General features: G+C 27.4%; 52 protein-coding genes, 1 pseudogene and 1 riboswitch (2 of these 54 running past the window's edge). Of the genes and pseudogenes, 44 read left to right on the forward strand and 9 right to left on the reverse strand.

Going from position 1 to position 57671, the window contains the following annotated elements:
- The 27 genes from K5V21_RS00445 to K5V21_RS00575 form a co-directional block, all read left to right on the forward strand.
- Nucleotides 1-781, forward strand: partial view of a peptide chain release factor 3 gene (locus K5V21_RS00445; RefSeq protein WP_221858258.1) — the 3' end only. Its footprint begins 818 nt before the window's first position; only the last 781 of its 1599 coding nucleotides appear in the window; its start codon lies beyond the left edge, outside the window; the stop codon is at nucleotides 779-781.
- A gap of 64 nt (nucleotides 782-845) precedes the next feature.
- On the forward strand, nucleotides 846-2648 hold the full coding sequence (locus K5V21_RS00450) for a bifunctional diguanylate cyclase/phosphodiesterase (RefSeq protein ID WP_221858260.1): 1803 nt from the start codon (nucleotides 846-848) through the stop codon (nucleotides 2646-2648).
- Between the two features lie 31 nt (nucleotides 2649-2679).
- On the forward strand, nucleotides 2680-3801 hold the full coding sequence (gene wecB, locus K5V21_RS00455; RefSeq protein WP_221858262.1) for a non-hydrolyzing UDP-N-acetylglucosamine 2-epimerase: 1122 nt from the start codon (nucleotides 2680-2682) through the stop codon (nucleotides 3799-3801).
- Nucleotides 3802-4063: 262 nt separating this feature from the next.
- On the forward strand, nucleotides 4064-4777 hold the full coding sequence (locus tag K5V21_RS00460; protein ID WP_221858264.1) for a LytR/AlgR family response regulator transcription factor: 714 nt from the start codon (nucleotides 4064-4066) through the stop codon (nucleotides 4775-4777).
- Nucleotides 4778-4796: 19 nt separating this feature from the next.
- Complete coding sequence (locus tag K5V21_RS00465) at nucleotides 4797-6128, forward strand: sensor histidine kinase (RefSeq protein ID WP_221858265.1); 1332 nt, start codon at nucleotides 4797-4799, stop codon at nucleotides 6126-6128.
- 185 nt (nucleotides 6129-6313) lie between these two features.
- A complete protein-coding gene (locus tag K5V21_RS00470; protein ID WP_221858266.1) occupies nucleotides 6314-7027 on the forward strand; it encodes a LytR/AlgR family response regulator transcription factor in 714 nt (237 codons plus the stop codon).
- A gap of 13 nt (nucleotides 7028-7040) precedes the next feature.
- Nucleotides 7041-8342 (forward strand): sensor histidine kinase, encoded by a 1302-nt coding sequence (locus K5V21_RS00475; RefSeq protein WP_221858267.1) that lies wholly within the window; start codon nucleotides 7041-7043, stop codon nucleotides 8340-8342.
- Nucleotides 8343-8682: 340 nt separating this feature from the next.
- Nucleotides 8683-9198, forward strand: a complete 516-nt coding sequence (locus K5V21_RS00480; protein ID WP_221858268.1) for a signal peptidase I — start codon at nucleotides 8683-8685, stop codon at nucleotides 9196-9198.
- 21 nt (nucleotides 9199-9219) lie between these two features.
- Nucleotides 9220-9816 carry a BsaA family SipW-dependent biofilm matrix protein gene (locus K5V21_RS00485; protein ID WP_221858269.1) on the forward strand — a complete coding sequence of 199 codons (597 nt, stop codon included), beginning with the start codon at nucleotides 9220-9222 and terminating at the stop codon, nucleotides 9814-9816.
- A 21-nt stretch (nucleotides 9817-9837) separates the two neighbouring features.
- A complete protein-coding gene (locus tag K5V21_RS00490) occupies nucleotides 9838-10503 on the forward strand; it encodes an LPXTG cell wall anchor domain-containing protein (RefSeq protein WP_221858270.1) in 666 nt (221 codons plus the stop codon).
- Nucleotides 10503-11120, forward strand: a complete 618-nt coding sequence (locus K5V21_RS00495) for a hypothetical protein (protein WP_221858271.1) — start codon at nucleotides 10503-10505, stop codon at nucleotides 11118-11120. The genes K5V21_RS00490 and K5V21_RS00495 overlap by 1 nt, the downstream gene beginning before the upstream one ends.
- A 12-nt stretch (nucleotides 11121-11132) precedes the next feature.
- Complete coding sequence (locus K5V21_RS00500; RefSeq protein WP_221858272.1) at nucleotides 11133-12755, forward strand: vWA domain-containing protein; 1623 nt, start codon at nucleotides 11133-11135, stop codon at nucleotides 12753-12755.
- A gap of 105 nt (nucleotides 12756-12860) precedes the next feature.
- Nucleotides 12861-13541 (forward strand): class B sortase, encoded by a 681-nt coding sequence (gene srtB / locus K5V21_RS00505; protein WP_221858273.1) that lies wholly within the window; start codon nucleotides 12861-12863, stop codon nucleotides 13539-13541.
- Nucleotides 13542-13939: 398 nt separating this feature from the next.
- Complete coding sequence (locus K5V21_RS00510) at nucleotides 13940-14650, forward strand: YveK family protein (RefSeq protein WP_221858274.1); 711 nt, start codon at nucleotides 13940-13942, stop codon at nucleotides 14648-14650.
- Between the two features lie 9 nt (nucleotides 14651-14659).
- The gene (locus K5V21_RS00515; protein ID WP_221858275.1) at nucleotides 14660-15310 is read left to right on the forward strand and encodes a CpsD/CapB family tyrosine-protein kinase; all 651 of its coding nucleotides are present in this window, start codon (nucleotides 14660-14662) and stop codon (nucleotides 15308-15310) included.
- Between the two features lie 13 nt (nucleotides 15311-15323).
- Complete coding sequence (locus tag K5V21_RS00520) at nucleotides 15324-16082, forward strand: tyrosine-protein phosphatase (RefSeq protein ID WP_221858276.1); 759 nt, start codon at nucleotides 15324-15326, stop codon at nucleotides 16080-16082.
- Between the two features lie 26 nt (nucleotides 16083-16108).
- Nucleotides 16109-17986, forward strand: a complete 1878-nt coding sequence (locus K5V21_RS00525) for a polysaccharide biosynthesis protein (protein WP_221858277.1) — start codon at nucleotides 16109-16111, stop codon at nucleotides 17984-17986.
- Nucleotides 17987-18036: 50 nt separating this feature from the next.
- Nucleotides 18037-19179, forward strand: a complete 1143-nt coding sequence (locus K5V21_RS00530) for a DegT/DnrJ/EryC1/StrS family aminotransferase (protein WP_221858278.1) — start codon at nucleotides 18037-18039, stop codon at nucleotides 19177-19179.
- Nucleotides 19180-19195: 16 nt separating this feature from the next.
- Entirely contained in the window at nucleotides 19196-19837 is a 642-nt protein-coding gene (locus K5V21_RS00535; protein WP_221858280.1) for a sugar transferase, read from the forward strand.
- Nucleotides 19838-19873: 36 nt separating this feature from the next.
- A complete protein-coding gene (locus tag K5V21_RS00540) occupies nucleotides 19874-20689 on the forward strand; it encodes a glycosyltransferase (protein WP_221858282.1) in 816 nt (271 codons plus the stop codon).
- 11 nt (nucleotides 20690-20700) lie between these two features.
- On the forward strand, nucleotides 20701-21684 hold the full coding sequence (locus tag K5V21_RS00545; protein ID WP_221858285.1) for a glycosyltransferase family 2 protein: 984 nt from the start codon (nucleotides 20701-20703) through the stop codon (nucleotides 21682-21684).
- Between the two features lie 4 nt (nucleotides 21685-21688).
- Nucleotides 21689-22570, forward strand: a complete 882-nt coding sequence (locus K5V21_RS00550; protein WP_221858286.1) for a glycosyltransferase family 2 protein — start codon at nucleotides 21689-21691, stop codon at nucleotides 22568-22570.
- A 46-nt stretch (nucleotides 22571-22616) separates the two neighbouring features.
- Nucleotides 22617-23699 carry a glycosyltransferase gene (locus K5V21_RS00555; RefSeq protein WP_221858287.1) on the forward strand — a complete coding sequence of 361 codons (1083 nt, stop codon included), beginning with the start codon at nucleotides 22617-22619 and terminating at the stop codon, nucleotides 23697-23699.
- Nucleotides 23692-25197: an O-antigen polysaccharide polymerase Wzy gene (gene wzy, locus K5V21_RS00560; protein WP_221858288.1), complete on the forward strand. Its 1506-nt coding sequence runs from the start codon at nucleotides 23692-23694 to the stop codon at nucleotides 25195-25197. The genes K5V21_RS00555 and wzy overlap by 8 nt, the downstream gene beginning before the upstream one ends.
- A 68-nt stretch (nucleotides 25198-25265) precedes the next feature.
- On the forward strand, nucleotides 25266-26753 hold the full coding sequence (locus K5V21_RS00565) for a lipopolysaccharide biosynthesis protein (RefSeq protein WP_245000592.1): 1488 nt from the start codon (nucleotides 25266-25268) through the stop codon (nucleotides 26751-26753).
- Between the two features lie 56 nt (nucleotides 26754-26809).
- Nucleotides 26810-28132: a UDP-glucose dehydrogenase family protein gene (locus K5V21_RS00570; RefSeq protein WP_221858289.1), complete on the forward strand. Its 1323-nt coding sequence runs from the start codon at nucleotides 26810-26812 to the stop codon at nucleotides 28130-28132.
- Nucleotides 28133-28152: 20 nt separating this feature from the next.
- On the forward strand, nucleotides 28153-29178 hold the full coding sequence (locus K5V21_RS00575; RefSeq protein ID WP_221858290.1) for a GDP-mannose 4,6-dehydratase: 1026 nt from the start codon (nucleotides 28153-28155) through the stop codon (nucleotides 29176-29178).
- 184 nt (nucleotides 29179-29362) lie between these two features.
- Here the strand turns inward: K5V21_RS00575 and K5V21_RS00580 are convergent.
- Nucleotides 29363-30141 (reverse strand): annotated as a pseudogene (locus K5V21_RS00580) (integrase core domain-containing protein).
- Nucleotides 30142-30599: 458 nt separating this feature from the next.
- Here K5V21_RS00580 and K5V21_RS19725 point away from each other — a divergent pair.
- From K5V21_RS19725 to K5V21_RS00605, 5 genes are all read left to right on the forward strand, one after another.
- Complete coding sequence (locus K5V21_RS19725) at nucleotides 30600-30809, forward strand: VanZ family protein (RefSeq protein ID WP_221858650.1); 210 nt, start codon at nucleotides 30600-30602, stop codon at nucleotides 30807-30809.
- Between the two features lie 185 nt (nucleotides 30810-30994).
- The gene (locus K5V21_RS00590; RefSeq protein WP_221858291.1) at nucleotides 30995-31951 is read left to right on the forward strand and encodes an LCP family protein; all 957 of its coding nucleotides are present in this window, start codon (nucleotides 30995-30997) and stop codon (nucleotides 31949-31951) included.
- A 176-nt stretch (nucleotides 31952-32127) separates the two neighbouring features.
- Nucleotides 32128-33009: an MORN repeat-containing protein gene (locus tag K5V21_RS00595; protein ID WP_221858293.1), complete on the forward strand. Its 882-nt coding sequence runs from the start codon at nucleotides 32128-32130 to the stop codon at nucleotides 33007-33009.
- Between the two features lie 29 nt (nucleotides 33010-33038).
- Entirely contained in the window at nucleotides 33039-33875 is an 837-nt protein-coding gene (locus tag K5V21_RS00600) for a discoidin domain-containing protein (RefSeq protein ID WP_221858295.1), read from the forward strand.
- A 172-nt stretch (nucleotides 33876-34047) separates the two neighbouring features.
- A riboswitch (purine riboswitch) is annotated at nucleotides 34048-34148 on the forward strand.
- Between the two features lie 65 nt (nucleotides 34149-34213).
- Entirely contained in the window at nucleotides 34214-35524 is a 1311-nt protein-coding gene (locus K5V21_RS00605) for an NCS2 family permease (protein ID WP_245000593.1), read from the forward strand.
- Between the two features lie 220 nt (nucleotides 35525-35744).
- Here K5V21_RS00605 and K5V21_RS00610 read toward each other — a convergent pair whose 3' ends face one another.
- Together K5V21_RS00610 and K5V21_RS00615 are read right to left on the reverse strand one after the other, a co-directional pair.
- Nucleotides 35745-35888 carry a Spo0E family sporulation regulatory protein-aspartic acid phosphatase gene (locus K5V21_RS00610; protein WP_221858297.1) on the reverse strand — a complete coding sequence of 48 codons (144 nt, stop codon included), beginning with the start codon at nucleotides 35886-35888 and terminating at the stop codon, nucleotides 35745-35747.
- A 43-nt stretch (nucleotides 35889-35931) separates the two neighbouring features.
- Nucleotides 35932-36417 (reverse strand): helix-turn-helix domain-containing protein, encoded by a 486-nt coding sequence (locus K5V21_RS00615; RefSeq protein WP_221858299.1) that lies wholly within the window; start codon nucleotides 36415-36417, stop codon nucleotides 35932-35934.
- A 351-nt stretch (nucleotides 36418-36768) separates the two neighbouring features.
- Here K5V21_RS00615 and K5V21_RS00620 point away from each other — a divergent pair, with 351 nt between their 5' ends.
- A complete protein-coding gene (locus K5V21_RS00620; RefSeq protein WP_221858301.1) occupies nucleotides 36769-37290 on the forward strand; it encodes a CpsB/CapC family capsule biosynthesis tyrosine phosphatase in 522 nt (173 codons plus the stop codon).
- A gap of 207 nt (nucleotides 37291-37497) precedes the next feature.
- Nucleotides 37498-39078 carry a hypothetical protein gene (locus K5V21_RS00625; protein WP_221858302.1) on the forward strand — a complete coding sequence of 527 codons (1581 nt, stop codon included), beginning with the start codon at nucleotides 37498-37500 and terminating at the stop codon, nucleotides 39076-39078.
- Between the two features lie 183 nt (nucleotides 39079-39261).
- On the opposite strand, the gene K5V21_RS00630 is transcribed toward K5V21_RS00625, so the two are convergent.
- The 4 genes from K5V21_RS00630 to brnQ all read right to left on the reverse strand — a co-directional run bounded on the left by K5V21_RS00630 (nucleotide 39262) and on the right by brnQ (nucleotide 43450).
- Nucleotides 39262-39834 carry a sigma-70 family RNA polymerase sigma factor gene (locus K5V21_RS00630; RefSeq protein WP_221858303.1) on the reverse strand — a complete coding sequence of 191 codons (573 nt, stop codon included), beginning with the start codon at nucleotides 39832-39834 and terminating at the stop codon, nucleotides 39262-39264.
- A gap of 155 nt (nucleotides 39835-39989) precedes the next feature.
- On the reverse strand, nucleotides 39990-40922 hold the full coding sequence (locus K5V21_RS00635; protein ID WP_221858304.1) for an LCP family protein: 933 nt from the start codon (nucleotides 40920-40922) through the stop codon (nucleotides 39990-39992).
- A 162-nt stretch (nucleotides 40923-41084) separates the two neighbouring features.
- On the reverse strand, nucleotides 41085-41915 hold the full coding sequence (locus K5V21_RS00640; protein ID WP_221858305.1) for a Cof-type HAD-IIB family hydrolase: 831 nt from the start codon (nucleotides 41913-41915) through the stop codon (nucleotides 41085-41087).
- A gap of 239 nt (nucleotides 41916-42154) precedes the next feature.
- Entirely contained in the window at nucleotides 42155-43450 is a 1296-nt protein-coding gene (gene brnQ / locus K5V21_RS00645; RefSeq protein ID WP_221858306.1) for a branched-chain amino acid transport system II carrier protein, read from the reverse strand.
- A gap of 361 nt (nucleotides 43451-43811) precedes the next feature.
- Here brnQ and galU point away from each other — a divergent pair, with 361 nt between their 5' ends.
- Together galU and K5V21_RS00655 are read left to right on the forward strand one after the other, a co-directional pair.
- Nucleotides 43812-44690, forward strand: coding sequence for a UTP--glucose-1-phosphate uridylyltransferase GalU (gene galU / locus K5V21_RS00650; protein ID WP_221858307.1), 879 nt, complete (start codon nucleotides 43812-43814; stop codon nucleotides 44688-44690).
- Between the two features lie 262 nt (nucleotides 44691-44952).
- On the forward strand, nucleotides 44953-47430 hold the full coding sequence (locus tag K5V21_RS00655; protein ID WP_221858308.1) for a discoidin domain-containing protein: 2478 nt from the start codon (nucleotides 44953-44955) through the stop codon (nucleotides 47428-47430).
- A 125-nt stretch (nucleotides 47431-47555) separates the two neighbouring features.
- On the opposite strand, the gene K5V21_RS00660 is transcribed toward K5V21_RS00655, so the two are convergent.
- Both K5V21_RS00660 and K5V21_RS00665 read right to left on the reverse strand, forming a co-directional pair.
- Nucleotides 47556-47765 (reverse strand): hypothetical protein, encoded by a 210-nt coding sequence (locus K5V21_RS00660; protein ID WP_221858310.1) that lies wholly within the window; start codon nucleotides 47763-47765, stop codon nucleotides 47556-47558.
- A gap of 68 nt (nucleotides 47766-47833) precedes the next feature.
- Nucleotides 47834-48043 carry a hypothetical protein gene (locus tag K5V21_RS00665; protein ID WP_221858312.1) on the reverse strand — a complete coding sequence of 70 codons (210 nt, stop codon included), beginning with the start codon at nucleotides 48041-48043 and terminating at the stop codon, nucleotides 47834-47836.
- A 133-nt stretch (nucleotides 48044-48176) separates the two neighbouring features.
- Between K5V21_RS00665 and K5V21_RS00670 the strand changes: the two genes are divergently transcribed.
- The 8 genes from K5V21_RS00670 to K5V21_RS00705 all read left to right on the forward strand — a co-directional run.
- The gene (locus tag K5V21_RS00670) at nucleotides 48177-48869 is read left to right on the forward strand and encodes a response regulator transcription factor (protein WP_221858314.1); all 693 of its coding nucleotides are present in this window, start codon (nucleotides 48177-48179) and stop codon (nucleotides 48867-48869) included.
- A gap of 4 nt (nucleotides 48870-48873) precedes the next feature.
- Nucleotides 48874-50343 (forward strand): HAMP domain-containing sensor histidine kinase, encoded by a 1470-nt coding sequence (locus tag K5V21_RS00675; protein WP_221858315.1) that lies wholly within the window; start codon nucleotides 48874-48876, stop codon nucleotides 50341-50343.
- 89 nt (nucleotides 50344-50432) lie between these two features.
- Nucleotides 50433-51545 (forward strand): YncE family protein, encoded by a 1113-nt coding sequence (locus tag K5V21_RS00680; protein ID WP_221858316.1) that lies wholly within the window; start codon nucleotides 50433-50435, stop codon nucleotides 51543-51545.
- A gap of 646 nt (nucleotides 51546-52191) precedes the next feature.
- The gene (locus K5V21_RS00685; protein ID WP_221858319.1) at nucleotides 52192-53841 is read left to right on the forward strand and encodes a peptide ABC transporter substrate-binding protein; all 1650 of its coding nucleotides are present in this window, start codon (nucleotides 52192-52194) and stop codon (nucleotides 53839-53841) included.
- Nucleotides 53842-53866: 25 nt separating this feature from the next.
- Complete coding sequence (locus K5V21_RS00690) at nucleotides 53867-54814, forward strand: ABC transporter permease (protein WP_221858320.1); 948 nt, start codon at nucleotides 53867-53869, stop codon at nucleotides 54812-54814.
- 10 nt (nucleotides 54815-54824) lie between these two features.
- Nucleotides 54825-55742: an ABC transporter permease gene (locus K5V21_RS00695; RefSeq protein ID WP_221858322.1), complete on the forward strand. Its 918-nt coding sequence runs from the start codon at nucleotides 54825-54827 to the stop codon at nucleotides 55740-55742.
- A 26-nt stretch (nucleotides 55743-55768) separates the two neighbouring features.
- The gene (locus K5V21_RS00700; protein ID WP_221858324.1) at nucleotides 55769-56782 is read left to right on the forward strand and encodes an ABC transporter ATP-binding protein; all 1014 of its coding nucleotides are present in this window, start codon (nucleotides 55769-55771) and stop codon (nucleotides 56780-56782) included.
- Between the two features lie 4 nt (nucleotides 56783-56786).
- Nucleotides 56787-57671, forward strand: the 5' portion of a protein-coding gene (locus tag K5V21_RS00705; RefSeq protein ID WP_221858326.1) for an ABC transporter ATP-binding protein. Its footprint extends 75 nt past the window's final position; the window shows 885 of its 960 coding nt (coding positions 1-885); its start codon is at nucleotides 56787-56789; its stop codon lies beyond the right edge, outside the window.

Here is a 57671-nt window from a genome sequence, read left to right on the forward strand (position 1 = left end):
GACAACATCACCTCTTGGAAGAAGTTCATCTATAGGTGAAATAGATCCATTTGATGATAATTTCTCAGCATTCGTATTTAAGATACAAGCAAACATGAATAAAGCACATAGAGATAGAATAGCATTTATGAGAATTTGCTCAGGTAAATTTGAAAAGGGTAAAGACTACTATCATATGCAACAAGGTAAGAAGATTAAACTTGCAGAGCCACAACAATTTATGGCACAAGATAGAGAAATAGTTGAAGAAGCTTATGCTGGAGATATAATTGGTGTATTTGATCCAGGTGTATTCTCAATCGGAGATACTATCTGTACACCTTCAAAGAAATTCACATTTGCAGGAATACCAGCTTTCGCACCAGAACATTATGCAAGAGTTAGACCAGTAGATACTATGAAGAGAAAGCAATTCGTAAAAGGGGTAACTCAAATAGCTCAAGAAGGAGCAATCCAAGTATTTAAAGAGTTACACATTGGTATGGAAGAAATCATAGTTGGTGTTGTTGGTGTACTTCAATTTGAAGTTTTAGAGTATAGATTAAAGAATGAATATAATGTTGATATTAAGATGGAAAGACTTCCATATAGATTCGTAAGATGGATTGAAGATGATGGAAACATAGACGTAGATAAATTAAATCTTACATCAGATACTAAGAAGGTTAAGGATTTAAAAGATAGAAGCTTACTTATTTTCCAAAACACTTGGGGAATATCTTGGGCATTAGAGCATAATAAGGGAATTATATTATCAGATGTAGGAAAGTCAGAAAGTTAGAATATAACAATAATTTAGTGTGTGGTATAAAAGGGTTAATTAAATATTTGAGGGGATGAAGTGTGTGGAATCTTTAATTATTATGCAAACTGGGAATTTGCAAGATAATACAGTTATATTAATATTGTTTTGTCTGGTTTTAGCTCTCATCTGGATATTTATTATGGTGATGAATAAAGATACTAATAAAAAGTATGAAATAATAAGACGAGAGTTAGATACGTTAGTTAGAAAAAACGAAAATATAGATATAGTAACTGCAAAGATAAAAAGTGAAAGAGTTAATTCACAAAAGAATTTCAAGCTTCTTTATGATAAGTCAAGCGATATTATAACCTTAAATGATTTCTTAAAAGCAATATCAATTTCAAGAGAAGAGTTTAATAGACTTATAGATTCTGCTAAAAAAGAAGAACATTTTGAATTTGAGTATTCAGTAAAAGATGAAGGTATAGAGCGATTTGTTAGGGCTTATGCTCACATAATAAGTAATAATAGAGTTGATATTATCTTAACTGATATTACTTATGAAAGAAGTGGTGATATCACTTATCAAGTTGATGAAGGAATAGATCCACTAACGGGACTTATTAATAGGAATAATTACAAAAGAGAGATAAAAAAGCTTATTGATGATTATAGATTTTCATATGGTGCTTTTTTATTTATAGATATAGATGAATTCCAAACATACAATAAGATTTATGGACATGAATTTGGAGATGAAGTTATTAAATATTTTGCTGCAAGACTTAAAGGCTATAGTGATGAGAAGACAGTAGTTTTTAGATTTGTAGGGGATCAATTTGGAGTTTATAGACATGGGTTTAATAAAAGAAAAGATATGGAATCTTTCTTAAATGATATAAAGACTAGATTAACTATAAATACTTTAATAAATAATACAGAAGTTAATATGACCTGCTCAATAGGGATATCTATTTTAAGTTTTGACGTTGCAACAGAGGATGGTCTTTATAAATATGCTGAGTTTGCAATGCAAGAAGCTAAAAAGATAAGAAAGCCTTCAGAGACAACTTTAAATTATTTTAATAAAAATCAGTATGAAAAGTATAAAAAGATAAATAAAAAGCAGCTAAGATTACAAAAGGTTATAGATGATAGGAAGTATTATAGTATATTCCAACCAATTGTATATTTAGATGATATGAGTCTTTATGGAATAGAGGGACTAACCCGTATTAAAGATAGAACTTATAGGAGTATAGTTGATTTTTTAGATATAGCAAAAGAAAAGGGATTAGAAGATTATGCAGCAATGAAATTTGGCGTTAATGTTTATAGTGATTATATAAGATCTTCTTTCTACAATAAAATTAAGATATTTATAAATGTTAATTTTAGTGAGATGAATGAAGAGGATGGATATAGATATGTAGCTGAGACAAAGAATGAACTTAAAAACATTGGTGTAGATATGGATAGAATTGATAATTATAAGAATATAGTTGTAGAATTTTCCGAGAGAACATCCTATAATGTGAATGAAAAATTGGAAAATATGCTTAATAAATATAGGCAGCAAAATATTCAAATAGCAATTGATGATTTTGGAGCTGGATATGCAAATGAGTCTTTAATTCTTAAAATAAAACCAGATATAGTAAAGCTAGATAAAGAGCTTATTTGTAATATAGATAAAGATGAGTACACTAAGACAGTAACAACAAATATAATAACAATGCTTAAAAAGCTTGGAGTTAAAATTGTTGCAGAAGGCATAGAAACAAAGGAAGAATTTGATTTTGTTAGAGCCTTAGGTGTTGATTTTGGTCAAGGATGCTATATTCAAAAACCAACTAAAATAGAAGAAATAAAATTAGACTATAGTGAAATAATAAAATAGGCTAAATATAATATAAGGATGGTAGATTATTATGAAACCTATAAAAGTATTATCAGTCTTTGGAACAAGACCAGAAGGTATAAAGATGTGTCCTTTAGTTAAGGCACTTGAAAGAGATGATAGATTTGAATCAATAGTTTGTGATACAGCACAACATAGAGATATGCTAGATACTGTACTTGAGATATTTGATGTAAAGCAAGACTATGATTTAGATATAATGGCACATGGCCAAACAATAATAGATATATCAACTAAGGTTTTAAGAGGAGTAGATGAAGTAATTAAAAAGTGTACTCCAGATATAGTTCTAGTTCATGGAGATACTTCAACAACATTAAATGTAGCACTTGCTGCATTTTATAATCAAGTTCCAGTAGGACACGTTGAAGCTGGACTTAGAACATATGATATATATTCACCATTTCCTGAGGAAGCAAATAGAAAACTAACTGGTAGCATTGCAACAATGCATTTTGCTCCAACAGAAACTAATAGAGATAATCTTCTAAGAGAAGGAGTAAATCCTGATAATATATTCATAACAGGAAATACAGTAATAGATGCACTTTTAAGTGTAATAGATGAAAATTTAGTATTTGAACAAGACGTATTAAATGATATAAATTACAAGAATAAAGATGTAATATTATTAACTACTCATAGAAGAGAAAATTGGGGAGAACCAATGGAAAATATCTTTAAAGCGATGATAAGGTTAGTTGAAGAAGATGAAAATGTAGAAGTTATATTTCCAATGCACAAAAATCCTGCAATAAGAGAACTTGCACATAGTTATTTTGATAAATATAAAGGTAGAGTTCATCTTATAGAACCTCTAGAATATGTTGAGTTTGCAAATCTTATGTCAAGAGTTAAGCTTATAATGACAGACTCAGGTGGTATACAAGAGGAGGCACCAACTCTTGGAAAACCAGTTATGGTTCTTAGAACAGAAACAGAAAGACCAGAGGCAGTAGAAGCAGGAACTATAAAACTTGCTGGGATAGACACTGATAATATATACAATGAAGCAAAAGAACTTCTAACAAATAAAGAAGCTTATGAAAAAATGGCACATGCTGCAAATCCATATGGAGATGGAAAGGCATGTATAAGAATATTAGATGAAATAGATAAATATTTTAATTAAAGTAAATCCTTCTGATTATATAGATAATCAGAAGGATTTTTTATTTCTAACAAGTATGAAAAATTTTACATAAAAAGATAAAAGTAGATAAAATATGTTGTTTAGTACATGATATTAGTAGTTTAATACAAAATAATAAAAAATAAATATTAACTATTATATAATTTTAAATACAATTATATACGGAGTATTTAATAAAATAAATTTTAATATATAATAAAAATCAAAGGGAATTGGGGTAATAAACTTAAGGAGGAATATTATGGTTAACATTGCTATATGTGATGATCAAGGCTATGATCGAATAAATCTAAAAAATATATTAGAAAAGATAGCAATAAAGAATAATATAATAATAAAAATAGAAGAATTTAATTCCGGTAGAGAGCTTTTAAGTGTTTACCAAAGAGATATACCAAAATATGATGTAGTATTTTTAGATATGATTCTTGGTGATTCAAATGGAATAGATATTGCAAAAAGGATAATAGAATTTAATGAATCAGTAAAATTTATAATTCTAAGTAGTAGCAAAGAATTTATATTAGATGGATATGAAATATCAGCAGTAAATTATATAATAAAGCCGCCTTCTATTGATAGAATTGAAAAAGAATTACTTAGAGCTATAGAGATAATTAATAGTAATGAGGAGTTTTATGAAATAAATAAAAATGGAAGCAAACTGTTATTGAAGTTGAATGACATATATTACTTAGAAGTAGAGCATAGAAAAATAAATGTATACAAAAAAGATGATGTTATTAATTATTATGAAAAATTAGAAAATGTTGAAAGAGACCTAGAAGAGAAAGGATTTAAAAGATGTCATAGAAGTTATGTTATAAATATATCTAAGATAAAGGAACTTAAAAGTAATGAGATAAGACTGTTGAATGGGCAAGTAATTCCAATTGGTAGAAAATATAGGGAGAGTTTAAAAGAATCTTTCTTTAATTATTTGCAGATGGTATAAATTGTGAGTAATATTGGGGATGAGTGAAACAAAAGTTATATTTCTGGCAACAGGTATTTTTATAGCTGTATACAATATATCTATTATAAGGAAATTGAATGATGATTTAAATTTTATTAGTAAGATTAGTATATATTTTTTTATGACATCAACAATATTATTATCCTTAGTATCATTTCGTTTTAACGATAATATAAATATGAATACATTATTATTCTCTGTTTTATTAAGTATAGTAACTTTGTTCACAAAGAGTAGTAAAGGAGAGGTATTATTCCTATCTGGAATAATACCTATTAATATAATTAATTTTCAAAATATAATATTTTCATCTTATGAATTAATTACAAAAAATAATATAAGTAAAATTAATACTTCGATACAAAGCTTAGATAAAACAAGAACTGTAGTTCTATATATTACTTTGGTAATAATAACTCTTAAAATAGTAAGTAACGTAATAATTAATAATAGTGAGTATATAGAAAAGAGTTTTGAAAATGAGAAAAGTTTAGGAATAAAGCTGATATTAATATTTTCCTATATGGTTAATATGGGATTTGCGCAGTATCTTTACGTATTAGGTAATACTAGTGGTTTTTCAATGTTTGTGCTATTTTGTTCTGCTACTAATTTATTGATTAGTTGGTTTATAATCAAAAATTCAATAGCAAAAGGCACTGCAAAGAAGTTTAAAGAAAAGACTGATTTATTAAATGAGCAAATAAAAAATCAATATAATCACTATGTTGAACTTGAAAAATATTATAGTGAAATATTTAGAATAAAGCATGATATAAATAATCATAATAATATAATCTCAGTACTTCTTCAAAATGAAGAGTATAGTGAACTTAAAAACTATATGGATAAATATTGTTCTAATATTATAGATTTAGAAAGGGATATTTTAATTTGTAAAAATAAAATAATAGATGCCATATGTTTAAGTAAAAAAATAATATGTGAAGAAAAGGGTATAGACATAAATTTTGATATTAAAGTACCTGAAAATATTAATATAGATGATTTAGATTTATGCGCTATATATGGAAATCTTTTAGATAATGCTATAGAGGCTTGTGATAGAATAGGTGATAATTATAGGGAAAAAGTTATAAATATTCAGTCAAAAATATCAAATGGATATTTAACTATAAAGTTAACAAATTCAAAGGACGATATATCTATAAGGGAAGATAATAAATTTATAACTTTAAAGAAAGATAAGAAATATCATGGAATAGGTATTGAAAGTGTCAGAAGAAGCATTAATAAATATAATGGGCAACTTATCCTAAAGGATAAAGGCGAAGTTTTTATAGCGTGTGTAATAATTAAAAATAAATGATTATTTTGGATTAATGTAGGAATTTTCTTATATTAATCCTTTTTAAAATAGAATCTAAATAGGCCTACTATCATATAATTTTAATATGTTTTTAATCAAATATATAAGTAAATATTGTAAAAAAATAGTAAATGATATATAATTTATTGGTTGGAAAAAAATGTAACTAAAGGATTGGAGATAATATGATTAATATAGCTATATGTGATGATGAAATACATGATTTAAATTATCTTAAAGGTATAATAGAAAAAATAGCATTAGACAATAATATTGTTATTAATACGGAATGCTTTAGTGATGCAGAAGAACTAATTAAATTATATAAAAGAGATACTCCAGAATATAATGTGATTTTTCTAGATATAATGCTTGGAAAATACAATGGAATAGATATAGCAAAGAAAATATTAAATATAGATAAATCAGTTAAATTTATAATATTAAGTAGCACAAAAGAGTATGTTTTTAATGGATATGAAATAATGGCAGTAAATTATATTTTAAAGCCAGCAAGTGAAGACAAAATAAAGAAAGAATTGTATAGGGCTTTAGATATCAGAAATAGTAATAAAGGTTTTTATGAAATAAATAAAGGTGGAAAAAAACAATTTCTTAATTTGAGTGATATATATTACTTTGAAATAAATAAAAGAAAGATAAATGTTTATATGGATAAGCAACAATTGGAGTATTATGAAAAAATAGAGAATATAGAAATAAGTTTATTAGATAAAGGATTTGTTAGATGTCATAGGGGATATGTTATAAATATTTCAAAAGTAAAAGAGATAGATGGAAATGATATAACTTTAATAAACGGAGAAACAATTCCTATTGGAAGAAAATACAAACAGAATTTAAAAGAGTCTTTTTTTGATTATCTAGAATTAGTTTGAGGAAAGAATGTAAATGGTAGAAATTATATTAAGGATTTTTATACTAGCTATAGTTTTAAGGTATAGCTTTAAATTAGTTGACAATTTAGTTTTAGAAAAGGGTGGGATTCAGAAAAATATTATATCTCTTTTATTAGTTGCTATTCTTGGTACATCTTCCATATATTTTGAATTAAGTAATTACATTTTAGAATATGTATTATTTTTTTCAGTTATTTTACTTATAAGTTCTATTTATCTTCAGGAAAAATTATCTACTGTATATAGTATAGGGATAGTAGCTATAGCATTAATAAACTTACAAAATATAACTTTTTGTATAGTTATAATTTTTCAAAAATATAATTTAGGAATAAATAATAATGCAAAGTTCAATTTATTTTATTTAGTAGTATATATAGTATTAATTATTATATGGCTTAAAATGATTATGAAAAATAGAAATATAGTATATATAAAATATAAGAAAAAAGAAATATTCATAAATAATATTTCTTTAATTATTATATATATGATTAATTTAAAGTTATTAAATCATGATTATTATGTGGAAAACTTTAGTGAAATTAATATTTTCTTATTTTTATTTTCTATTGTAGGGGTATTTACTAGTTACTTAATGATTTCTTATTCAGAATATAGATTTAAATTAAGAGAGATGAAAGAAGAAAAGTTATTGTTAGATCAGATTATAAAAGAGCAAGCAAATTATCATACTGAGCTAGAAAAACACTATAATGATGTTGTTAAAATTAAACATGATATGAATAATCATAATAATATAATATCAGCCTTAATTAAAAAGAATGAATATAAGAAGTTAGAAGATTATATTAGAAACATTGATAAAGTTTTCAATAAGATTAATAATGATATCTTATTATGTGACAATAAAATCATAGATGCTATATGTGTAAGCAAAAAGGCTATTTGTAAGAAGAAAAATATTAATATATATTTTGATATTGAAATAAGAAATGATATATCAGTAGATGATTTAGATTTATGTATTATATATGGAAACCTTTTAGATAATGCTATAGAAGCATGCGAGAGAATAAAAGATGATAGTATTAAAAAAGTTATAAAAATTGAATCAAGAATATTAAATGATTTTTTTATGATAAAGGTTGAGAATTCCAATTCAGAGAATGTAGTAATCAAGAATAATAAGTTTATAACGTTAAAGCATGATAAAAAGTTTCATGGTATAGGTTTAGACAACGTTAGACGAAGTATTAAAAAGTATAATGGAGAATTAATTTTAAAAGATAAAAAAGATATATTTATATCAAAATTAATAATGAAAATATAAATTGAAATTTTACAGAGGTAAAGCATTAATAAGAACTATTAAGTTCTTATTAATGCTTTTTGTTGTTTAGAACAAATTACAGGTTGTTAATTACAAATGTGTTGTTATGGATTTTAATGGATGATAAAAATATATAGAACTAAATTTTAGTATAAATGGTAGTTAAAGTAGCTAAATCAGAAGGTTAAGATTTGTACAAAAGAGATAAAATATATAAGTCTATAGTAATGCTTTTGTTATTTGGAACGAATTAAATGTTATTAATTACAAATGTGTTGTTGCAAATTTTAATAAATGATAAAAATATAGAGGATTAAGCTTTAGAAGTAATGGTGATTAAATGAGTGATAAGAGTAACGGGAAATTAGTTAAGGATATTATTTCTTATATTGTTATAGCGATAGTATTTATTTTTATGATTATGTCAATTTTAAGTAATGTTGTATTATTTGGATACAAGTTTTATGATGTTTTGACAGGAAGTATGAGCCCAACTATAAATCCTGGGAGCCTTATTGTTGTGAAGAAAATAGATGATAATGAGGTAAAAGAAGGGGACATTATAACTTTTAAAGGAAGTAGTACAAGCAACCTAACAACACATAGAGTTGTTGAAGTAATAGAAAAGGATAAAAATATTAAATTCCAAACAAAAGGTGATGCTAATGATGTTTTAGATCCTATGCTTATTGATGGAAATCTGTTGGTTGGAAAGGTAGTATTTGATATTCCTTATATGGGAAAAGTTATGAGTTTTATAAATCAATATAGAGTAATCATAGTAGTTTTAATAATAGCTTATTTATGTTTTGGCACGGTTTATAAGGGGGCTAAAGCAATTAAAAATAAAGATTAATTTAAATTTATGGAGGGTTTTATGGGAAAGAAAAAAATTATAGGGTTATGTTTAGCAGTAGGATTAATGGTTGGTGTAGTTGGGGGATCACTTGCGTGGTTTACAGATAATGCTGAAGTTCCTAATAGCTTTGCAACACAAGGCAATGGAATAGATGAAACTAATGGAATAAAAATAGAGGAAGTATTTGATAAGGAGTTAGCAAGTAAGGTATTACCAGGAACTGATGTAAATAAAGATGCTAAAGTTAAAAATACAGCTAGTTACGATCAGATTATTAGAGTTAAGTTTGAAAAGGAATGGACAACAAACACAGATGGTAAAAACTTAAATCTTGATTTCATAGAATTAAAATATCAAAATTTAACTGAAACACCTGAAACTAATAAATGGATTGATGGGAAAGATGGATACTTCTATTATAATGGAGTTGTTGCAGCTGGTACAGCTACAGAATATCTTTTAGATAGTGTTACGTTAAGCACTAAAGCTGACAATGATTATAAAAATGTAGGATATGATGTAATAGTTAAAGCTGAAGGTATACAAGCTTCAAATGGAGCAGTAAGTAGTGCTTGGACAACTGCACCAGACGTTATAAAGAATTTAGGCAACTAATATTAAAAATAAAGGAGTGAGATGATGAAGAATATTTTTAAGATATTAATATTATCTTTATCACTTCTTTTAATAACTGGAACTATAGGGGATGCAGCAGAGATTGCACCCCCTAATGTTGAATTAGAGGGGAATGCTAATGGTATAGTATATATTCCTGGCAATGAACCTTTTTTACAATTTAAGGGTATGGTTCCAGGAGATAAAATAAAAAGAAGATTGGTATTGAGCAATAAATTTACAGATTCTTATGAAATATTCATGAGAGCTGAAAGAATAAGTGAAAAAGAAGAATACGATTTATTAGAAAAGTTAAAGATGAAGATAGATCATAATTATGGTACTTTACATGAAGGTGATGCTACTGGTGAACATAGTATAAAGGAGAACGTTTCACTTGGAAAAATAAATCCAGGGGAAAGTAAGGAATTAGTAGTAGAAGTAGACCTTGATGGACAGAGTACAGGCAATGAATATAAAAATAAATCTGGAGAGGTTAAGTGGATATTTACAGCTGTAAGAACCAAACCTACAGGAGGAATTCCTCCAGATAATAATCAATCAAATAATAATTCAACAAGTAAACCACCACAAACAGGAGATAATGGAATTCTAGGATATTTGATAGCTATTGCTTCATGCTTTATTGTATTTAAGGTAATTAATAGAAAGGGGAGAAAGGCATAATGAAGAAAAGTAAATTGATTATATGTTCAGTAATTGGAATCACAATGCTATTCCCGGGAGGATTAATTACAAAGGTATATGCTCAAGGCAAGGAAATAGTTGGTTGGTTTAGAGACTTTGATAGCAAAACAAATAACTTGGGTGTAGCTAATATAGATGTGGAGATTGAGGAAGATTTTACACCTCCTACTGATTGGGGTGGGAGCTCTTCTGATAAAATAGTTAAAGTACAAAATAATAGTACTGGACCTGCATTAATAAGAATTAGCATACAGAAAAGATGGGTAGATGAGAAAGGAAATCCATGGGCAGGAGATACAAATTACATTAACCTGAAATTTTCAGACAACAAAGAAAGCTTTTGGAGTGATGGAAATGATGGATACTTCTATTACAAAGCAATAGTACCTAAAAATGGATTTACTGAGGCAATATTAAATTCAGTACAACTTGGTGATATCCCAGATGCATTAAAGGAAAGATATAAAGGTAAAAAAGTAATTATTGATGTAAAGACTGAAGCAGTTCAGGCGACTGTTGATGGATATAATTCGGCTTGGAAGAATTTAAATGATGAAATAAAGACTATGTTAAATGAATTATGTAATAAAGGATAGGGAGGTAGCTATATGAGAAAACAGAAAAGAAAATTTAAATTTAAGAAGATGGCTATAGCTCTAGCTTTTATATTATGTAATTGCTTTTTAATAAATGCAATGGCAGAGCCATATAGTCAAGCTAATAATAGTAAGCAAGATAAAATTAATAGAGAGCAAGAAACTAATGGTATAAAAAATAGTAAAACAGCAACACCAACAGGAGTTGAGGGAGAATATGAAATAGAACTAAAGGTTTCAGGAACTCCAAGAACTAAAACTGTTCCTGTAGATATAGTAATGATAATGGATAGATCAGGTAGTATGGAAAATGATATGAGAGACCTTAAAAATGCTATGAGGAGGTTTACAAGCAGTATACTTGATGAAGAAAAAGGGGTAAAAGATTCAAGAATATCAGTAATTGGATTTTCAGGTAGTGCAAGTGTTCTTCATGATTTTTCGAATAATGCAGAAAACATAAATAGGAAGATAAGTGATGCAGAATTATTATGGAGTGGAACAAACGCTCAAGCAGCATGGTTAAAAGCGTATGACCAGTTAGCTAAGGCAAGACAAGGTGCAAATAAATATGTGTTATTCTTTACTGATGGATTACCAAATAAAACTTCAAGTGGTAGAGATGCTGTTGAAAGTGCTGTATCTGCTTATAATAGTGTTGTTGAAAAATATAATGGAATTAATGCATACTCAATAGGGCTTATAAGAAATGTAAGCTCGTATGAAAAAGAAGAAGCAAGAAGTTTCTTGAGACGAGTGCAAAATCAAGAAGCAGGACCACATTTTATAGAAGGAAAAGAAATAAATTTAGATGGAATATATGCTAAAATAGCAGATAATATAAAAACAGAAACAGCAATGGCAAATGGTGCAATTATAACAGACGAAGTTACAAAAGAGTTTGAAATCGTAAATAATGGAGCTGATGCTAAAGTTTATAAGGCATTAGAGGATGGAAAAGAAGTGCTATTAGATATAAATCCGACAGTGATTGGAAATAAACTTTCTTGGGATCTTGGAAATATTGGTACTGAAGGTAGAATAATTAGATTTAAGATTAGGCTTAAAGATGAGTATTATGGAATTGGTGATAAAGAAATACCAACAAATGTAGAAGCTACTATGAATTACACTAATCCAGAGGGAAATGAAAATACAATAACCTTTGAGAAACCAACAGTAAATGTGCCTTACAAGAAAGGTAAAATTACAGTTATAAAAGAAGTTAAGAATAATACAGGTTTAACAGCGCCTAAAGATGATAACTTTAATATTTCACTAACTGGAAAAGAAAATATAGGTGAGTATAGTGTTAAGCTGAAAGATGGAGAAACAAAAATTTTGAACTTCACATTAAAGCATAGTGATGCAAAGGTATCATCAGAAACCTTAAAATCTAAAGATTTCTTAAATATTGGAGAATATGATATAAGAGAAATAGTTCCAATGAATTATGAGCTTGAAGGTATATATGTAGGCAGCACTAAGTTAAATAAAGATATGATAAAAGATAATAAATTTACAATAAATAATACAAATAATAATATTACAATCAAAGTTGTAAATAAGTATGTAAATGATAAATATTTCTATGATAAAGCTGAAAAGGAAAATGTGTTAGAACTTAAAAAATAAGTTAGAACTAAAGTTAATTGTAAGAGTAAATAACTCTTTTTAAATAAGCTCTGAATCTTCAGGGCTTATTTTTTATAAAGTTATCAGGTTGAGGAGGATGTTTCTATGAAAAAAGCTATAAATACATTGCTTCTAATAGCAATAATCTTTTCTTTATATAAAGTTGTAACAAAGATAAATGATTATAATAAAAGTAAAAACACATATGAAAAAATTCAAGATGTGAAAAGTAATAGTAATGATTTTAGTAAAGAGCTAATGAAAATAAATGAAGATTATAAGATGTGGATAGAAGTACCTAACACAAATATAAACTATCCAGTAGTTCAAGGAAAAGATAACGACTTCTATTTAAATCACGATTTTAATAGGAAAGAAAGTAGTTCAGGGGCCATTTTTATAGATTATAAAAATGATATAGATAAAGACAAAAATATAGTAATCTATGGACACAATATGAAAAATAAAAGTATGTTTCAAAATCTTATGAAATTTAAAGATGAGGAGTTTTGGAAGAATAATAATAAAATTATTTTAACTATAGATGGAAAAAAATATGAATACGAAATATTTTCAGCATATGTAAATAATGTGAATAACGTAGAATTTAAATTTGATTTTAGAAATGATGATGAGTATTTAAAGTATCTACAAGAAATTAAAGAAAAATCTATTTTTAGCAGAGATACAGATATTATAAGTAATGAGAGGATAGTGACTTTAAGTACATGTAGTTATGAGAATGATGATGCTAGGATGATTATTCATGGTAGATTTAAAAGATAGGGATATGAGTTTACAAATAAAAACGTTATCAAAATTACAAATTATAAGTTATTAAATAAGTTAATTGATTGTTTAATTATAATTAATAAAAAGTTTAATTATAATTAATAAAAATAAAAAAGAAAGTGATTTAGTACAAAAATTGTAAAACGAAAGTAGTTAACTGTGAAAAAAAAGTATAGTAACATATATAAGGAATTATATTACAACTATAAAAATGAATAAAAGATGAACAAAACATAAAAAAATGATAAAGTGCATCAAGTTTAAACATAAGTACGCCGAGAAAAAAAGCAAATTTTATGTTATAATTGTTTAGTATTTGTAAAAAAAACACATTTAATGTTAAATGTGTGGAATTATCATAATAAATGAAAATATAAGATGGAGGAACGTAAATGAAGGAAGAAAATATAAATATTAGTGAAATATTAGATGCGCTAAAGAAGAGATATAAGATGATTATTGCAATCACTTTAGCATTTACAATAATAGCTGCGCTAGTTAGTTTCTTAGTGATTAAACCTAAGTATGAGGTCACGACTAAATTATTCATAGGAAAACAAGAAAGTAAAACAGAGAAGTATAACAGTAATGATGTAATGATGTACCAAAAGCTTCTTACTACATATGCAGAAATTATAAAAACTGATGACTTAATGGAGAAAGCGCTTAAGAAGGGTAAAATAGATGAACAAACTAAAGATGTAGAAAAAAACTTAAAGGTTACTCCTAGAGCTGATACTCAAATATTAGAAATATCTTATACAGGAACAGATAAGACTGAAGCTGTAGATATAGTCAAAAATATTACTGAGGAGTTTATAAAGGAATCAAAGAAACTTATTCCAAATGGAAATATTCAAGTTATAGAAAAGGCTAAGATACCAGAAGAGCCAATTAGTCCTAATAAGAAACTTAACATACTAATAGCCTTTGTACTTGGACTTATGGTGAGTATAGGATTGTCACTTATTCTAGAATTTATGGATAATACATATAAGTCAAAAGATGAGCTTGAAAAAGCATTAGACATTCCAGTTATAGGTGTTATACCAGAATTAGATTCTGAAGAGCCAAGCGCTAGAAGATCAAAATATAGAAAGTAAGGTGATAAGATGTTTATAGTTGAAAAGAAACCAAAATCAATACCAGCAGAAAGCTATAGAGTATTAAGAACTAATATACAATACTCATCTATTGATAAAAAGATAAAGAGAATGTTAGTTACAAGTTCAGAGCCGGGAGAAGGTAAGTCAACTACAACAGGTAATCTTGCACTTACATTTTCACAGGATGAAAAGAGAGTTTTACTAATAGATTGCGATTTAAGAAAGCCTAGTATCCATAAGAAGTTTAGAGTTTCTAATAATATAGGACTTTCAGATGTAATATTAGATAATAGTAAATTAGATAAGGCACTGATAAAGAGAAATGATTATTTAGATATATTACCAGCTGGTAAGGTGCCACCAAATCCATCAGAACTTTTAGGTTCAAAGGCATTAGAAAATTTACTTGATGAATTAGGAAAAAAATATGATGTAATAATTTTAGATACTCCTCCGGTACATGCAGTAACTGATGCTCAAATACTTTCAACTAAGGTTGATGGAGTAATACTTGTTGTTAGAGCAGAAAGAACAAAGAAGGAATCAGTGATATCAGCTAAAGCAGCATTAGATAAAGTTAATGCTAATATCTTAGGAACTGTACTAAATGGTGGAGAAAGTAGTAAAGGTAAATACTACTACTACTATGGTAATTAATTAGGAGGTATTTATGGTAGATATTCATTCTCATATATTACCTGGAATAGATGATGGACCAAAAAAGTTGGAAATATCATTAGATATGATAAGAAGATCATATGAAGAAGGAACAAAAGATATAGTAGCCACTCCACATTTTAGGAGAGGCTGTTTTGAGACACCTTATAGCGAAGTTAAGAACATAGCTAAGTATTTTAATGAGTTAGTAAAGGCGGAAGGCATAGATATAAATATACATTATGGACAAGAAGTTTATTACTCAGATAGAATAATTGAAGATTTAGAAGAAGGCCTTATAGGAGCTATAAATAATGGACGATATATGCTTGTAGAATTTCCTATGAGGAGTATTCCAAGTGAAGCAGCAGATTATATGTATGAATTAAAGCTTCGAGGAATTACTCCGATAATAGCTCATCCAGAAAGATATTCAGACGTTATAAAAAATGCTGAGGTTCTAAATCCTTTTATAGAAGAAGGATGTTTATTTCAACTTAATGCAGGAAGTATAAGAGGATTTTTTGGGAATGATGTTAAGAAGACAGCAGAAACTCTTATAAAAAATAATGTTTATTCTTTTATTGGAAGTGATGCTCATAATAATAGCAGTAGAAATACTGGCATTAAAGAAGAATATCAAGAGATATTTAAGAAGAATAAGGAGTTAGAGAATATATTCTTAGATAATTCTAATAAGTTTCTAAATAATGAAGAAGTTCAATTTGAAGGAAAGCTGATAAAGAAGAAAAAGGGGTTCTTTTTTAGATAATAAATAAAAGTAGGGGAAGTAATAATATGAATAGAATAAAAAGATGGAGATGTCCTATATTAATAATTTTAGATATATTAGTCATTAATATAGCATACTTATTTAGCTTTATTGTTAGATTTGATTTTAATATACCTAGTATGTACATCGAAAATTATATAAAGGTTATGCCAGTGACATTAATATTCTATATAATACCTCTTTCAATATGTAAGATGTATAAAAGTCTTTGGAGTAATGCAAGTATTGATGAATTTATAAAAGGGCTTGCTGGATGTCTTATAGGTGGTGGGATAAGCTTACTTTATAATAATACAATAGGAATAAGATTGCCTAATAGCATTATCATATTGAGTTCATTACTTATATTTATGATGGTTGTGGGAATTAGGCTTTCTTATAGAATATATAGAAGAATAAAAATTTATGGAGATCTACACATAAAAAGTGATAAAGAAAATGTTCTTATAATTGGAGCAGGATCTTGTGGACATATGGTTATAGAGGAAATGTATAAGAATAATGATATAAAAATGAGACCAGTTGGAATTATAGATGATAATAAAATGAAAAAAGGAACATTTCTTTGTGGTGTAAAGATTCTTGGAGGAAGAGAAGATATACCTAGTATAGTTGATGAGGATAATATAGATACTATACTTATTGCTATCTCAAAAATTTCTTCAAAGGATAAGAAAGACATAATAGAGATATGTCAAAATACAAATGCAAAGATAAAGATAATCCCAGGTGTTTATGAAATAATGGGAGGAAAAATATCCCTTACTAAGATGAGAGATGTAGATCTTAAAGATTTACTCGGAAGAGATGAAATAGAGCTTGATAAAGCTGGAGTAGAAAAATATATAAAAGATAAGGTAGTTCTTGTAACTGGAGGGGGAGGATCAATAGGATCTGAACTTTGTAGGCAGATAGCTAACTTTAATCCTAAGATATTACTTATATTAGATATATATGAGAATAATGTATATGAGCTTCAAAATGAGCTTAAATATTCATTTCCAGAATTAAATCAACATACTATAATAGCTTCTGTTAGAGACAAAGCAAGATTAAAAAAAGTGTTTAATGAATTTAAACCAGAAATAATATTCCATGCAGCAGCTCATAAACACGTACCATTAATGGAAGAGAACTCAGAAGAGGCAATTAAGAATAATGTAGTAGGTACATTAAATGTTGCAGAATGTGCAGATATGTTTAATATAGAAAAGTTTGTACTTATATCTACAGATAAGGCTGTAAACCCAACTAATATAATGGGTGCTACAAAGAGATTATGTGAAATGATAGTACAAGCAATGAATAAAAAAAGTAAAACGGAGTTTGTAGCAGTTAGATTTGGCAATGTACTTGGAAGTAATGGATCAGTTATACCTCTATTTAATAAGCAGATTAAAAATGGAGGTCCAGTTACGCTTACTCATAAAGAGATTACAAGATATTTTATGCTTATACCAGAAGCTGCTCAGTTAGTAATTCAGGCTGGAGCTTATGCAAAGGGAGGAGAAATATTTGTACTTGATATGGGAAGTCCAGTTAAGATATATGATTTAGCTAAAAAGCTTATAAAGCTTTCTGGATATGAGCCAAATAAGGATATTGAAATAAAGGTAACAGGACTTAGACCAGGAGAAAAACTTTATGAAGAGCTTCTTATGGACGAGGAGGGGCTTACAGAAACAGGACATGAAAAGATATTTATTGGAGTACCTTCAGAGTTTAATATAGATGAAGTTAAGAAGAGTATCGAAGAATTACTTTTTGTTGCAGTTAGACAAGACCATGAAAATTTAAAGAAAAAAATGAAAGAAGTAGTTACTACTTATAAAGATCCAGAAGAAGTTAATGCTGAAAGAGAAATTTCAGCAACAATACAATAATGATTAAATGCAATAATTAAATTGCTTAAATATACAAGGGGGAAAATATAATGGAAAAGAGAAGAATATTTCTTGCATCACCTCATATGGGAGGTATGGAAAAGGTATTTGTTCAAGAGGCTTTTGATACTAATTGGATAGCCCCACTAGGACCAAATGTTAATAATTTTGAAAAGGAAATCGCAGAATATGTTGGTATAAAGTCAGCGGCAGCATTAGTTTCTGGGACATCAGCAATTCATATGGCACTTAAGGCACTTGGAATAAAACAAGGAGATAGAGTATTCTGTTCATCACTTACATTTGCAGCAAGTTGTAACCCTATAGTATATGAAAAGGCAGAACCTGTATTTATAGATGCAGAGCCAAACTCATGGAATATGTCTCCTATAGCATTAAAAAAAGCTTTTGAGGCATGTGAGAAAGAAAGTAAATTACCGAAGGCTGTTATAGTAGTTCACTTATATGGACAATCAGCTGATATGGATAAAATGAAAGAAATTTGTAATAAATATAATTGCCCAATTATTGAAGATGCAGCAGAGTCACTAGGAGCTACTTATAAAGGAGTACAAACTGGTACTATTGGGGATTATGGAATATTTTCATTCAACGGAAATAAGATAATAACAACTTCAGGTGGAGGAATGCTTGTATCAAATAATGAAGAAAAAATAAATAAGGTTAGGTTTTGGATTACTCAGGCAAGAGATAATGCTAGACATTACGAGCATACAGAGATTGGATATAACTATAGAATGAGTAATGTTGTTGCTGGAGTTGGAAGAGGGCAACTTAGAGTACTAGATGAAAGAATAGCTAAGAAAAAAGAAATATTTGAAGCTTATAAAAATGCTTTTAAAGATATTGAGGATATTGAAATGATGCCAATATGTGATTATGGTGAACCAAATTATTGGTTAAGTTGTATGAGGATAAAAGAGGATTCAAAGGTTAAACCACTCGATGTAATTCTTGCTCTTGAAGAGGAGAATATTGAATCAAGACCAATATGGAAACCAATGCATATGCAGCCTGTATATAAAGAATATAAATTCTTCAGTCATAATAACGAAGGTAAGGGTATATCAGAAGATATATTTGATAATGGAGTATGCCTGCCTTCAGATACAAAAAATACTGAAGGAGATATGAAAAGAATAATTAGTAAAATAAAAGAAGTATTTAATTAAATAATAGAGGTAAAGAATGAATATACAACATAAAGAAATTATTAAGTTAGGAAAACATAATGGTTTTAATAAATTTATGAAACGAAGTTTTGATATTTTAGTTTCATTTATTGGACTTATAATAACATCTCCTATAATATTAGCTAGTGTTATATTAGTTAGAGTATTATATGGAGAATCAGGATTCTTTACTCAAAAAAGAGTAGGGAAAAATGGCAAAAAATTTAGAATAGTAAAGATAAGAACAATGAACTCTAAAGTTAAATTTGATACTAATGTAACTACTGATAAGGATCCTAGAATAACCAAGCTAGGAAGGGTTTTTAGAAAAACTAAAATAGATGAATTACCACAATTGTTTAATGTTCTTGTAGGAGATATGAGTTTCGTTGGTCCTAGACCAGATGTTGAAGAAACTATAAATAATATAAAAGATGAAAATAAAAAAAATATATTTTTATCAATAAGACCAGGAATAACAGGTCCAGCAAGTATAAAATATAAGAATGAAGAAGAAATTTTATCAAAAGTAGATAACTCAGAAATTTATAATAAAGAAATAATATTTCCGGATAAAGTTAACTTAAATAAAGAATATATAGAAAACTATTCTTTTTCTATGGATATTAAATATATAATTAATACGATAATAGGTTAATAATTACAATGATAAAAATAACGGAGGAATGTTTAATTGGATAAATATAGTGTTCTTATGTCTATCTATGAGAAGGAAAAGCCAGAATATTTAATTGAAAGCTTAGATAGTATTATAAATCAGACAGTACCACCTGATGAAATTATTTTAGTTGAAGATGGACCATTAAATAATGTTTTATATAAGACAATAGATAAATATTTAAATGATCATGATATATTAAAAGTAATAAAGAGTAGTAATAATGTAGGCCTTGGTAGAGCATTAAATTTAGGTTTAATTAATTGCAAAAATGAATTAATTGCAAGAATGGATACTGATGATATAGCTATGAAAAACAGGTGTGAAAAGCAGTTAATAGTATTTAATAATCATAATGACTTAGCAATTGTTGGAGCTGCGATAGATGAGTTTTATGAGAATTCAGATAACATAATTTCCACTAGGGTAGTTCCAGAATTTAATAAAGATATATATAATTTTTCAAAAAGAAGAAGTGCATTTAATCATCCTGTTGTTATGTACAAAAAAAGTGAAGTTTTAAGAGTTGGTGGTTATAGAGATTTAAGAAGAAATCAAGATGTTGATTTGTTTGGGCGTATGCTTTTTAATGGATGTAAAGCATATAATCTGCAAGAGAGCTTATTATTATTCAGGGCAAATAAATCATTAAAAAAAAGAAGAAAAAGTTGGGAAAATACTAAGAGTTATATAAATGTAATATATAGATTTTGGAAAAAGGGATATTCTAGTTTAGGAGATTTGTGTATAGTATGTATAAGCCAAATAGGGATGTTTTTATGTCCAATAAAAATTCAGAGCTTAATATATTCAAAATATTTAAGGAAATGAGGAAGAAATAATTGAAAATATCTATAGTTATTCCGATGTATAATTCAGAAAGATATATAGAAAAATGTATAAATAGTATAATTAAGCAAACATATGAAAATTGGGAGTGTATTGTTATTGATGATGGATCAACAGATAAATCCTATAGTATATTAAAGCAAATTAGTGAAAATGATAAAAGAATTAAGATTTATTCTAATAAAAATCAAGGTGCTGGTAAAAGCAGGAATTATGGAATAGAACAAATATCAGGCGATTATATAATATTCATAGATTCTTATGATTATATTGAGAAAAATTATTTTGAACAAATATATAAAGCTGTAAAAGAAAATGATAATCCAGATATAATATTTATTGACTTGCTTCAAGAAAAACCAGATGGAGATATTATAAAGCGTGAATTATTATCTAAATATAAAGGCATAAAGAAAGAAAAGATTATAAGATATCAAATGACAGGAAAGTTACCATGGGGAGGAGTAAGGAAAGTAGTAAAAAGTTGTATTATAAAAGACAATAAGATTAGATACTCTAGTGATATGGTCGGAGAAGAGGCTATATTTAGTTTTGATGTTCTTAATAAGTCTAATAAAGTAATATTTCTTGATGGTGTACAGTATCACTATGTAAACTATGAAAATAGTCTATCAAAAAAAGGTGGAGAAAATCCTTGGGGTCCTGTAAGTAAGAACATGAGAGAGCATTTAATAAATATTGGATTAATGAATAGGTATGAAGAAACCTTAAATAGTCTTGCTTTCACATCATTAATTATATCATTATACCGTATCTCAAGTATATATAATTTTAGAGATGCTTCAAAGAAATGTAGAGAGGCGGTTAGGATATATAGAAGAGATTGGGATTCTAATTTAGACATAGATAGTTTAGAAACGAGAGTGAAATTATTTATACCATTTATTAAAGTTAATAGTATATTGCCTATATTAATGATATCTAAATTTAAAAAAATAATTAAAGAGTGTAGGTGATTATATGAAATTATCAATTATGTTTATTACTTATAATAGAAAAAAAGAATTAATTAGGGCTATAAAATCATGTATAAGCAATAGAATTTATGATATGGAAATTATAATAGTTGACAATAATTCTAGTGATGGTACTGAAAAAGAAGTGAAGAATTTACTAATTGAAAATAATGTTAAGTTTACATATTATTTTTCAGAAAAAAATTTAGGTGTAGCTGGCGGAAGAAATAAGGCATTTTCATTATGCAGTGGAGAGTATGTATTTTGTCTGGATGACGATGCAGTAATAAAAAGTAAAAATTTATTAATCAATACTTGTAGATATATGGATGATAATAAAGATGTAGCAGTTTTAGCTTATAATATACATGAACCTAAATCAGGAGAAGATTTAATTGGAAAATTAGAAAAGAAAAAAAATAAAGAAAATGAATGTAGATGTTTAAGTTTTGTAGGCGCTGCTCATACATTAAGAAGAAAAGTTTTTTTAGAAAGATTGTATCCAGAAAATTTATTTTTTGGCTCAGAAGAGCTTTATGCTAGCTTTAGCGCATGGAATAGTGGGTATAACGTAAAATATATTCCTAACCAAATAGTACATCATATACCAAGCTCTATAAATAGAACAGCTGGTAAAGAAAGAGATTATAATTTTATTTTAAATCAATATATAATTAAAAAATTAGTGTATCCATTTGGAATTAGAAATATATTGAAAATAATATTATTTTTAAGATTATTAAAAAACAATATGGTTTCAATTGAATACTTTTCAAGAATAAAGAAAGATATGGAGAAAAGATACTCTAAAGATGAAGTGAATCGCATGAGTTATGATACATTTTATAGATTGTGTAAAAATTTTGGATTTAAATATATATTTTAAATTTTGTAAAATAAATGTAGTATATCACTTGAAAGGAATATAATTTATGAAAAAAATAGTATTTGTTGTGCCATCATTAAGTGGTGGTGGAGCAGAAAGAGTGGCATCTGTATTGGCGAATAGAATGGCTGATAAGGGTTTTTTAGTTACTATTGTGTGCTTATTAAAAGACTTACATACTTATGAAATTAATGATAATGTAGATGTCATTTTTATAAAAAGCAATCAAAAAAATAGATTAAAAAGAAATTCTGAAAAATTTAAAAATTTTAGGAAGATTTTAAAAAGCATTAGTCCAGATATTGTAATAGCATTTACGTATGATTGTAGTATTATAACAGCCATTGCTACAATATTTATAAAAACTAAATTAATTATTTCAGAAAGAAATGATCCTAATAATGATCCGAGTTCTAAGTTATTACAAAAAATAAGAAATATAATTTATAATTTAGCAGATGGATATGTATTTCAGACCGAAGATGCACAAAGATATTATAATAATAGAATTCAAAGGAAGTCTATTATTATAGGTAATCCTATAAATGATAATTTACCATTGCCATATGAAGGCGAAAGAGAGAAAAGAATAGTTTGTGTAAGTAGGTTAGCACCACAAAAAAATATATATTTGTTAATAGATTCATTTAAAGCAATAGAAAACAATTTATCAGAATATAAAGTTGAAATATATGGTGATGGACCACTTAAAGGAGAATTAAGCAATTATATCAACACATTAAATTTACAAGATAAAGTAATTTTAATGGGGTATTCAAGTAATATATATAATAAAATAAAAAAAGCAGATATATTTGTTATACCATCAAATTACGAAGGAATATCAAATTCAATGTTAGAGGCATTAGGATTGGGAATACCTGTAATTGCTACAGATTGTCCTATTGGTGGAGCGAAAACATATATTGATAATGGTAAAAATGGTTACTTAGTTGAAGTCGATAATAGGGATGATTTAGCCAATAAAATTTTGAAACTTGCACAAGATGATATTTTGAAAAGATCATTTTCAAAAGAAGCTTCAAAAATTAGAAATATTTTAAATTCAGATAATATAGCTAATTCTTGGATATCATTTATAATCAAGGTAGGAAATATAGATGAATAAGTTAGGATTATATTCAGATGATATGCGAGAAGCCAATATTAGAAAGATAATATATATAATGATTACATTAGGTATTGTTGTTATGATATATTTTAGTACTTTATTATTGTATGATAGAATAAATGGCTTTAGAAGCGAACAGGTAGAAAATTTAGTATATTTATTTGGTTGGATTGGCATTAGTTCATATATATATATATTAATCACTTGGAAAAAGGTTACTGGTAGGGTATTTACTCCATATATTATATTTTGTACGTTTATATTTCTATTTAATTATGGACAATTTATTATGTGGGCTATAGGAATACATTATAAGGGAGAGTTGGGAACAACAGATTTTATAAGATATATGGATGATGCAACTTTATTAAAAGTTGAGCTTGTATCAATAACAGGAATATTATCATTTCATTTAGGTGCTTTAATAAGTGCTTTTAATAGTAAATCGTCTAAAAAAGTTAAAAAAAATATATTTATAGATGATAAATTTGGATATTGCTATCCAATGAAAGTGATAGGAATTATTCTAATTTTGATATGTACTCCTATAGTATTATTCCAAGGTTTTCAAAATTTATCTGTTGCCACAAAATATGGATACACATCCATTTATTATGGAGGATATATAGAAACCAATATTTTAATGAAATATACAAATTATTTTTTCTTACCTGGTTTACTTTGTTATTTAATAGGAAATAAAATATCAAAAAAGAGCTTCTTTGAGGTAAGTATGATTTTTGGAATATATATGGTAATCAACCTATTAGCCGGAGATAGAGGCAGTTGGATTTATTTCCTTGTAATATTATTTTGGTGTTATACGACTTATATAAGTAAAATATCATTTTCATTTATAATTAAATGTATTGTAATTGGCTCAGCTTTATTGATATTAACATCTGTATTAGTAAAATTTAGAGAAATAGGATTTGAGAATATAACAAAAAGTGATTTTAGAGATGTATTACAAAATTCATCATATGTTTTTATAAAACCATTCTTTGAAATGGGACAAAGTGCAAGGGTATTAGGGATAATAATACAAGATAATTTAGATAAGGTATGGCCTTATGGAAATACATATATAGCAGCTATTTTAAGTATGTTTTTGCCAAGAATTAAGGTGCTTTTTGGATATCCAGATTTTTATTTAGATAATTGGATATCCCAGCAGTATTTGGCCTTAAATAAATATGGAGTTGGATTTTCTATTACAGCAGAAGCTTATTTGAATGGTGGAGTTGTTTTTTCTGTAGTTTATATGCTTATGTTAGGGATTTTTATATCAAAGTTAATTAAATGTGATAGAGTTGATTTAAATAATCCTAAAAAAATGTTTGTTGTTTTAGCGAGTACAATAACATTAATACCTATTGCAAGAGGATCAACTGAATTATTTTTACGCCAATGGGCATATGGAGTTTTTATATTATTAATTATAATTAATGTTTTGAGAAGGTTATTAAATAATAAGCAAATAAAATTTAATTGATATTACTGAACATATATTGATGATTTAGTTTGAATATAACTGTTTAGTAATAAAAAGGAGGACAATAATTGAGCTGTGAGAGTAATTTGCATAAAAATATTATTAAAGCTACAAAATGGTCAGCCGTTACTGAGGTTATGGCAAAAATAATAATGCCTATTACGAATATGATTTTAGCAAGATTACTAACACCGGATGAATTTGGTGTTATAGCAACAATAACTATGATAACTAGTTTTGCAGATATGCTTGCTGATGCTGGTTTCCAAAAATATATTATACAGCATGAATTTAAAAGTGAAAATGAGAAAAATGATAGTATAAATGTTGCTTTTTGGACAAACATTGTAATTTCAATTTTTATATGGATAGTTATAGTTATTTTTTCAAGTCAGATTGCTAAATTGCTTGGAACTCCAAATTTACATGGAGTAATATCAGTTGCTTGTATACAGATACCAATAACAGCCTTTTCTAGTATACAAATTGCAGCTTGTAAGAGAGAGTTTAATTATAAAGGATTATTCTTTATTAGAATTGTTTCTATTTCAATACCTTTTATAGTCACAATTCCACTTGCGTTATTAGGATTTAGTTATTGGTCATTAATTGTAGGATCATTAATAAGCGGAATTTTTACCGCAATAATTTTAACTTTGAAGTTTAAATGGAAGCCAAAATTAAAATATAACGTAAATCTTTTAAAGGAAATGTTTTCGTTTAGCTTTTGGTCGCTTATAGAAGCTGTATCTATATGGTTAACTACATGGGTAGATATATTTGTAATAGGTAGTGTGCTAGATTCATATTATTTAGGGGTCTATAAAACTTCAATAAACACTGTCAATAGTATAATGTCAATTGTAGCAGTCGCGACAACTACTATAATATTCTCGGCTTTATCACGTTTACAAAATGATGAAAAGAAGTTTCAAGAGATGTTTTTCTTGGTACAGAAGTTAATGGCAATTGTACTATTTCCTATGGGAGTTGGGATTTTCGTTTATAGTGATTTAGTTACTAATATTTTACTTGGATCACAGTGGAAAATGGCAAGCGAGATAATAGGAATATGGGCACTTACAAGTGCTATAAAAATGGTATTAGGTGATTATTGTAGTGAAGCTTTTAGAGCAAAAGGTAAGCCTAAAATATCTTTAATAGCTCAAGTATTACATTTAATTGTACTTATACCTGTATGTGCAATAAGTGTTAATTATGGTTTTAGATATTTAGTTTATTCTAGAGCATGGATTAGAATACAATTAATAATTATTCAATGGATATTAATGGTAATTATAATAAAAATTCCTATATTGAAAAGTATAAGAAATATTTTGCCATATGCAATCACGTCAATTCTTATGGGAGGATTAGGAGTATTTTTAAAGGGCCTATCTAACAATTATATTTGGCAGTTTATTTCTATAGGATTTTGTGTAATATTTTACATCCTAATGACAATAATAAGTGATTCATTTGCTAGAGAAAAAATTATTGAATTAAAAAACAGAAAAATTTTTAACAATAAAGAGGTTATCAATGAAAAATATTAAATAATGTGTAAAAGCATAGAAAAATATTTTGGATTATAAAAAGGAGTAAGATAATTATGTATAAAATAGCGGTAGCTGGAACAGGATATGTTGGATTAGTAGCTGGAGTATGCTTTGCAGAAGTTGGACATCAGGTTATATGTGTAGATGTTGATGAAGATAAAGTTAATTTAATGAAATCAGGAAAATCTCCTATATATGAAGCAGATTTAGAGGAATTAATGAAAAAAAATTATTCAGAAGGTAGACTAGACTATACTACAGATTATAAATCTGCTTATGAGGATGTAGATGCAATTTTTATAGGGGTTGGAACTCCAGAGCAACCTGATGGATCTGCAAATCTTTCATATATAGCAACTGTTGCAAGACAGATTGCCGAAACTGTAAAAAAGGATTGTCTTGTAGTCGTTAAATCTACAGTACCGGTTGGAACAAATGATAAGGTTGAACAGTTTATAAAAGATTTTTTGCCTAGTGATCGAAGTGATATTAGAGTAGAAGTAGCTTCTAACCCAGAGTTTTTAGCTCAAGGTACAGCTGTACATGATACACTTCATGCAGCTAGGATTATAGTAGGCACTGAAAGTAAATGGGCAGAAGAAATTTTAATGAACATATATAAGCCATTTAATATTCCAATTGTATCAGTTAATAGGAGATCATCAGAAATGATAAAATATGCATCAAATGATTTTCTGGCACTTAAGATATCATATATGAATGATATAGCTAATCTTTGTGAGCTAGTAGGTGCTAATATTGAGGATGTAGCTAGAGGTATGAGTTTTGATGAAAGAATCGGACAGAATTTTTTAAATGCAGGAGTAGGATATGGGGGGTCATGTTTTCCAAAAGATACAAAAGCCCTTGAATATTTAGCAAGACAAAATGGATATGAGCTTAGAACTATAAAATCAGCAATTGATGTGAATAACGATCAAAAAACTATCTTATATAAGAAAGCTTGTAGACGACTTATTACATTTAATGGATTAAAAGTAGCCGTATTAGGTCTTACATTTAAACCTGGGACAGATGACTTAAGAGAAGCACCATCACTTGATAATATTCCTTTGCTATTAGAAGCAGGTGCTAATATTTGTGCTTATGATTTAGTAGGAAGAGAAAATTTTTCAATGAAATATCCAGAAGGTAAAAATGGAAAAGGTACAATTGAATATGTTGATAGAATAGAAGATGCTTTGGATGGGGCTAATGTATGCTTTATATTTACTGAATGGCAAGATATTAAATCAATAAGTCCAGAAGAATATAAGAAGTTAATGAGAACACCTTTGATATATGATGGTAGAAATATATATGATACGAAAGAGATGAAGGAGCTTGGTTTAGAATATTATTCAATTGGAAGATAGGAATATAAAGGAGAACAAAAATGAATTATAAAAATTTAGATAAAGAGAAAATATATTTAGTTACTGGTGCGGCAGGATTTATTGGTTTCTATTTGTCGAAGTCTTTATTGGAAAAAGGATGTAGAGTAATAGGAATTGATAATCTAAATGATTATTATGATGTTAGTCTTAAATACTGTAGATTAGAGAAATTAAAATCATATAAAAAATTCAATTTTTTTAAAGAAGATATTTCAAATAAAAAAAAGATTATGGAGATATTTGGAGAGTTCAAACCTGATATTGTAATAAATTTAGCAGCACAGGCAGGCGTAAGATATTCTATAGAAAATCCAGATGCATATATTTCAAGTAATATAATAGGATTTTTCAATATTCTTGAAGCTTGTAGATATAATAAAATTGAACATTTATTGTACGCATCTTCAAGTTCAGTGTATGGATCTAATAAGAAAGTACCATTTGAAGAATCAGATTTTGTAGATCATCCAGTATCATTATATGCAGCTACTAAAAAGTCTAATGAATTAATGGCACATACATATAGTCATCTATATAAATTTCCAGCAACAGGACTTAGATTTTTTACAGTATATGGGCCTATAGGTAGACCTGATATGGCTTACTTTGGATTTACAAATAAATACTTTGAGGGAAAAGAAATCAGAATATTTAATGATGGAGACTTTGAAAATGATTTATATAGAGATTTTACTTATATAGATGATATTATAGAAGGAGTTGAACGAATTTTAAATAATCCACCTAATGAAATAGTACCACATAAAGTATACAATATTGGAAATAATAATCCGGAAAAGCTTATGACGTTCATACAAGCTTTAGAAAAAGCTTTAAGCAATTCATTAGGAAAAGAAATAATATTTGAAAAAATATTTGAGCCATTAAAGCCTGGTGATGTTCCAGCAACATATGCATCTACAGATTTATTGTATGAGGCAGTTGGATTTAAGCCATCTACTAGCATATATGATGGATTGCAAAAATTTTCAGATTGGTATGTTGATTATTATAAAATTAAATAAAGGTAGAGATTAGTATTGTGTTTTAATAATTAGAATCTGTTAAGCTGTTATGAAAAAATAGCTTAACTATTTGTAAAATTACTCGCTCTTTTAAAATTATATAAGTTTGACTATTTTTGAGTATGATTAATAAATCTGTAAGAATATAGTTTTTAATTAGGTTTATTAAGTATATTTTAATATATTAAGTAGCTATAGGACAATAATTCTTAGGATTATTATAGCTAGCGAAGCCAGCAACTTTGACAAGAGTTAAGTTATTTAATGAACTATGACTTCTAATAAAATCATAGTGATAAATAAAAATAAATATTAAATTATTAGCTTTTTCAAGAGAATTAAAGTCTTTATTAGATTCATGGAATACTTGAAAGCTTTATTGAAAGATTCTATAAGATTATTATTTATATCACTTGACATTGGTTTTACAACTATGTGTTTAGTATTTGGAAATAATATAGATATTGTTCAGTTGTAGGCTGGATTTCTATTTCTATATTTACTTAAGTGAAGGGAGACTATAAATATCGTTTTAGAGTTTATAACAAGTTATGAATAATGTTTTACTCCATTAATAAAAATTAATACTAATGTTTCATCAGCGGATTAATCATCAGATTTAAGAATTATTTATCGTTTAAAATTATCTAACTTTAATTTGAAATATGAAGTAAATTTATTACTACAATTAGCAATAGTTTCATGAGAGACCTCTATGTTAAAGGTATCCATAAGAAATTTGGATATATTTCTAGTGGATGTATTATTTAAATAATACAAGATTAAAGCTGCAATTATAACTTGTAATGGAAATCTCATATTTTTTATATAACATGAAGCCGTAATAGCTTGTAAAGAAGCTGGATCTATATTCAAGGTATTATGATTAGCTTGCTTGTCAAAAACAAACGTATATAATTGATTAGGATGATAGCGAGAGTATTTTACTTTTATTTTGTTCATTGCTTTTTTCTGCTTTCTCGAGGATAAAAATATTTTTTCAAACTCATTGTATTCTCTTAAGAGTTGAAAAGAGCAATGTTCATATAACTTAGTAAATCAAATAATTATATAATGATAAAATAAATTAATATGAATATATCTCAAGAAAGTTTTTTTATTTTGCATTGATTTGGTATTTATACTTTTTATACAAAATATTCGTTATTAGGAGAAAAAATGATAAAATAAAATGGTTATTAATCTTAATATTTGGAGTATATATTATAAAAGTGTTATCATTAGTATTTTTCCTATATTAATAACAATAGAAACTAATTCAGTATATGTAAGTCCTACAATATTCTTTAATCCCATTAACAGTATTCTTTATATAGTTAAATCAAACACTTTATATGGAATTATATACAATATAGGAGGTAACTTTATATTACTGATGCCTTTACCTATATTTCTAATTTATTTTTTTTAAGGAGAAAGTTGATAGTTTAAAGAAAATATTATTAATATGCTTTTTTATATCTTTAAGTATAGAGTGCCTTCAATATTTAGAATCAATTAATATACCTTCAGTTGGAAGATTTTTTGAAACTAATGATATTATACTTAACACATTAGGTTCAGGATTTGGATATATAATATATGATAAATATTTAAGAAGGATATTATAACTAAGTTTACTAGAGCTATATTTTTGTCGCTCTAAAATTATAATTTAACTATATGATACAAATTTTGTAAGGAAATTTACATAATAAAGATGTTATAAAATAGAAATATATGAACCGATGTCTATGAATCGTAAAAATAGCAATATAGATATGGATACTAAAGATGAAGAGGAGTAGGTGTAAATATGAGTGAGAACAAAAGAAACAGAAAAAAGAAGCTAAAAATAGCTGTTGCAGTTATAATAACAATTCTAGTTGTAGTATTTGGTGGTGGATTCCTGTATGTTAATTCAAAACTTAGCAAGGTCCAAAAAGTAGAAGTTAATCAAGATAATCTATCGATAGATAAGAATATAGAGAATGACAAAGAAAAAAGTGAAATAACTAATATCGCGTTATATGGTATTGATGAGCCAAAAGGGACAAGAGGACGTTCAGATGCTATAATGGTACTAACTATAGACCATAAACATGATAAGCTTAAGCTTACATCTATTATGAGAGATTCATATGTAGACATTCCAGGACATGGCCAGGATAAATTAACTCATGCATATGCATTTGGTGGACCAGAGCTTGCCATGAAGACATTGAATGTCAATTTTAATCTTAATATAAAGAATTTCATGGCAGTTAATTTTACTTCACTTCCTGAAATAATAGACAAGTTAGGTGGAGTAGAGATAAATGTAACTAAAGAAGAGATACCTCATATAGCAGGAGTAACACATTCTGGTATGCAAACATTAAATGGTAAGGAGGCTTTAGCTTATTCAAGAATAAGATATGCAGCAGGTGGAGATTATCAAAGAACTGAAAGGCAAAGGGTTGTACTTGAAGCAGTATTCAATAAAATGCATAATGCACCAAAAGGTGATTATCCAGGTTTAATAAATACATTCTTACCATATATCGAAACTAATATGTCTTCTATGGATATGATAAAACTTGCAACCGATGCTATGCCATTAATAAAAGGAAATTTAGAATCAGCTAGATTCCCTCTAAATGGATATTGCGAGGGGAAAATGATAAATAAAGTTTGGTATTTAGTATTTGATAAGAAGGCGACATTAGATCAAATGCAAAGTTATATATATGATGATAAGCCATTACCTAAAAATAGTAATGTAAATACTTAAATAGTAGGATAAATATTTTAAAAACACCTAGTTATGATTATCTATAACTAGGTGTTTTTTGTATTGTATAAAGTTTTAATATTTTTAATAGAATATTTACCAAATATTATTAAAATTTATTATAAAATATTAAATGTAACAATATAGACAAAATATTTATAAATCTAGGGGGAAGAATGAAATTATTAAAAAGAATATTATTAATTACAGTAACTATGGCAGTAATATTTGCTATAGGAGGATGTGGAAAAAGTAATAGATATGAATTTAAAGAAAAAGACAAATTCATTAAATTACAAGAGGATTACACATCAAAATATAAAAGGTGTTATTTAGAAGAAGAAAAGAATATTTTGAGAGGTACTAAATTAAAATTAACATTAGAAAAATCAAAGTACATGTATTATGGAGAATTAAGGGATAATAAACCAAATGGTGAAGGGGTATTGCTTAAAAATACAGATAAAGACGATATTTATGCAATTAGATATGTTGGACAATTTAAAGATGGTACATATAATGGTTTTGGATTACACTATGATAATTTAGAGCTTATAGAAAATGAATATCTAAGTAATATGGGGATTGAATATTTATCCTATGAAGGTGAATTTAAAAACGGAAGACGTTCTGGAAGAGGAAAATTATACTCACCTAAAATAAATACAGATAACTATGAAGAATCATTTAATAACTATATAGATAAGAATGGTAAAGTTATAGAAAACTTTAAAGATGAACTATATAAGAAATTAGATTCTGAGGTATGTATTTCTAATATGCCATTATTTCCTTCAAGATTTTCAGGATATGGTGAATTTAAAAATAACAAGTTAAATGGTAATGGAACTGAATATTATCAAAATGGGAATGTAAAGTATACTGGTGAATTTAGAAATGATAAATACTCAGGTTATGGAAATTTATATTATGAAAATGGAAATATAGAGTACGAAGGTAAATTTAAAAACTCTAAATATGAAGGAAAAGGCACTTTATATAATGAGGATGGTTCAGTTAAATATAAAGGCAAGTGGCTTAATGGAGAACAAAAATAGACAATCGATAATAGAATTTTAAATAAGAGGTGGCAAAGATAGATAAGAATATAAATAAAATAAAAAAAAGAAATAGAATATTAATTACAGGAATAATATCAATAATAGTTATTGTTTCTATAGTTTTAGGTGTAACATTTAAAATAAAAAGTGATAAGGAACAAGCTAAAGCTGAATCAGAAAGTATGAATCTATTAGCTAAAAAAGAAGCTGAAGATAACGAAATTAAAGTAAGCAAAGATAATAATAAAGTTAATGGCAATGAAATTAAGGATAATACATATAACTTAGATAGTAAATATAAGGAGAAGAAAGACTATAATAATTATGAATCATATAAAAATTTAGAAAATAATAAACAAGCAAAATATAATAAAGAAGTAAATAATGATGAAGATCATAATGTAAATAAAGTAGAAGAAAACTTAAAAGTAGAAAAAATTTATGTATCATCAACATTACAAGATCAGACTGGAGCAAATTATGATCCAAGTAATCTTATTGATGGAAGAAGTAATACTATATGGGCAGAGGGAGCAGAGGGGCCTGGAATAGAGCAATTTATAAGGATTGATTTTAATAAAAATAAAGTTGTAAAGAAACTATATATAATAAATGGATCTGCTAAATCTAAAAGATTGTATTATGCAAATAATAGGGTTAGAATATTAAGATTAGATTTTGGAGATGGAGAAATTAAAGATTTTAAGTTACAAGATGATGTAATGGGAGAGCAGGAAATAAATTTAGGTAAAGGTATAGAAACACCATATGTAGGAATGACTATTTATGATGTTTATCAAGGAAATAAATATAATGATACATGTATATCAGAGATAAGAGCTGTTGGATATGATTTAGATTAAAAACTTCAAACTAAAAAAGTCTAAAATATTACTTTAAGAGTATAATGTTTAAATAAGAATCACTTACAAAAATTAAAATATTTTTGTAAGTGATTCTTTATTTTAAAAAGTATTTAACGAACGTTGACAAAGGTATGAAGATATAATATTATGTAAATATACGAAAGATATTTTAAAAATAAACATTAATTATCGTATAATATCAGAATATGGTCTGATAGTCTCTACCAAGTCACCGTAAATGACTTGACTACGATTTTTCTAAAGGGTAAACCTTAGATAAATCCTAAAAGATACGACAAAGAAAAAGCTTTAAAGTACTAAAGGAGGATTACAAGATGAATTTTATTTCAAAATATTTTAATTTTGAAAAGAGAGGTGCTAGTTTTAAAGGAGAAATAATAGGTGGACTTACAACATTTATTACAATGTCATATGTCTTATTTGTTAATCCAGATATTCTAGGAGCCGCAGGAATGGATAAAAATAGTGTCTTTGTTGCAACAGCATTAGCGGCAGCAGTTGGTACACTAATAATGGGTATATATGCTAAATTTCCAATGGCACTTGCGCCAGGGATGGGACTTAATGCATTCTTTGCATTTACTGTTTGTGGAGAGATGGGTATTCCATGGGAAGTTGCTATTTCAGGAGTTTTACTTTCAGGAATTATATTTATAATAATATCAGTAACAGGACTTCGTGAACTTATAATTAAAGCAATTCCACAAAACTTAAAATATGCAGTTAGTGCAGGTATAGGATTATTTATAGCTTTTGTTGGTCTTAAGGGGTCAGGGATTATAGTTGCAGATGCTTCAACACTTGTTAAAATTGGAGATTTAACAAATCCTAAAGTTTTACTTGCTGTATTTGGACTTTTAGTAACAGCTATATTACTTGCTAGAAAAGTAAAAATTGCTATATTTGTTGGGATGGTATGTACAGTAATTGCTGGTGTGGTATTCGGATTAATTGGTACACCAGATGCCATAGTTGCACCAATTCCATCACTTGAACCAACTTTTGGTGTAGCTATTAAAAATTTAGGACAAGTATTTAATCCTCAAATGTTAATGGTTGTATTTACAATGTTATTTATGGATTTCTTTGATACAGCAGGAACACTAGTGGCTGTTGGTTCAAAGGTAGGCTTAGTAAAAGAAGATGGATCAATTGAAAATGGATCAAAGGCATTACTTTCAGATTCAGTTGCAACATGTGTTGGAGCAGTATTTGGAACAACTAATACAACTTCATACATTGAATCATTATCAGGTGCTTCAGTTGGAGCAAGAACAGGATTTTCAAGTGTTATAGTTGCTGGAATGTTTTTACTTTCAATGTTCTTCTCACCACTTTTAGCAGTTGTAACTCCAGAAGTTACAGCACCAGCATTAATAATTGTTGGATCACTTATGTGTTCATCTCTTGCAGATATAAATTGGAAGGAGCCAGAAATTGCAATACCAGCATTTTTAATAGTTATTTTAATGCCATTATCTTATAGTATTGCTATAGGAATAGCATTTGGATTCTGTACTTATGTTGTATTAATGATGTTTAAAGGTAAGTTTAAGGAAATACATCCTGTAATGTATACTTTAGCAGTATTATTTACATTCTACTTTGCATTTGGTGTAGCGTAATTTAAGAATTTAATATTAGAATAAAAAGCCTCCTAACTACAAAAGATTATTATGTAATCTATATATTGTTAGGAGGTAATTTATATGGCTAAAAAAGATCAGCAATCATCATGGAATAGCAAAAGATTTAAGACTCCACCAAAGAATGATGTAGACCCTGTTCCAGAGATTAAAGGAAAAGAGAAAAAATAAAAATACAGTATAAAAGGATGATTAGTTATTAATCATCCTTTTTACTTTGAATTAACTTCATTTGATTCACAATTTCATAGTCTAAAGCTTCACTAGCTCTTAAAGCTTCTATACTATCCAGCCCATGTTCATCAATTATTTCATATAGTTTTTCTTTAAGAATATCAATCATTTAAATACCTCTAATAATAGTTTTTGTGTAATTTATTTTTAGATTAAAAAAATTTTTTATTTATTATTGGAGTTATTTCTTCTGCAAATTCAATTTTATTGTTTCTATGGTTCTTTCTTTGTTTATGTTCTAATATTTCAACTATTTCATCAATTTCTTTAATCTTTAATTTTATCTCTTTATTAAGTTGTTTTAAGTGATTTTCATAATATTTTTTATTGTTTTTAAGTTTTCTAAGGAGTTTTTCTATATTGAATTTATTTATATCGAAATTAAAAGTTGGGTCAGCAAATTTTGGAGTATCAAAAGGATAAGATTCAGTTGCAACTTTACCTTTAAGGAGTTCGTCTATAGAGCAGTTAAAGAAGTCAGATATCTTTATTATCATATCTAAGTCAGGTTCGCTTATACCATTCTCGTAATTAGAATATGTAGAACGTGAGATTCCTAATTTCTCAGAGAGCTTTATTTGGCTTAAATCATTATCTAGCCGTAAATTTTTCAAGTTAACACAAAAATTATAATTCATAAAATCACCTAAATATAATATACCAAAAACAGTAAATAAAAATTCGTTCTGACAAATAAATTAAATTTAAATTTTTGTCAAATTTAAAGTAATAAAGATATATTAACATAAATTTACTTATGTGAGAATGCTATTATAGGAAGGTAATTATTATAAATTTCTTAATATTTCTTGCGAATTATAAATTGTATTTAAAAAATGATATAATTAAAAAATAATTAAATTAGAAAGTAACTGAATAATAAATTAGTTAAATAATAGATTAATTACTAAAATATTATTTTTATATAAAACAGTAAATATATGAGTGATAAAAGCATACATAAAATAAGTTATTGGAGGAGATAAATTATGGAAAGATCAATTAAATTAAAAGAATTAGATTTAATAAATTTGTACAATCCTGAAAATACTGAAATAAGTAATAAAAATTTAGATATAAGTAGATATAAAGTTTTAGAATTAGATGAGGACTATCCATCAGACATATTTAAGGATATTTATGATATTCAATTAAAAGGAGATATTCCGATAATACTTTATCCGGAGAAACTTATACCTATAATAGATAACGTAAGTAATATAAACGATTTTATTGATTCAGACTGTCTATTTGTACTTGATGCAAAGAGTTTAGAAGGAGATTATGGAAGAGCAATAAAGAACACCTCAAAAACTTTATTGGAAAATAAAATCTATAGTTTTATCAATAAAAATAGAGTTTCTGAGGAAGATATAGATAAAGATATTTCAAGATATAAAGAGTATAATAGCATATTAGAAGAGAGTATTGAAAAATTAAATAATGAAGAATTAGTTGAATTCTATGGAAGAAGGGTTAAACCTAAGAAGAAGTTACTTGGTATATTTTAAGGGTCAAGCAAACTTAATTTAGATTAGATAAGGTAATATACTTTTATTATAGATATAGGATAGATAGTTTAATAAGACTATATATTCTATATTTTTTTTATTTATATCAACAATTATTTTCCAAAATAATCTAATATACAATTAAAATTATGTAGATTATATGTTAAAATTATGTAGTATATGAAATAATTTGCGGGGGAAGATTGAATGAATAAAAATGACTTTAATAGACATATCTATCTTAAAGGTAAAGGTATTAAATATGATGTTTTAGTAGATGATAAAAACAATTTGAAAGTTATTCCTTATAATTTTGACTATCTAACCTTCTTATTTGGAGGGCTAGCATATTTATTTAGAAAAGAAATAATAAAAGGTATAGCATTATTATTTTTACAAGGACTTTTAATATATTTATTAAATATACCAATTGGAATTATAATAAGTTTTGTTATTACATTTATAGTAGGTATATTTTCAGGTAAGGCTTATTCTAATAAGCTTATAAGGGAAGGTGCAATATCTTTTGATGAATATGAGGAAAATGGATATTCCCATGAATATAAGGAGAATACATCATTATCTCGTGCTGATGAGAAAAAGGGCGCTAGGATGAATCAAGGCTATAAGCATAGCATAAAAAAGCAAAATACAGTTTTTTATATTGCAGGAATTTTAATGCTTATAGGTGTTACATTACTTACTGGCTTTAAAGTAAAATCTAATAGTGATAATACAAAATATAAGGCTGTAACTACTCAAAGTGAAAGTAATTCAAAGAATAATGATAAAAAAGTTGAGATACCAAATCAGTTTATAATATTACTAGTAGATGATAAAAATATTGAATCCTTTGCTTTGATTAATTTTGATAAAGATAAACATAAGATGAGTGGTAAATATTATAATGGTGAAGTTCTTGTTAAAGAAGGAGATAAAGCTATACCATTAAATGATGTATTTAAGGATAAGGGAATGATACCAGAGAGCGTATTTAAAAAATATTTTGGTATAGATAAGAGTATTCCTCAAGTAAAGATTGATATTAAACAGGTGGAAGAAATAATGCCAGAACTTAAAGATAGTAAGGTAGAAGATAAATATAAAGATATATTAATTAATACTACTAAATTAGATGATGAAAAATATGAGAAGATAGTTAGTGATTCATCTATCTTAAATAAAGTAGATGATAAGGTAGATGAAAATTATTTAGATTATGATGCTGCATTAAAGTATAAGAATATAATAAAAGATTCAAAAGAAACTTTTGATATTAAAAAAGGTAAGTATTATGAAATTTCATTAAACTCAATAGCATCTAATAAAGCTATAAAGGCTTTGGGGGATGAGGCTAAGGGGGATGGATTATATTACTTTGATTATAATGACTTAGAGTATAATGATTTAGTAAAGAAGCTTAAAGCAAAGAATAAAGAAATTAAAGATGCTGAGGAAGAAGCAACTAATACTGCTGCTGAAAATAATAATAGTAATAGAAATAATAGACCTCAAAATGGCTCAGGATCAAATAATTATTATAGACCTCAAAATTCAACGAATAGACCAAGTAGTGGTGGAAATCATAACACATCAGGGGGGAATGGTAATAATGGTAATGGAAACACTGATAATGAAACAGTAGATGAAGATAAAACAGATAGTGATAATCAACCTGGTGGGTCTAATACAGGAAGTAAACCAAACCAAGGAAATGGAGATGATGGTCAAGGTCAAGGAGTCGGAGATGGAGCTACCCAAAATGGAACGACACACCATAGAAGATGAAAATGATACTATAAAATAGCAAAGTATAAAAATAATAAAAAACTATTTTAAACATAATAAAAATGAGGTAAGCTAGGAAGGCTACCTCATTTTTATATTTTATAATGAATTTAAAATAGCCTAATAGGTAAAAATTTATATAATTTCATTTGAAAGATCTAAATAAACTTATGAAACCTGATATTATAAGTTAAATAAAATTACTTTAAGATTATCTGCAAGTTTTTTCTTTCTATATAAACATTTTGCATAATCAATATTATACTTTTCAGAATATCTTTTAAGAGGGCATTTAACTCCACTATACATAAGAAAGTTAAATAAATGCTTGTACTCATCGCTTAAAAGATTTACTGCTTTCTTAATTTTATTATCTTCATACTTATTAAGTATTATATCTTCAGTAGTGACTTTTTCAACTAAAAATTCCATTATCTCAATCCCCTCATCTATTTTATTATTTAAACTAGAAGCTTTTTTATTTATATTATTCTGTCTACAAAGATAAGCAAAATTATTTGTAATAGCCCATTTTACATAAGAGCTAAAAGATGAACTTTTATTAGGGTTAAATGTATCTATGGCTTTTAAAATAGAAAGAATTCCATACTGCATAAGATCTTCTTTTTCATAACAATCTATAAAAGTATATTTCTTTATCTGATTCTTAATAAGTGGAGAGTATTTAATTATTAATTCTTCCTTTGCTTTAGAATTATTTTCTTTAGCTAAATTTATTAAAGTTGAGTCACACATATTATGTCCCCCTTTCAAATTAAAACAAATATTATTTACCTTTTATATATGCAGTTAAGTAAAAAAAGTAGAAAAAAATAGGAACGTATGTTCGATTAATTTTTAAAAAATATGCTTAGTAATCATAATATTAAATTACTAAGCTAATATTTTTGTTATTTTTCAGCTGTATTTCCATATATGAAATTGTGAAGTTCATTTGTTTCAGCCTTTTTATCAAAAGTCATATAATATACACCATTCATATTAGTTCCTTTTGAATGAGTATCACAAGGTAATCTATACTGATTCATATCAGATACTCCCATTGATATAATATCTGTACCAATTGTCATAAATTCACTTGAACTTAAATTTGTTTGAGCAAGAGGTAGTGTTTCATTTAATAAAGAAGGATAGCTTGTAACAGGAAGTTTCTTAACTTTATTAAATATACCTTCTATTACATTTCTATGTCTTTGAGTTCTCATTTGATCTCCACCGTCATATCTGATTCTAGAGTATGCTAAAGCTTGTTCACCATTTAAAGTTTGTTTTCCGGTTTTGGTAACTGAAGAGCCTATATACTTTAAATCACCTTCAGTTATATTTAAATCAATTCCTCCAATTTTATCAATTATTTTTGGAAGGCTAGTAAAATCAACTGTTATAAAGTTTTCGATATCTAAGTCAAAATTTTGATTTAATGTATTTACTGCAAGTTCAGGACCACCAAAGGCATAAGCATGAGTTATCTTATCTTCACCATGACCTTTTATATTTACGTAAGAGTCTCTCATTATTGATGAGAGTTTTAATTCGTTATTTTTATCATCAATTGTAAGTATCATTATTGAATCAGAACGTCCATTTTTACCTTCAGGAGAATCTACTCCAAATAATGCAATATTTCTTATCTTGTTATCTTTATCTAATTTTTGAGTGACTTCCTTATTTATTGATAAGTTGTCCTTATTTATATCTATCTTAGTAGTTTTATTTAAAAGACTTTTTATGTACATAAAACTTCCGCTAAAGAAAAGAATTATTAAAAGGCATACTACTAAAAGAAATTTTCTCCAAGAGGCAATATTTTTAAATTTTCCCATACCAATCTCCTTAAATTTACAAATTTCCAATATAAAGATAGTATATCATTTTGTTAATTTTATGTAAATAAAAGAATGTAAAGGAAAATAAATTAATTAAAAAAGGAACTATTTATAATAAATAAGTTCCTATAAAAAAATATTTTTTATATTTATATTAAACTATAGAGCAAATTTTCTAATTGCTTTAGCGACACCAGAATTAACATTAGTATCAGTAATATAGTCTGCTTCTTCCTTAAGAATATCAAGACCATTACCCATACAGACTCCAGTTCCAGCGAATCTTATCATAGAAAGATCATTTTCGCTATCTCCAATGCACATAATTTTATCTTTAGTTATTCCAAGAATTTTTGCTAATTGTTTAACGGCACTTCCTTTTGAAGTACCTTTTTTCATTACCTCAAAATTATGTAATCCAGAACTTACAACTTCATATTTATTAAGATTTATAAATTCATTTTTTGCTTCTAAAAGTTCAGTATCATCTTCAGAATCTCTATTAATTGATATAGATTTAAGTACATCACCTTCAAGCTCTTTTAATATGTCTGTAAGGTCATGAGCTACTTTGAATTTAATTTTATCTTCATCTTTAAGTAGCTTATTTGTAACTGCGTAAGCATGATCTTCTTTAAATTCAGTAGAAGATATAGCAGTATTATGAGTATTAAAATAAGTCTCAAAGCTATACTTTTTGGAAATATCATATATTTCTAAACACTCATCTAAAGATAGAGCATTTTCATATATAACCTTAGATGAATCTTTTTCTCTTATATAAGCACCATTTGATGAGATTATAGGAGCATTAATTCCAAGTAAATCTGAGTAGTGTTTTGCAGATGTGAAAAGCCTGCCAGTTGTAATTGCTATAACAATTCCTTTATCTATAGCTTCTATTAATGCCTGTTTATTTTCATCAGATACGTTATGGTCATTATCAAGAAGTGTACCATCCATATCTATACAAATTAGTTTTATAGCCATGTTTAAACCTCCTTTATACATAGATTATTATACCCTAATGTATTCATCAAAATTTTATCATCAATAAAAAATAATGTAAAGTTAAGTATTTATTACATTTACAATGATAAATATGTAAATTAAAGTATGAGGTGCTTAATCTAAGTGATATAGACTAATTTAATTAATAATCAGAATGGAAAGAAGCAGGATATTTTAAATAATCCTGCTTCTAAGGTGTTTGGGGTTCTACCAATAATTTATTTAACTAATTCTTCTTTAAAAGAAGTATTAGTGATACTATCTTCATTTTTATTTCTAAATAATACATATCCAACTAAAATTGCAAGAACAGTTGGAATTAACCAAGCAAAGCCTTGGCTCCCAAGTGGAATAAAGCTTAAGTTTATTCCAGGAACTTGGCTAAGTAATCCAAATACTAATGAAGTGTAAACTCCAAGTCTTACAGCATTAACATTAGTTAAGAATTTGTCTAAAAGAGTTGTTGCTATAAGTGTTATTGCAACAGGGTATAATATATTTAATATTGGTCCTGATATTTTAACTATATTATCAACACCAAGACATCCGATTACTATACTTATAATTGATATAACTACAGCATTAACCTTATAAGGAAGCTTTCCTTTTGAGATTTCTGCAAAGAATGAAGAACCTGCTGTTATTAAACCTATTGAAGTAGTAAGGCAAGCCAGTCCCATTGCTATACCAATAATTATAGTTCCAACATTACCTAAAATACCTTTTGATATTATTAAAAGTAATCCTGTCTTTGTAACATCAGCTGGAGCAAGTGATGCAGTTTGTGCACCTATAATTGTTAAACCACCATATACAAAAGCTAGTCCAATAGCTGCTACAACTCCAGCTTTAACTGTCATTGGAACTAAATCTTTGTTCTTATAACCTTTAGCTAAAATACTAGAAGATACTATTGCTGCAAAAAGTAATGCTGCAAGGGCATCCATTGTTTGATAACCTTCAAGGAATGCAGTTGATAGTACTGAAGTTGCACCTGTTGCTTCTATATTACCAATAGGGAATAGGAATCCTTTAATTATTATTATAGCTAATATAATAAGTAGTGAAGGTGTTAAGAATTTACCTATTGTATCTATGATACTTGATTGTCTAAATACGAAGAATAGGTTAATTCCAAAGTATACAAACATCCAAACTAGTGGTGGAATACCAGGAAGTATTGGATTAATAGTTAATTCGTAAGTAGTTGCTGCAGTTCTTGGAATTCCAAGCATTGGTCCAATTGCGATAAATAAAAGTGATGCAAATATAATTGCAAACTTTGGACTTATTTTTGATGCCATAGTTTCAAATGTTCCATCCCCTTTAGTACATGCAATTATTGCAAGTAGTGGAAGACCAACACCTGTTATTGTAAATCCTATTACTGCAAATATGTATTCTGTTCCTACTGCATGTCCAAGATAAGGCGGGAATATTAAATTACCAGCACCAAAGAACATTGCAAATAGCGCAAATCCTATAACTAAACAATCTTTTGTTTTCTTATTCATAATTTCAAACCCTTTCTTAATAAAGTAAAATATTGCGTTTTATAATATAACTCTTGCGTTAAGTGTTACTAAATATCTTTTGTTTTAATCCTTATAAATTTTAATATATCAACTATAATAGCACTAATATTTATAAATATCAACAAAAAAACACATAATATTATAGAAAACTACAAGACTTATATGGAATTTAATTAACAAATTGATAAAAAAAGGCGTTTAATATTGAATAATCGTTATATGGTAATTAAAGTATCCCTTATGATATAATGTTTACATGTCTATATTTTAGTGAAAATTAGCCTTATGATTATTAATTTCATAATGGCAATTAATAACAATTAAGTTGAGGGTGATAGTAATGAAAGTAAAAAAGGCAATAATACCTGCAGCAGGTCTTGGAACAAGGTTTTTACCTGCAACAAAGGCACAGCCAAAAGAGATGCTTCCAATAGTGGATAAGCCAACAATACAATATATTATAGAAGAAGCTATAGCATCAGGCATTGAAGAAATATTAATAATTACAGGAAGAAATAAAAAGTGCATAGAGGATCATTTTGATAAATCAGTAGAACTTGAAATGGAACTTGAAAAATCAGGTAAGAATGAGTTGTTAGAACTTGTAAGAGATATTTCAGATATGGTTGATATACATTACATAAGACAAAAGGAGCCAAGAGGGTTAGGTCACGCTATCCATTGCGCAAAGACTTTCGTTGGAAATGAACCTTTTGCAGTTTTACTTGGTGATGATGTAGTTGATAGTGAAACACCATGTTTAAAGCAACTTATGGATTGCTTTAATGAATATAAAACTTCAATACTTGGAGTTCAAACTGTTCCAGAAGAAGATGTATCAAAGTATGGTATAGTTGATGGAATTCATATAGAAGATAGGGTATACAAGGTTAAGGACTTAGTTGAAAAGCCAAAGAGAGAAGAAGCACCAACTAATGTTGCTATCCTTGGAAGATATATAATAACTCCACAAATCTTTGAAATATTAGAAAATACAGCACCAGGTAAGGGGAATGAAATTCAACTTACAGATGCTCTAAAAACTTTAATATCTCAAGAAGCTATGTATGCATATGATTTTGAAGGAAGAAGATATGATGTTGGAGATAAGTTTGGATTCTTACAAGCTACAATAGAATTTGGACTTAAAAAGGATGAATTAAGACCACAATTATTAGAGTACTTAGAAAATAAAGATTGGGAAAAAAATCTTAAGTAGAATTATTAGATTAATAGTTATTCATAAAGCTAGTCTTAAATTAAATAAAATATGATAAATATCGGAGGTAGGTTTTTAGAAAACCTATCTCCGATATTTTTTTATTTATAATAATTTATATACATATTATTAATACAATATCCAAAGATATCGTATATAATAAATTAATAATATAAATTTAATTATAATTATAATATAATTAAAAAAACAATTAAAACTACATATTAAATAAAATTAAGGGGAAATGATAGGAGAGAAGCAAATGAAGAGTAAGAAAATACAAGCAATAATTGTTGCAAGTTTACTTAGTGTAAATTTACTATTGCCAGGGGGAACTGCCTTTGCAGACGAATTAAAAAGTACTAATATGAAATCAAGTGATTATAATGATTTGAGTAAACAAGAAAGTCAGAAAAATTTAAATGACGATAGTAATTCTAATGTAGACATTAATAATCTATCAATAGAGGGTATAAAGAATGAAATAAATTCAGATGTAGATAAAATACCATCTTCTGATTTTGACAAGTTATCAAGCAATCAAGAATTAACTAAAAAAGTATATGCAAAAGAAATTATATCAAGAGTCGGAGAAAATAACCTTAAAGCTTTTGCGAGCAAAGATAAGAAAAATGCAGACTTTTTAAATTGGCTTTTAAATGATGAAACTGCAATGAAAGAATATTTAGATGGAGGTTTACCGTCTAAAATAAAACAAGGTACAATGGATGCATATTTTTATGGCAACGATAACAAAGTTGTACCAGCAAAAGAACTAAGTGCTCTTGAAGTATGGTCAAAGATTTGGAATAAAGATTCAGATTCAAAGGAAGGAATCAATTTAAAGATAGCAGTAGCAACTTCATTAGAATTTGCAAGTCCAGTAATGAGTTGGCCTGCAAATAAAGTAATAGATCCTGTTGAAAGATATTTAAATTTTAAAGATGCTAATCAAAATAATGAATTATTCCCTTGTTTTAGAACATTTAATGTAAAGAACTTAAGAAATATAGTAAATGTAAAATTAACTAATGAAGATATAGTATGGCTTAGACAGCATACTAAGGATGTATCAGAAGGTAAAATAGATCCAAAGTTTAAATGGCAAAAAGAGCATATTAAGAAGAAAGATTTATTAAGCCAAGATAAAATAGCTGAAAGTGATTATACAATACAGTATACAACTAAGAATCCAGAAGGTAAGAGTGTATTTGGATCAGGATTTTATGGAGATAACCCTACAATACAAAAGGTAGTAGAGTATGGGGGAGTATGTGGTGCTTTATCTAAATATGGCACTGCTTCATCCCAAGTATTTGGTGTTCCAGCATATGCGGTTGGACAACCTGGACATTGTGCTTTCCTTTATCTTAAATCAGATAATCATTGGTATATAGGAAATAACATTTCAGGCTGGAAGGGTACTGCACATTATACTACTACAATTCCATATATGTTTTTACATGAAACTTTAAGTCAAAACCAAGAGGCTTTAGATAAATCAGAAGAACTTAGAATGCTTGCAAATGATGTTAATTCAAGTGAAAAAGCAAAAATTATATCAGATGAAGCTACTAAAGCTTGTCCTCTTAACTATAGTGCATGGGAATCTAAATTAGATTTAATGCTTAAAGATCCTAGTACATCAGCAGAAGAATTTGAAAAAGTAAATTCAGATATAATGAATACTTTTGCACAGTATCCACAAGTTATGGCAAATCTTCTTGTTAAAATTAAAGACAAAGTGATAAATAATAGAGCAGAACTTCAAAAATATGTTTCAGAATATAAAGATGCATTAAATAGAGTTACTGATAATAGACAAAAGCCATATGTTGAAAATATATTAAATGATATGCAAAAGAATGGTCTTTATTTAGCTACATTTAGTTTTGATGGGAAAAATGCAGGGAAATTAAATGGAACTAAAGCCGGAGTTGATGAATATAGCTTAGATGGTGGAAAAACATATAAGTTAGTTAAAGAAGATTCACAGCAGCTAACTAAAGAACAGTTAGATTCTATAACTTCTGAAAATGGAATACTAATTAGAGTAAAAGGAACAGATAGTGCAAATCTAATTTCTATAAAAAAAGCAGCTAATATAAATGTAACTAACAATGATGAAGAAAATTTAATCTTTGGATTAGATAAGAGTATGGAATTTTCATATGATAATGGTGTAACTTGGACAAAATATAATGGAGATAATCTACCTGATATTAGTAAAGATAGGACATTATTAGTGCGCAGAGCAGCAACAGGTAATACAGTAGCTAGTAACATAACAAAGCTAGTATTTACAAATAATGAACTTCCAAAAGGATTTATACTTCATAAAGATATGACAGTAGATAGCTATTCAAGTCAGCAAGATAATGGATCTGCTGCAACAAAGGCTATTGATGGTAACGTAAAGACAATATGGCATACAAAGTGGAATGGAAGCGATAAGCATCCGTTTATAACTTTAAAGCTTAATAAAGAATATGATATCTCAAAATTAACTTACCTTCCAAGACAAGCAGGTAACTATAATGGGAATATAACAGAGTATAAGATATCTACAAGTTTAGATGGAAAGAACTTTACTGAAGTAGCAAGTGGTTCATGGGCTAATAATAGAGCAATGAAAACAGCAGAGTTTAAGGCAACTAAAGCTCAGTATGTTAAACTTGAAGTTATTCAAGGGGTAAATGGATATGCATCAGCTACGGATATAAGCTTATATACAAATTAATAAAAGATAAGTTAAGAGAAACCAGTTATATAACTGGTTTCTTTTTTTGTTTTAACTAATTTTTAATTTAAAAAGATGGGTTATATTGGCTACTAAAATTTATTTATCAGAGTTTAATATAAAAATTATCTAATTAAAAATATTTCAATACTAAAAAGTCCACATCCAATGCTAACCATAATATCAACAATTCCATAAATACTGCATAAAGTGAAGCTTATAAATGCACTGTGCTTTTCTTTTTTCTTAGAAAAAACCTCAGGGAATTCTTTTATGAAAAGAAATATTTTTATAAATAATCCTAATGCTAGGGATAAATAGGCTAGTTTGACCATATAAAGTTCTCCTTTAAGTTAAATAATAAGAAAGATATATTATTAAAAACATAGATTTAAAATTTACGCTAAATTAAGAAGCTTTCTATAAAATAATTAGAAAAGAAACAGGTTAATGCAATTATAGTAAATTTAAGTGAAGTAGCAAATACACTCATAGATACTTTATAACATACTGATTCATCTTCATTCCATATCTCAATAATAGAGTCCTTCAATTCAAAAAGTCTCATTAATACAACAATAAGTATAAAAATATACAATAAAATAATAAACATTGTAATACACTCCTATGATAAAATAACTTAATTTCAATTTTAACATAATATTAAATAAATTCCAGAATTATGTTATTATCTAATGGTATAAATAGATTTATATAATTTATAAAGGGGTAGGGGATTAAAAGATATGGAAAATAAAATACTTATAATTGAAGATGAAGCAGACATCCAAAATATATTAAGGTATGCTTTTATGAAGGAAAAATTTAAAGTTAGATGTGCTTCATGTGGAATAGATGGTATAGAAATATGTGAAGATTTTAGTCCAGATATAATAATGTTAGATTTAATGTTGCCAGATATAAGTGGATTTGAGGTTTGCAAAAGATTAACAGAATATAATATACCAATAATTATGTTAACTGCAAGAAATGATATAGTGGATAAGGTTCTTGGATTAGAACTTGGAGCAGATGATTATATAACAAAACCTTTTGATATAAGAGAATGTATTGCAAGAGTTAATGTAGCATTAAGGAGATTGCAAAAAAATAAATCAAGGTATGAATATATAGATAAAGAGGAAAAGCTAACTGAAATTACTATAGATAATATAAAAATAGTTAAAAACTCAAGAAAGGTATTTATAGATAATACAGAAGTTAAATTAAAGCCAAAAGAAATGAGTCTACTACTATATTTGATAGATAACAGAAATATAGCAGTTTCAAGAGAACAGATAATGGACAAAGTGTGGGATGATGATTATGATGGAGACTTTAGAACTGTTGATGTTCATATAAGAAGACTTAGGCAGAAGCTTAATAACAAGGATATTATAGAAACTATCTTTGGTATTGGCTACATGCTAAAGGGGTAATTATATGAAAGTTAAACATAAATTTGGAGCGGGATTTATAGCTGTATTTTTAATTTCTTTCATAGTATTTAATTACTTCATAAATAGAACATTTGATAATTATATTAAAAATCAAATAAAAGTAGAGATGGAAAGCGCGTATAAAAGTGCTTATAGAATTATAAATAGATACTTTCAAAATAATGATTTAGAAATTAAGGAAAGTATATTTGATAAGAATTCCCCAGAGCTTGCAACTCAGATAAATGAAGAAAATAATTGTCAGATAGATATCTACAATACAGAAGGAAGCAAGGATTATTCTTATGAAAATAATGATACGGAGATTTATATAGATAAGGAAAAACTTAAAAAGTCGTTAAATGATTCAAAAGAAAATAAATTATCTTTAAATATATACACAAAAGATAATAAAGTAACTTCAAGTATTACATTTCCTTTGTACATTAAAGGAAATTACTTAAAAATAATATCTTTAAGTAAAGATTTTACTGAGAATTATAAAAGTTTAATTAACCTTATGGGAATATGGAAAACTCTAACTGTAATTATATTTATTTTAATACTGATTTCAAGCTATATATTATGCAGCAAAATAATTAAGCCGTTAGATATATTAAAATCTTTATTTAAGAAAGTTGAAGATGGAGATTTAAATGTAAGAAGTGATATAAAATCTAAGGATGAAATAGGCGACCTATCAATTGGATTCAACAATATGAATGAGAGAATACAAAATCAGATAGATGCAATAAATAATGAAAAAGATAAGGTTATAGTTTTAGAGAAAAATCGTAGAGAGTTTTTTAATAATGTAACTCATGAACTTAAGACACCTTTAACTACTATATCAGGTTATGCACAAATTCTTAAAGATCCTGATTTTAATGATATAGAATTTAAAGAATTAGCTTTAGAGAGAATAGAAAAAGAAAGTGATAGAATGCATAGAATGGTTAAGGAACTTATAGATATTTCAAAGGATAATCTGGATATAGATAGTGACTCTATGGAAATATTATGTGTAGATAGATTTATAGAAGTAATAGTAAAAGATTTATTAATAAAAGCTAAGAAAAATAATATAAATATTATCTATAACCTAGAAAAGGTTAAACTAGTATGCTCTTCAGAGGATTTAAAGAGAATTCTTATAAATATAATAGATAATGCTATTAATTATTCTAAGCCTAATAAAGATATTAATATTAATCTTTCAAAAGATGATGGATATTTAGAATTAGTAGTTACGAATTCTAGTGAACTAATTAGTGAAGAGGGAATTAGTAAAGTATTGGAACCATTCTATAGATATAATATAAAAAAATCAAAAGATATAGGTGGAAATGGACTTGGACTTTATATAACACAGGGAATAGTTAAAAAGTATAATGGAGATATAAAGTTTAGATATGATGAAAAGCTTATGGAAGCAAAAGTAGTTATTAAAATGGAATGTAATAAAAAACTTTGATTGGAAACATTTTGGCAATATAATTTAATATTTTGGTAAAATCCTACTATTATTATTGAAATATAAATAATAGATTGGAGCGGGGGAATATGATAATTAGGGGTAAAGGGAATATGATAAGGTCTGGAGTAATAATAACTATGGTAATAGCTATGTTATTCACTATAGGATGTAATAGTCCAAAAAGTATTGAGGAATCATCAATACTTTCAGAAAATGTAAAGGAAGATTCAAATAAAAATGATTTTAAAGTAGTATCAAAAGAAGAATATAAAATTACTGATAATAAAATACTTGATGCAATAATATATGGATTTACAGGTATAGAATATTTAATGAGAGATGATGGGATTTATGCGAAATTGTATAAAGATGATGATGAAGCGGATAATGAATCAGGTTACAAATCAACAAAGGAGAAGTTATTATTCAAAAATGGAGAGGTAAAGATAGATCCAGATGGAGAAGTTACTAAGTCAGTTCATAAAAGGAATAATAGTTCGCATGAAATTTATGAGGAATTTGATGGATATGCAGTAAAGAATCTGTTAAATGAGAGTTGGCGTGAAGAGAAGAATATAATAGTAGAAAATATAACTCTATATAATGAAGAAGCTGATATAGATAATAAGAAGAATTCTAAAGAAAAGAAATCTAATATTAAAGAAAAAATATCAATAGATATATCAGATGAGATAAGTTATTATCACACTATTGGAATTATAAATAATAAATTATTATATGCAAGTGGAGAAGAGAGCGGACAATTTGCAAATGAGATAGGGAAAATTGATTTAGTTACAGGGCAATTTGAAGATACTATTAAGGTAGATCCATACAGCCAAGCAGTTATAATAGATGAAAATACAATTGCATTAAGTACTATATCCTCAGAATATGTAGATTTAAATATTTTTAATTTAAATAAGAAAACTTATGATACTATAATTAAAAATAAAAATATTTGGGATATGGGAGTAAGCAAAAACAAAGAAAAGATTTATTATACTGAGAAAAGAGATAATAAAAGCGTTGTATATGTTGTATCTATTTCAGGAGAGAATAAAGGTGAGCTATGTAAGGTTTATGAAAATAGCAATAATGAGGAGTTTACAGTAGATATTAGTACTGATGGAAAAGAAGTTTATGTTTTTTTACATGGAGCTGAACCTAAAATAATAAAATATAAATTAAATAAATAATATAAGAAAATTTTTAAGATGAGTAGATAGAGTATACCGATAAGTATATTTATCTACTTATTTTTTGGATTTTTCATATTTTAATATGTATCTAAAATGTTAATTTATTAACTAAATATTCAAAAATAGCATAAAAATATACATATTTATAGTTAAATATTAAAAGAAAATGGTTAAAATAAACTATTAATTTACTTCATAAAGAAAAGATTCAAAAAAATTACAGATGGGCTTTGATACAGTATTTATTATATTAATACAGTGTTTATGTATAGTCTACTTTTAAAAGAATATATTACATTAGTAAATATTAAAAGTGAATTGAAAAATTATCACATTACTAGGATTAAAGCCACCTTATGGTTTAGTATTATAAATTAAGAAATTATATGTAACTATGGATTATATTATGGAAGTGTATTAGTTAAGAATTGATATCAATTATACTGTATTGAAAAAAACACAAAATTTACAAAAAACACCACGGAATACATATGTATTCAACAGAAAAACATATGAGAAAATGATAAAAAAAACAGAGTATTTTTATGATTGATTTAATATGATAAAAAATTTTCAAAAAATATATAATTTAGTGACTCCATCTTTGATAGAATAGAAACAAGAAAAAAAGGGGGCGTTAAAAATGAGAAAGAAAAAAATCATAGGAGCAATAGTGATGCTTGGATTAACAGCATCATTATTTGTAGGATGTGGAGGTAGCAATACAGAATCATCAGGAAAGTCAGCAGAAACTTTAAAGTTAACATCAGGTGGGGCTCTTAAGACTATTGATTCTGTTAAAGCAACAGATGAAGTTTCTCATAGTGTAACTCAAAATACACAAGAAACATTACTTGTATACAATGATAATAAACCAGTACCAGGTGCTGCAGAATCTTATGATAAGAGTAAGGATGGTAAGACTTATACATTCCATTTAAGAAAAGGATTAAAGTGGAGTGATGGAAAGGAACTTACTGCAAAGGATTTTGAATATTCATGGAAGAGGTTGCTAGACCCTAAGGTTGCATCACAATATGCATTCTTCTTATTTAAAGTAAAAAATGGTGAAAATTATTTTAATGGTAAAGCTAAAGTTGAAGATGTTGGAATAAAGGCAACAGATGATAATACATTAGTTGTTACACTTGAAAATCCAGTACCATACTTTGACCAATTAGTTGCATATCCAAATCTGGCACCGCAAAGAAAAGATATAGTAGAATCACAAGGTGACAAATATGGAAGTGATCCATCAAAGCTTGTTTATAGTGGACCATTTACAGTATCAAATTGGCAAAAGGGATCTAAATTTGAACTTAAAAAGAATCCTAATTACTGGAATGCAAAGGATGTAAAATTAAACGAAGTAGATTTTATGGAGCTTACAGAACAAAGTACTATATACCAAATGTTTACTAATAACCAATTAGATGTAATGGGCGGACAAGGAGAATTCTTAGCTAAACTTCAACAAGGTGCAAAGGATGGTAAATGGAATGAAGTTACAGGAACTGCACCAAGTGTATTCTATGGTCAATATAATATAAAGAGTAAAAATAAGGCATTAAGTAATCCTAAGGTAAGACTTGCATTATCAATTGCATCTGATAGAGAAGGATATACTAAAGATGTATTAAAAAGAGCTATTCCAGCATATGGATTAGTTCCACAAGGAATAGCAGTTGGAGATGTTGATTATCGTGATAAGGTAGAACAACCTTTAAAGAAGGTTATGAATGAAGATCCAAAAAAATTATTAATAGAAGGATTAAAGGAAGCTGGATTAGATCCAGATCCAGCAAAACATACTTTTAAATTCTTACTACAAACTAGCGATGCAACAGCAAAGAGTCAAGGTGAATTTATGCAAAACACATGGAAACAAAAGCTTGGTGTTAATATAGAATTAGTTACTGCAGCAGATTTCTCAGATTTCTTAACTAAGTTAGACAATGGAGATTTTGAAATTGCAAGTGCAGGATGGGGAGCAGACTTTAATGACCCAATAACATTCCTTGATTTGTTTGGAAAATCAAATACAAATAACACAGGTAAATATAATGATGCAAAAGTAAATGAATTATTAGAAAAATTAAATACTGAAACTGATAATAATAAGAGACTTGAGATGTATAAAGAGATTGAGCAAATAGAAGTAGTTAAGAATCCAGCTGTGACTCCTACTTACTATAAAGATATCCATTCATTCCAAAAGAAGAATGTAAAGGGATTACAACTTCCTAAATTTGGGGGGACATATCAATTAAGATGGACATCTATAGGAGAGTAATCTAGAAATTTGAGGAGGAGACCACATGGTTAAGTATCTTTTAAAAAGACTGGCTTTAATGATAGTTACTTTATTTGTAATAGCTACTGCAACATTTTTCTTAATGAACAGTATGCCAGGAAATCCAGTAACATCTCAAGCAAAGAAATTGCCAGCAGAAATTGCGAAAAATATGGAAATTAAATATGGATTAGATAAACCTGTTACTGAAAGATATATGGTATATATGAAGAATCTTTTAAAAGGAGATTTAGGTGATTCTTTCGTAACACCAGGGATGAGTGTAAAAGATAAATTAAAAGACAACTTTCCAGCATCAGTCAGGATAGGTTTACAATCTGTAGCCTTTGGGTTAGTAATTGGTGTATTACTTGGGATTTTAGCAGGATTTAAAAAGGAAACTCCAATAGATTATGTGGTTATGTTTATAGCAATACTCGGTGTATCAATACCGAGTTTTGTTTTAGCTACATTAATACAATTAGTAATTGGAGGATCTCATGGAATTCCTATTGCAGGATGGTATGATAGTTCAATACCCTTTATAGAGCAGTTTAAATTTACAATATTACCTACAATAGCATTAAGTTTTGCAGGAATAGCAACATATGCAAGATATATGAGAGCATCAGTACTAGAGGTTGTAAGCCAAGATTACATCTTGACAGCTAAGGCGAAGGGATTATCTTCATGTGCTATTTCAATGAAACATATTTTAAGAAATGCTATATTACCAATAATCACAATACTAGGACCTCAAATTGCAACAATAATTACAGGTACAGTTGTAATTGAAAGAATATTTGCTATACCAGGGATAGGTAATGCTTTAATTGATGCGATTTATGCTAAGGATTATAACATTATAATGGGCTTAACAGTTTTCTTTTCAGCTCTTTATATTCTTTCAATATTAATTGTTGATATTTTATATAGTGTTATAGATCCACGTATTAAGATTGAGGGAAAGTAGGGATTTATGTATGGCAGAAATAAGTAGGGATAAATTTAAAATTGTAGGGATAGATAAAACAAAATCAGAAAGTATTGTAAGACCAAATTTAACATATTGGCAAGATGCTTGGAGGAGACTTAAGAGAAATAAGGTAGCACTAGTATCATTAATAGTTTTAATAGTAATTGTATTGATGTGTGTAATTCAACCACTAATAGCAGGTGAAAATTATGCTGTTCAAAATATGGGTGAGATGAATCAAGGACCTTCAGCAAAACATTTCTTTGGAACAGATAATCTTGGAAGAGATTTATTTGATAGATTATGGATTGGTGGTAGAGTATCTTTAATTATTGCATTTGTTGGTACGTTAATTGAATGTTTAGTTGGAATAATATATGGCGGCATAAGTGGATACTTTGGTGGACGTGTAGATAATGTAATGATGAGAATTGTTGAAATACTAAATAGTATTCCATATTTAATTATAGTTATATTAATTGCAGTAAGACTTGGAAATGGTATACTTCCACTTTTAATTGCATTATGTATTACTGGATGGACTGGGATTGCAAGAATGGTTCGTGGACAAGTTATGCAACTAAAGGAATCAGAATATGTAATGGCAGCAAAAACTTTAGGTGCAAGTCCACTTTGGATTATATTTAAACATATGATACCAAATTCACTTGGAATAATAATAGTTTATATAACTTTTGATATACCAAGTTATATATTTGCTGAAGCATTTTTAAGTTTTATAGGACTTGGAATTCAACCTCCAGAAACAAGTTGGGGTGCTATGGCATCAGCAGGACAACAGGTTATGTTATTCTACCCAAGTCAGCTTATATTCCCATCACTAGCTATTGCTATAACAATGTTAGCATTTAATTTATTAGGTGATGGATTAAGAGATGCGTTAGATCCTAAATTAAGACAATAAAAGGATTCGGTATAGGAGGAAAAGAAATGTCAAAGATACTTGAAGTAAAAGACTTAAAGGTGTTATTTCACACTTATGCTGGAGAAGTTAAGGCAGTTAGAGGAGTTAGCTTTGATTTAGAAGCTGGCGAAACTTTAGCTATAGTTGGAGAATCAGGTTGTGGTAAAAGTATAACAGCTAAATCATTAATGAAATTACTACCTACTCCACCAGCTGAGATAGATAAAGATTCAAAGATTATATTTAATGGAAAAGATGTATTATCTTTAAATAAAAAGGAACTTCAAAAACTTAGAGGGGGAGATATAAGTATGATCTTCCAAGATCCTATGACTTCTCTAAACCCAACAATGAAGATTGGAAAACAAATAATAGAAGTTCTCAAAATACACAGAGGTATGAATAAAAAGGATGCTACAGAAGAAGCAATTAGACTATTAAAATTAGTTAACATTCCTAATGCTGAAAGTAGAATAAATCAATATCCATTTGAATTCTCAGGTGGTATGAGACAAAGAATGATGATTGCCATAGCACTTGCTTGTAATCCTAAGGTGTTAATAGCAGATGAGCCTACAACAGCCTTAGATGTAACCATCCAAGCACAAATTATGAATCTTATAAATGATTTAAAAGAGAAGCTTGGAACATCTGTAATTCTTATAACTCATGATTTGGGAGTTGTTGCAGAATTCTCAGATAAGATACAGGTAATGTATGCTGGAATAGTAGTTGAAAGAGGAACGGTTGAAGAGATATTTACTGATGCAAAACATCCATATACTTGGGCGTTATTAAAGTCTATGCCAACTTTAGATACTGAACATAAGGGAGAATTATATTCAATAAGTGGAACTCCACCAGATTTATTAAATCCACCAATTGGATGTCCATTTGCAGCAAGATGTGAGTATGCAATGGAAATATGTAAAGAAGAGATGCCAGAAGAAACAATAATTACAGATTCTCATAAGGTAAACTGCTGGCTTATGCATGAAAATGCACCAAAGGTAGAATCACCTTTAAAGAAGGGGGTTTAAGCTAATGAGCAAAGAAATACTTTTAGAAGTTAAAGATTTAAAAAAATATTTTAGTGTAGGAAAAGATAAGACGCTAAAAGCAGTAGATGGAGTTAGTTTTACCATAAATAAAGGAGAAACATTAGGATTAGTTGGTGAATCAGGATGTGGAAAAACAACTTGCGGAAGAACTGTAATGGGCCTTTATGATGCAACAGGTGGCGAAGTAATATTAGACGGGAAAAATATTGCTAAGTTTAGCAATAAAGAAAAAAGAGCTAATTCTAGGACATGTCAAATGATTTTCCAAGACCCATATGCTTCATTAGATCCTCGTATGACAGTTGGCGATATTATAGCAGAAGGTATAGATATACATAAGCTATATACTGGAGAGGCGAGAACAAAAAAGATATATGAGTTATTAGAACTTGTTGGTCTTAACAAAGAGCATGCATCAAGATTTGCTCATGAGTTTTCAGGTGGACAAAGACAACGTATAGGAATAGCAAGAGCACTTGCAGTAGAGCCTAAATTTATTGTATGTGATGAGCCAATCTCTGCTCTTGATGTTTCAATTCAAGCACAGGTTGTAAATTTATTAATTGATTTACAAAGAAGAATGGGGTTAACATATCTTTTTATTGCCCATGATTTATCAATGGTAAGACATATATCAGATAGGGTTGGAGTTATGTATCTAGGAAATCTTATGGAGATTTCTGAAAGTAATAAGGTGTATGAACATCCATTACATCCATATACTAAAGCTCTTATGTCATCTATACCATTACCTGAATATAGCAATGAAAAAAGAGATGATAGAATAGTATTAGAAGGTGAAGTAAGCAGTCCTATAAATCCTAAACCAGGATGTAGATTTGTAAGTAGATGTAAGTATGCAAAGGAT

The organism is Clostridium sardiniense (genome assembly GCF_019753795.1).
Classification (GTDB): Bacteria; Bacillota; Clostridia; order Clostridiales; family Clostridiaceae; genus Clostridium; species Clostridium sardiniense.

Coding starts and splice junctions, on each gene's coding strand:
- wecB (WP_221858262.1), top strand. CDS start 2,680: ATGAAACCTATAAAAGTATTATCAGTCTTTGGAACAAGACCAGAAGGT.
- K5V21_RS00460 (WP_221858264.1), top strand. CDS start 4,064: ATGGTTAACATTGCTATATGTGATGATCAAGGCTATGATCGAATAAAT.
- K5V21_RS00465 (WP_221858265.1), top strand. CDS start 4,797: ATGAGTGAAACAAAAGTTATATTTCTGGCAACAGGTATTTTTATAGCT.
- K5V21_RS00470 (WP_221858266.1), top strand. CDS start 6,314: ATGATTAATATAGCTATATGTGATGATGAAATACATGATTTAAATTAT.
- K5V21_RS00475 (WP_221858267.1), top strand. CDS start 7,041: ATGGTAGAAATTATATTAAGGATTTTTATACTAGCTATAGTTTTAAGG.
- K5V21_RS00480 (WP_221858268.1), top strand. CDS start 8,683: ATGAGTGATAAGAGTAACGGGAAATTAGTTAAGGATATTATTTCTTAT.
- K5V21_RS00485 (WP_221858269.1), top strand. CDS start 9,220: ATGGGAAAGAAAAAAATTATAGGGTTATGTTTAGCAGTAGGATTAATG.
- K5V21_RS00490 (WP_221858270.1), top strand. CDS start 9,838: ATGATGAAGAATATTTTTAAGATATTAATATTATCTTTATCACTTCTT.
- K5V21_RS00495 (WP_221858271.1), top strand. CDS start 10,503: ATGAAGAAAAGTAAATTGATTATATGTTCAGTAATTGGAATCACAATG.
- K5V21_RS00500 (WP_221858272.1), top strand. CDS start 11,133: ATGAGAAAACAGAAAAGAAAATTTAAATTTAAGAAGATGGCTATAGCT.
- srtB (WP_221858273.1), top strand. CDS start 12,861: ATGAAAAAAGCTATAAATACATTGCTTCTAATAGCAATAATCTTTTCT.
- K5V21_RS00510 (WP_221858274.1), top strand. CDS start 13,940: ATGAAGGAAGAAAATATAAATATTAGTGAAATATTAGATGCGCTAAAG.
- K5V21_RS00515 (WP_221858275.1), top strand. CDS start 14,660: ATGTTTATAGTTGAAAAGAAACCAAAATCAATACCAGCAGAAAGCTAT.
- K5V21_RS00520 (WP_221858276.1), top strand. CDS start 15,324: ATGGTAGATATTCATTCTCATATATTACCTGGAATAGATGATGGACCA.
- K5V21_RS00525 (WP_221858277.1), top strand. CDS start 16,109: ATGAATAGAATAAAAAGATGGAGATGTCCTATATTAATAATTTTAGAT.
- K5V21_RS00530 (WP_221858278.1), top strand. CDS start 18,037: ATGGAAAAGAGAAGAATATTTCTTGCATCACCTCATATGGGAGGTATG.
- K5V21_RS00535 (WP_221858280.1), top strand. CDS start 19,196: ATGAATATACAACATAAAGAAATTATTAAGTTAGGAAAACATAATGGT.
- K5V21_RS00550 (WP_221858286.1), top strand. CDS start 21,689: ATGAAATTATCAATTATGTTTATTACTTATAATAGAAAAAAAGAATTA.
- K5V21_RS00555 (WP_221858287.1), top strand. CDS start 22,617: ATGAAAAAAATAGTATTTGTTGTGCCATCATTAAGTGGTGGTGGAGCA.
- wzy (WP_221858288.1), top strand. CDS start 23,692: ATGAATAAGTTAGGATTATATTCAGATGATATGCGAGAAGCCAATATT.
- K5V21_RS00570 (WP_221858289.1), top strand. CDS start 26,810: ATGTATAAAATAGCGGTAGCTGGAACAGGATATGTTGGATTAGTAGCT.
- K5V21_RS00575 (WP_221858290.1), top strand. CDS start 28,153: ATGAATTATAAAAATTTAGATAAAGAGAAAATATATTTAGTTACTGGT.
- K5V21_RS00590 (WP_221858291.1), top strand. CDS start 30,995: ATGAGTGAGAACAAAAGAAACAGAAAAAAGAAGCTAAAAATAGCTGTT.
- K5V21_RS00595 (WP_221858293.1), top strand. CDS start 32,128: ATGAAATTATTAAAAAGAATATTATTAATTACAGTAACTATGGCAGTA.
- K5V21_RS00605 (WP_245000593.1), top strand. CDS start 34,214: ATGAATTTTATTTCAAAATATTTTAATTTTGAAAAGAGAGGTGCTAGT.
- K5V21_RS00610 (WP_221858297.1), bottom strand. CDS start 35,888: ATGATTGATATTCTTAAAGAAAAACTATATGAAATAATTGATGAACAT.
- K5V21_RS00615 (WP_221858299.1), bottom strand. CDS start 36,417: ATGAATTATAATTTTTGTGTTAACTTGAAAAATTTACGGCTAGATAAT.
- K5V21_RS00620 (WP_221858301.1), top strand. CDS start 36,769: ATGGAAAGATCAATTAAATTAAAAGAATTAGATTTAATAAATTTGTAC.
- K5V21_RS00625 (WP_221858302.1), top strand. CDS start 37,498: ATGAATAAAAATGACTTTAATAGACATATCTATCTTAAAGGTAAAGGT.
- K5V21_RS00630 (WP_221858303.1), bottom strand. CDS start 39,834: ATGTGTGACTCAACTTTAATAAATTTAGCTAAAGAAAATAATTCTAAA.
- K5V21_RS00635 (WP_221858304.1), bottom strand. CDS start 40,922: ATGGGAAAATTTAAAAATATTGCCTCTTGGAGAAAATTTCTTTTAGTA.
- K5V21_RS00640 (WP_221858305.1), bottom strand. CDS start 41,915: ATGGCTATAAAACTAATTTGTATAGATATGGATGGTACACTTCTTGAT.
- brnQ (WP_221858306.1), bottom strand. CDS start 43,450: ATGAATAAGAAAACAAAAGATTGTTTAGTTATAGGATTTGCGCTATTT.
- galU (WP_221858307.1), top strand. CDS start 43,812: ATGAAAGTAAAAAAGGCAATAATACCTGCAGCAGGTCTTGGAACAAGG.
- K5V21_RS00655 (WP_221858308.1), top strand. CDS start 44,953: ATGAAGAGTAAGAAAATACAAGCAATAATTGTTGCAAGTTTACTTAGT.
- K5V21_RS00660 (WP_221858310.1), bottom strand. CDS start 47,765: ATGGTCAAACTAGCCTATTTATCCCTAGCATTAGGATTATTTATAAAA.
- K5V21_RS00665 (WP_221858312.1), bottom strand. CDS start 48,043: ATGTTTATTATTTTATTGTATATTTTTATACTTATTGTTGTATTAATG.
- K5V21_RS00670 (WP_221858314.1), top strand. CDS start 48,177: ATGGAAAATAAAATACTTATAATTGAAGATGAAGCAGACATCCAAAAT.
- K5V21_RS00675 (WP_221858315.1), top strand. CDS start 48,874: ATGAAAGTTAAACATAAATTTGGAGCGGGATTTATAGCTGTATTTTTA.
- K5V21_RS00680 (WP_221858316.1), top strand. CDS start 50,433: ATGATAATTAGGGGTAAAGGGAATATGATAAGGTCTGGAGTAATAATA.
- K5V21_RS00685 (WP_221858319.1), top strand. CDS start 52,192: ATGAGAAAGAAAAAAATCATAGGAGCAATAGTGATGCTTGGATTAACA.
- K5V21_RS00690 (WP_221858320.1), top strand. CDS start 53,867: ATGGTTAAGTATCTTTTAAAAAGACTGGCTTTAATGATAGTTACTTTA.
- K5V21_RS00695 (WP_221858322.1), top strand. CDS start 54,825: ATGGCAGAAATAAGTAGGGATAAATTTAAAATTGTAGGGATAGATAAA.
- K5V21_RS00700 (WP_221858324.1), top strand. CDS start 55,769: ATGTCAAAGATACTTGAAGTAAAAGACTTAAAGGTGTTATTTCACACT.